Genomic DNA, 57,671 nt, shown 5'->3' with positions numbered 1-57,671 from the left:
CATTTCAATCTGCCCAGAAACAGCCGGATGCCGATACCCGCCTGACTGCGGAACGCCTGATCGAGCGTGGTGTCGTGACGTTGCGCGACGTCGAGCGCGTGGCACCCAATCTGACTATTCAGTCCATCAACGGAACGGCTTCCACGAATTTCTACCTTCGTGGCGCAGGCTTTAATGACTTCACGCAGAACAACATCCCAACCGTTCTGGCTTATTTCGATGACGTCCCTTTCGCGTTCTCGACCATGGCCAGCGGCCTGATGTTCGATCTGGCAGACGCGACCGTCACACCAGGCCCGGTCGGCACGACACATGGACAGTCGGACACTGGCGGTGAAGTGCGCTTCCGTACGGCGGACCCGACAAGCAGCTGGCATTACGGCGCCAGCGAAGATATCGCCTCCTATGCCCGTAGCCGAAGCGAAGCCTATGTGTCAGGCCCGCTGGCGAAAGGACTCGATTTCCGACTTGCGGGTCAGACACGACAGGGCGGTGGGTGGCAGACCAATCCCCTGACGGGTGCTCATCTGGGCGATGCAGATTCCTGGGCTTTACGTGGAAAGCTGCGCTGGCGCCCTGACAGCCGGACCACAATCATGCTGTCAGGTCACTTTGTGCAGGACAATAGCGAAGTCGTCGCAGGCGTTCCGGTGCACCGCCTGATTGGCTCTCAGGGACTACCCTCACTGGAACACCAGCAGGCAGAGTGGTTTCTACGACCTCAGTTTGCCGATCTGATCGGGCGCCCCCGTAGCCTCAAACCAAGTGAACACAATCAGTTCTGGGGCTGGGATCTGCATATTGACCGTGATCTCGGCTTTGCAAAAATTACGTCCGTCAGTGCCTTCGAGACGGAACGCCAAGGGGAATATACGGATCAGGACGGCACATCTGCGTCACAGGCGGATACGTACAGAACGATCAGCGCGAACGCTTTTACGCAGGAGTTGCGCCTGTCTTCAAACGACCCGAACAGTCGTTTGCAATGGGTTGTCGGAGCATTTTATCAGCGCAGCCGTATGAAACAGCGCTTCCTGTTCGATTACACAGACTACTCGGCCCGTGGCTATATGATGTCCACCAATTTCGGCATGAATCAGGAAAGTACGTCCGAGTTCGGTCACATCAGCTATCGTCTTCCGCATAACGTCACGCTTTTTGGTGGCCTTCTGCATGAAATCGACGACCGCGCACTCACAGGTCTGAAATCAGAAATTTTTGGTGGCTCGACACATATCTTCCAGCCTGAAAGCACTGCCTCGGCTCAGTTCGCAGGCCAGGTCGGCGTATCTTGGCAGATGTTGCAGAGCACGATGGTGTATTACAAGCTGAGCAAAGGTTTCAAACCCGGCGGGTTCAGCGCCAATAATACCCAGATTCAGGCGCAGCTCGATCCGTTTGGCCCGGAAACGGTCCTGACCCACGAGGTTGGCTTCAAAAGTGATCCAATCCCGGGAAAGCTCCGCCTGAATGGCGCGGCATTCTATAATAATTTCCACGGACAGCAGGTTGTCGGGACCGTGATGATCCCGAATTACGGCCCACTCAGCGAGATCACCAATGTCCCAAAATCCGAAAGCTGGGGCTTTGAAGGTACCCTGGAAATACACCCGGTTCGGCATGTTTTTGTCACGCAGAACATTGGCTGGCAGCGTGGCAATTATCAGGATTTTCCGAACGTCAATCGGGCTGCCACAAACGCCTATTATGCCAAGACCGGTGTCTGGAAAGCCATTAACAATAACTTCGCTGGCGTTGATAACGGCCAGCCAAAACTCACCCTGAACGGACAGGCAGAGTGGCGGCAGGCACTGACTGACCACCTGGGGTTGGATATTGGCCCGGATTGGTCTTATCGCGGCAGTCAGGCCATTGCCGTAGGAGGAACCGGCTTCTATCGCCTGCCTCCCTACTTCCTACTCGGCGCCCATGCGACCCTTCGCCCCTCATCCGGGCACTGGGAAGCAACGATTTACGCCTCGAACATTCTGAACCGCCAGTATTTCGAAAGCGGAGGAATGGCGACAACAACGTATTTCTACATTCCCGGCACACCACGCTTCATCGGCGGCCGCGTCTCCTGTGGCTTCTGAAACGCTCCGCTTGGAACCCGCCTATTGGCGCGTTCCAATCAGGCAACGGACCAGAGCCTTGAGATCCCGGATATTGACTTCGGTTTCAATGCTCTGGCTCCACAACGTATCCATGGCACGAAAGTGGATAGTGCTGAGAATCACATCCAGAACCGTATCCGCCGGATAACAGAAAGCTTCTTCGTCGCGCTTTTTTGCGCGCTCAAGAAAGCGATGCATTTGCTGTCGGGCCGGCTCAATACTGACTTCGCGTAGCACAGTCCCGAACTCCGGATTATGCACGGCTTCACCCAGCAACGTACCGTATGTCCGGCCCAGCGGCGTTGCAAGAAAGCGGATACGCGCTTCGATCAGCTGATCGACATCTCCCAGAAAACTGCCTGTATCGATTTCAGGCGTGAGGCTGAACTTCCATTGACGGATGGCATCAAAGAACATGGCCTGCTTGGTAGGCCAGCGACGATAGACCGTGGCAGTAGAAACACCGGCCTCTTTGGCCACTTTTCCGATCGTGAGGCCCTGATACCCTTCTTCTGTCAGGACCGCGGCAATCGCTGAAAGAATCGTATCCTTCAGCAGAAGATTGATTGGCCTGCCCGGTGAGCGACTGACCCTCATATCTGCCAGATGCGGCGGAAAAGCTTCCTTTACCGCTAAAGATGATGACTGGGACATGCCCTGCCTCCCTGATTGAATAAGGTCTTGTCTCTAGCCTTAACGAAACCGAGAGGCTTTCCACAAGCCTTAAGATTGGTGCGTTTCTCCTAAAAAACACCCCTCATGAAATTGTGAGCAGTGACCGGGAAAGTTAAGGCCACCTCATTTCTGTCTGGTTGAGACAGTATAGCGAAGTGTGTCCAACCTCTTTATAGATTTCTGCCAACGCGAGCCGGACTTTGCGATCAGGCGCCCGACCCGTCTGCATTGCAATTCTGGAAACATTGGGAAGAGTGAAACATGGCTATCGTGCGGGTTGTGATGATGCAGCGGGACGAAGGTACAGCCCTGGCGCGATGGATCACGCATTACGCATGGCTCTTTGGTTTCGAAAACCTCACCATCCTTGATAACGGCTCCGTCGATCCGCAGACACTTTCCATTCTCGACGCCGTTGAAAAGCAAGGCGTCACAGTCCGACGGGATCTAAACCAGCCGTATGATTTTCATCGGAAAGGTGGCCATCTAACCCGGATCATCCAAGGATGGGACGGACTTTACAATTATGATTTCGCTTTGCCGGTGGATTGCGATGAACTACTTGCTGTCTTTACCGAAGATGGCCTCTCTTTGGACAAGACCGCCATTCATGAAGCTTTTGACGCGCTAAAGGGTACGGATTGCGCGCTCAGAATTGATACATCCCTTTTCAATGTCCCAGGCCGGCCCGGCTGGTATGCTCCTATCAGGCACTTTCACAAGGGATTTGTAGCGGCCAAGACAATTTCCATCTGTGATGATGGGCAACATGAACCACGATCAGCGGTTCGGGATGAGTTCAAAAGCACCGTCTTCACCTATTTGCATAACCATCATCTTCCCTACACCGACTGGAGAGAACGCCTGAAAAACAAGGTTTCCGGGCTTGTCGATGTGAATGATGACGCTGCCCTACGCGCCTACCTGACCCAACCTCACGCCGAAGGCGCTCATGCTGTTGAGGCACTTCTGGGGACGCCTGAAGAGTATATGCATCTGTATGATGACAGCGTGCGTGTCTTCGTAGGCGTTGGCTCAACACCGATTACTTTTGTTGAAGGTCCAGAGGTGAAGGCGACGGTGTGGAACACCGACGCCTATCTGGCAGCCCACCCCGACGTAAAGCAGCACTATACGATCGGTGCGCTCCAGCATTATCTTCGCGATGGCTTCAGGGAAAAACGCCCTCTCACAGCATGACACACACGACGCTGAGCGGACTGGGCCGATCAATTAGAAGGTTGGCGGCGTACACGAACTAATCACTTCACAGGCTTCCTCGCTAATACAGCGGAAGCGATGGGGTTTGCGGCTATCAAAATAGTACGCGTCTCCCGGACCGAGAATATGTGACTGGTTTTCTACCGTCACCTCGACCTGACCACGAATAACAACACCAGCTTCCTCGCCGTCGTGTGCATAGGCAACACCTGTATCGGCCCCAGGCTCATAACGCTCGTGCAAGACCTGAAGCGAACGACCAAACAGGTTTCCTCCAACCTGTCGCAGGGAGATGCCGCTCTGCCCGATCTCAGTCAGGTCTTCGGCGGAATAAAAGTATTTTTCCTGCCCTTCCGTCTCGAAGCTGAAGAAATCTCCGAGTGTGACAGGAATGCCGTCCAGAACGCGTTTCAGCGTCCCGATCGAAGGGTTCATGTCCCCCGACTCAATCAGTGAAATTGTGGAATTGGTGACACCGGTGCGCTTGGCCAATTCGCGCTGGGAAAGATTTTTTGCAACACGAACAAGCCGCAACCGCTGACCAACATCCGTCACCATTCATTCTCCCACTCACCTGACATTCCGTCTCAGTATGTCATAACGATTTAGGAATGGAACATGGAAAAACACTGTTTCACCAACGAGATGTTGGCAAACTGCTTTTTCAGCACTCCCCTTTTCATTGATGCCTCCGGAGCCAACACAATGAAGTATGCGTGTTGAGCGAGGGTTCTTTTTCAAACAGCCCCCGTCTACCTACCCAGGATGTAATATTTTCCGCAGACTGAATTATAATGAATTTAGATGCGAAATTCTTTCGAAAATCTCGCAGACAAACGTTTCACGAAACAAGCCGGTTCATAGATCAAAGAGCGGTAAGACTTCGCCAGATCATATACGTGGCCACTACGAAGATCACACCAGCAAAAAACGTCGTAAGCGCACCCCCTGCTCCAGCCAGGCGTCGGGCCGCAGAGGTTCCAAGCGTACTACCAAGTACACCACCCAGAACGAAAAGCGCGCCCATCGTCCAGTCAACATACCCCGACAACATATAACTCAGGGCTGTACTCGCCCCAAAAGCGGCCACTGCAACCAACGATGTTCCGATTGCATTCAAAATTGGCATTCTCGTGCAGGCAACCAGCGAAGGGACAATGAGAAAACCGCCGCCGATGCCAAAAAAGCCCGACAGGAGCCCCGTTGCCGTTCCGCTTGCCATGACCTTGGGCATATTGTCGCGATTACAGGCTGCCCCAGCGATGCCCGGATTCCGCCGTCCCCGCAGCATCAGAATACCCACGACAATCATCAGCACCGCAAAGCAAAGCAGCAGCTTTTGCCCGTCAACAGCCTTGCCCAGCGCAGCGCCAACCAAGGCTCCCACCACACCAAATGGCGCGAAAACTGCTGCGCAACGCCATTTGACGGTTTTCTGCCGGGCATGACTGACAAGCCCTGCCAGCGCATTGACGGCGACTGCCATCGCACTCGTCCCGATCGCGACATGGGGGTTTTTCACCCCCACGACATAGACCATCAGCGGAACAGCCAAAATAGAGCCACCGCCGCCGATCAATCCCAGCGTAAAGCCGATAATGACGCCACAGAACAGTTCAAGCGCGATTTGCATCAAAGCAGCCAATACTTACTTTTTGCCGGACTTCAGAGCCTTCGGAGCCACAAAGAGCTCATGCCCCTTGAGCATGCCTTTCCAGTAAAGAGCCGGCATGATGTATTTTTTAAGCCACCAGGCCAGACGGGTCGCTTTCTGGCCATTGAGCAGCCACTTCGGCAGCGTCGGCGCCAATTTTCCACCATAGGCGAACTCAGCAAGAACAATCTTGCCGTTCTCAACGGTCAATGGGCATGCACCATATCCATCATATCCAGACACCAGGTTCTTACGCTGCAGGAATGCCAGAACGTTTGTAGCAACAACGGGAGCCTGCACACGCACAGCTGCCGCCGTCTTGGCGCAGGATGCTCCAATCACGTCACCAAGAGCAAAGACCTGCGGATACCGGACATGCTGGAGCGTTTCCGGATTCACCTCAACAAAACCGTCCGACCCGGCAATGGCGCTCTCCCTAACAACCTTAGGAGAAACCTGCGGCGGCACGACATGCAGCATGTCAAACGTGCACTCCACGCGCTCCACGCCAGCATCCGTCTTCCGCTCAAAAACAGCCGTCCGTGCAGGGCCATTCACTTCAACAAGCTTTGAACCCAGATGAAGTGCGATACCGTAATCCCGCACATAATCCATCAAAGACGGCACAAACTCTTTCACCCCGAACAGACCCGGCGTTGCCGTATTGAATGCGACGGAGATATTCTTCAACACCCCCCGACGACGCCAGGCGTCACTGGCCAGATACATGGCCTTTTGTGGAGCGCCTGCACATTTGATCGGCATAGGCGGCTGCGTGAAAATCGCCTTACCGCCTTTGAGCTGTTCAACCAGCTGCCACGTGTAAGGCGCCAGATCAAAGCGATAGTTGGACGTCACTCCATTCTTGCCAAGCGTTTCGCTGAGACCAGGGATAGCATCCCAGTTCAGGGAAATGCCTGTCGCTACAATCAGAGCATCATAGGACAGAACCGTGCCGTCCTTCAGCACGACCTCACGCGCCTCGGGTCGAAAAAGCTCAACAGACGTTTTCAGCCAGACGGCGCCTTTGGGAATCAGGTCCTGTTCCCGACGTCGTGTCTGCGATGCCTTGAAAACACCGCCACCTACAAGCGTCCAGCCCGGCTGATAAAAATGCTCTTCGGAAGGCTCGACAATACCAAGAGCGAGGGTGGAGTTACGTTTGAGCAGACTGGCAGAAACGGAAAGGCCGCCCGCACCACCACCAATAACCAGAACCTGGAAATGCCGAGCGCCTTCACGAGCAGCCATAGTTGGAGCAGGTACGGCCTCCAGACGCGATTTCAGTCCACCCAGATCAATACCGGCCCGTGCGGCTTCCGCCAGAATCTCCGCAGCAGGACGAGTACCAGCTTCCGCAAGCGCCCAGAGCTGTGCTGCGCGCGTTCCGGAGCGACAATAGCCAACGACTGGAGCCGGAAGTGACGCAAGTGCTTCTCTAGCCTGCAAGACCTGAGCATCACTCGGTACCGTCCCGGCCTTCACCGGAATGGCCAGAAACGCTAACCCTTCTGCCTTCGCTGCGGCTTCGACAGAAGCGGCATCGGGCTGGTCTGGCGCCTCACCATCCGGACGAAACGAGACAATGCTCCGAAATCCTTCCGCTTTGAGGTCCGCAACATCCTGCGGCGTGACCTGAGGGGAAACAGCGTAGCGATCCGTAAGAGAAGTGGTTGGCATGACGTGCTCTCCGACAAAAATATCTTGGTAGATCAACCTGCTCAGAGGCGATTAACGGGTATCTTGATGTAGCTGATGCCGTCAGCTTCCGGCTCCGGCATGTGACCGCCGCGCATATTGACCTGCACTGAGGGCATCAGGAGTTTCGGCATGGCAAGAGTAGCGTCCCGCGTTGTGCGCATCGCCACGAAATCTTCCTCACTCACACCATCATGAACGTGAATGTTGTGCTCACGCTCCAGAGCCACCGTAGTCAGCCAGGCGTACTCGTCGCGCTCTGGCGCTTTATAGTCATGGCACAGGAATAGACGTGTTTCCGGAGGAAGAGACAGCAGACGGCGGATGGAATGGTAAAGCTGGCGTGCGTCCCCACCGGGGAAATCCGCACGGGCTGTCCCGAAATCCGGCATGAAAATCGTGTCGCCCACGAAGGCACAGTTTCCAATTACGAACGCCATGTCCGCAGGTGTATGGCCTGGTACGTGCAACACCGTGACCGGCAGGTCACCAATGGCAAAGGTCTCGCCATCATGGAAAAGGTGGTCAAACTGAGATCCATCGCGTGCAAACCGGGTGCCTGCGTTGAAGATCTTTCCAAACACATTCTGGACACGCACGATGTTCGCGCCAATTCCCAACTTGCCGCCCAGCTGTTCCTGTAACCACGGGGCTGCAGACAGATGATCGGCGTGCGCATGGGTCTCCAGCTGCCAGTCAACAGACAGCCCTTCCCGACGCACATAATCCACAATCGCCTGCGCAGAGCCATTAGACGTCCGACCCGCAGCGGCATCGTAGTCCAGTACACTATCCAGGATCGCAGCACGCCTGGTGACCGGGCAGTGAACAACGTGACTGGCGGTATTTGTCGCTTCATCGAAGAACGTGCAAACTACAGGAGATGGAACCTCACCACTCTGCACACGTCCGATCTGGGCAGTTGCAGCTTCAATGGCAGCATCAGGCATGACGTTTTCACCTTTGGAGTTACAGTTTCCAAGAAAACAATTATGTGTTTAATAAAGTCATAAACTATCAACAGTCAAGACCCGGACAGGCTGGATACAGCATCATGACAGGCCCCCTCACTGAAGACTCCGCCTTTTTTCCCCTTCGCATTGGCGACGAAGCCCCAGACTTTACGGCCCGCACGACCCACGGTGAATTCGTTCTCAGTTCACTCAGAGGCCGGTGGGTCATGCTGTTTGCACACCCAGCGGATTTTACCCCCGTATGCACCAGTGAGTTTATTGCTTTTGCTAAGGTAGAAACCTTTTTCCAAGAGCGAAACTGCGTTCTCCTCGGGCTATCCGCAGACAGCCTTCCCGCTCATCTGGCGTGGATTACGGCCATTGAAGATCGTTTCAATGTCCGCATTCCCTTTCCGATTGTGGAAGACCCATCCATGGAAGTCGCCCGCGCCTATGGCATGATGGATCTGGAAGCACAGGACAGCGCCACGGTGCGTTCCGTCTTCTTCATCGATCCAACGGGCATCATTCGCGCCATTCTGAGTTATCCGGCCAGCGTTGGCCGGTCAGTGGCAGAACTGCAGCGTATGCTTTCCGCCCTGCAGGAAGTTGATCGCTCCAACGTCCTGACACCTGAAGGCTGGCAGCCAGGCCAGGCTGCCATAGCGCCTCCTCTCCAGACCCAGGAAGCAGTTCAGAAAGCAGGTCCGAACTGGTTCCTTCAGCCGAAAAAGCCGCGCCCATGACTCTTCTTGCCCTTGAAGAAAGCCGAAACCTCGCTGAATGGCTGCGCCTGCTCGCCCAGCCACAGCGCCTCATGATTCTGTCCGCCCTGCTAGATGGCTCCCATGCCGTCAGTGAGATCGAAACCATGACGGGCATAGGCCAACCGACCCTGAGCCAACATCTTGGCACACTCCGCCGCAGTGGATTGATTGAGTCCCAGCGAGAGTCCCGCGCGATCAGCTATTGCATGGCGGATACGCCAGATGCTGCGCGCGCCAGAATGCTCATCATGACGCTTCGTCCTGACGGACTGGCAGTCTCACCAACTGCAACCACTCCACTACGAAAATCCAATACGCAGCGCTCTTCGCTTGAAGGAGCAAGATTTGCCCGCATCGTCCGCCCCCTCCCCCGGTGATCAGAATGCGGACCGCATAGGGTTCTTTTTCAACATAAAAACAGCCGGAAACTGTCCCGCTTATCAGACGCTTTTATACGGAATAAGGAGAAGGTTCATGACCCGTTACCTGATGCTTCTGGCCTGCCTCACCGGTTTTTCCGCCCTGTCTGGCACGGCGTCAGCCGCGACACGCGACGAGCAGAAACAGGCGTGCCAAGGCGATGCCATCCGCCTGTGCACTTTTGCCATCCCCAACGAAGCCAAAATTACGGCCTGCATGAGGAAAAAGATGGATCAGCTCAGCCCGAAATGCCGGGCGATGTTTGAACCTGCTCCCCAGAAAAACACCGCTACGACAAAACCCAAAAACTGAGACGCTTACCCTCTTGTCGTAATTGTGAAGATAGGCGGAGAGTGGGCGGGCCAGTATTTGCCTAAAGCACCTGCACATAGGAGCCTTCGCGTTCTTCAGTCAGGATTGCACGAAGGCAGCGTTTTCATTATTGGATAACATATGAAAACAACCCGTCAGTACGGTCGTCGCAAGGTTACGCTCAAGGATGTAGCGGCACAGGTCGGGGTGTCTCATACGACAGTCTCGAACGCTTATATCCGGCCGGGTCAACTCTCGGCTGCGCTGAGGGAAAAGATCTTCGCGGCTGCGCAGGAGCTGGGATATACAGGCCCTGATCCAGCAGCGAAGCAGCTTGCAACCGGGCATTCCGGTGCTCTGGGCTTCCTTTTCAGTGAAGACCTTCCATACGCGTTTTCTGATCCGGCTGTTCTGGCAGTTCTGAATGGCGTCGCGAAAAGCTGTGACGAGATGGAAACCGATCTCGCCCTGATTTCAGCAGGCAGCAGCCTTCGCAACATGAACACACCTGTTTCGCTCGGCAATGCTGCGGTCGACGGATACATCCTCTATTCCGTGGCCCCCGACAGTCGATGCGTTCTGATGGCGCAACAGCGAAACGTGCCACTCGTTGTGGTGGATCAGCCTCGTCTGGACAACGTGCCATATGTTGGCATCGATGATCGCGGAGCAGCCTACAATGCTGCAAAAACGCTTCTTGAGCTGGGACACCGTCGCTTTGGTATCCTGTCTCTCAAAACAGCCCATGACGACTATTTCGGCATTCTAACCGCCAAGCGTCGCGCCAATATTGCTCACAGCACGATTGCCATGCGCCTGGAAGGGTATCTGACAGCTCTGCAGGAAGCGGGCATCGCGCCTGAAAATGTGCCTGCCTGGGAAATTCCGATCAATTCTGAAGAGTCCGGCGCGGAAGGTGCGCGCTTCCTGCTGAACCGTCAGAATGCACCAACAGCCATTCTGGCAATGAGTGACCGCGTCGCAATTGGCGCCATGCAGACGATCCGTGCCGCAGGTCTCAGCATTCCTGAAGACGTGTCGATTTTTGGATTTGATGACATTCCCGCCGCTGCCCTGGCGGACCTCAGCACGATCCGCCAGCCTCACGAACGCAAAGGCATGGAGGCAGTCCGTCTCCTGACCCAGCAGGACGGCGGGCAGAACAAGAACGTCATTCTGGAAACAGAACTCGTCACCCGCGGCAGTATTGGTCCAGCCCCGAAGGGCTGAACTACACCGTATCAGCGAGCGACGTTCAGCAGTTCGGCAATACTGTCGATCCGGAAATCCGGTTTGAGGTCGATGCACTGGGTAGCAGACCCGTGCCCGTAACTTGCCCAACAGGACGCAATCCCACTATTGCGGGCAAACCCGAGATCGGCAGCCGTATCGCCGACCATCAGGAAATCTGATGCGGGGACTTCGGGGAATAACGGGCGCACACGGTCCGTCATGACGCGGGGATCTGGCTTATGAGGATAGTCTGGTTCGGAACCCATCACATTACTGATCCAGCCACCAAGACCAAAGCGCTCAATACTGGCATGGACAGTAGGAGCATGCTTGTTGCTCAGAATGACAAGCGTCGCCCCTGCAGCCTTCAGGTCGTCAAGTACTGACTTGACCCCATCAAACAGAACGGTCTCTTCCTGATCAGCCTTGGGATAATATGTCCGATAATGACGGACAAAAGCCTGCGCATCATCTGCCTCACTGTCAGGAACGATCGCCTGAAACAGCGTTTGAAGCGTCCCACCCTTTGAAAGCTGATGCTTCAGAACGTCTGATGAAGGACCTTCGTAGCCACTGGCTTCGAAGGCTTCCTTCAGGCTGCGAAGAATGGCCGGCTGCGTTTCCGCCAGCGTACCATCGTAGTCGAGAAGAACGATCGGGAATCTTGTCATCCCCTTTTGTCACCCTGTTCGCAAAGGAAATCCAGCCCTCCCCTCCTTACTCGGGACGGCGCCCGAGAAGGCGGCAAAGGGCTGACGCTGTATCCGCATGATTCAACGTATAGAAATGGAACTGCTCCACCCCTTCAGCCTTGAGAGTCTGGCAGAGGCGGTCAGCAACAGTGGCTGCCACAAGAGCACGCGTCTGCGGCGTCTCATCCAGACCATCGAACAGATCGCGCATCCACTGCGGAACATTCGCGCCGCACATCTCTGCAAATTTCCAAGCCTGCGCAGCACTTCCCACTGGCAGAATACCAGGAACGACCGGCCGGTCTATTCCAATCGCGGCAGCGCGGTCCCGGAACCTGAGAAACGTTTCCGCGTCAAAGAAGAACTGCGTCAGTGCCCGATCTGCACCCGCATCAATCTTTGCGCGCAGATGCTCCAAGTCTGCCTGAGGACTCAGAGCTGCCGGATGCGTCTCCGGATAGGCTGCAACGGAGATTTCAAAAGGCGCAATATCCTTGAGACCCCGAACCAGATCCACGGCACCCGCATATCCTTCCGGGTGAGGCTCATATACCCCACCCGCTGAGGGTGGCGGATCGCCGCGCAGAGCCACAATATGCTTCACGCCCGCATCCCAATATGCGTGCGCCACTGCGTTCACGTCTTCTTTGGATGCGCCTACACAGGTCAGATGCCCTGCCATTGGCGCGCCGGTTTCCCGAACCATCTCCTTCAGGGTGGCCAAGGTGCGGTCTCGTGTTGAACCGCCTGCCCCATACGTGACGGACATAAACTGCGGCCCGAATCCTGCGAGTGTCTTTGCATTGTCAAGCAGAGTGGCAGCAGATTTCTCTGTCTTGGCTGGAAAAAACTCGAACGAAATTGCGGGCAGAGGCCCTGTCTGTGCAGGCATCACGCCAGCTCCTTGTTCAATAATTCAAATCAGTCGGGGCGTTGGCCAAGCCAGAGCTTGACGGTCAGTGCGCCTGCAAGAGCGACAGGTTCTGCGGAGATTAAGCCGGCAGCCTGAAACCACGCGGCAATCTGCGCATCTGTAAATCCAAGCCGGACATGCGCGTCCCGCGTGCGAAGCTCCTCCCGGTTATGGGAGGCAAAATCGACAACCAACAACCGACCTTTGGCGTCCAGAATGCGTGCAGCTTCTGCAATCACAGCCGCAGGATGCTGCGCGTAGTGCAGAACCTGATGCATAACCGCAACATCGGCCGAGCGATCCGGTAAAGGCAGTACCTGAAAATCTGCCTGTCGCAGATCAGCCTGCTCCAGCCCCGCTGCCGCAAGTTTCGTGCGGGCAAGACGCAGCATCGCCGGACTGCGATCAAACCCGATGACTGTGCTTGCTCCGGCTCCAAGCAACTCCATCATGCGCCCGGTTCCAGTGCCGATATCCACAAGCCTGCCAACCGGAGACACGGACAGCCTCTTCACGATGGCCGCTTCGACTTCCCGTTCAGAAACATGCAACGAGCGCAGTGCATCCCACTCCGCCGCATGGGTCTCAAACCAGTCTTCTGCAGCAGTAGCACGAACGTTTCGGATCGCCTGTAAACGAATACGATCTGCGTGGATTTCCGCAGGCTCACGCACTGTCCACCGATCAAGCGCCATGAAGACAGGCTCCAGAACGTCCGTGGCACCCAACGTCAGAAAAACCCAGCTTCCTTCCTTGCGACGTTCAATCAGAGCAGCATCAGCCAGAATTTTTACGTGCCGTGAGACGCGAGGCTGGCTTTGCCCCAGAACCTGCGCCACCTCACCGATGGACAGTTCCATTTCATGCAGAAGAGCCAGAATCCGCAAACGGGTCTTATCTGCGAGGGCCTGAAAGATGGTAAGCGCTTGCTCCATGGGGATTACATATAAGGAGTTCTTTATATGAGCAAGATCATTAATCTCTTTCTGAAAACCCACCATTCATGAGACTTGTCATAGGCTTTATGGTTAGTCCCACACGTGACATGACCAAGACGGAAACCAAGGCAGTTGGTATTGAGATGCGCCACGACTGCATTTGATCGCCTGGACCGGCTCTTCTTTCCGTTTACGAGCAGATTCGGAAGGGTCTGAGACAAAAAGGCCCAGACTGACGAACCCTGTCATGTTCTGGATTTACCAGAACATGCTGCTGCGGCTTTCAGGAACGCAGGACAGCATGGGCTGCCACAGCCTACTTTCATGCGCCCACAAAAGAGCCAACAGATGGGGTTTCATCCACCCCATCACACACACACTGATCTGAGGCCAGATACCGCTTGCACCTCAGGCGCATATTCTATGCCAGACCCACCCTCAAAACAGGAAGGCAAGGCACGCCATGGGACATTAGTTCTGGCTTGCAACCAGCGCTTTGATCCCTGGAAGAATAGCAATCAGCAGTCCCCCTGGAGGCTGCTCGCGCCTCAGGGACAACAGATGATTGGATGAATTGTGGAACAGTTCTTCCTGTGCAGCGATCAGGTGCTGCGCATCCAGCCGCCAGGCTGTTCCTGAGGCTCCATTCAGAACATTCAATCCCGCATTGGAGAGAGCCGCAACCGTATGAGATACGGGCGTAACCTCCTCCAGAGCAGGCACATCTGCGGCAATCGCGACGAAAGCTTCATCATTGGCAGCCCAGCTTGCCAGCATGGCCTTCAAGGGAGCCTTTAAGCTCTTTTCACCCGCGACATACCGTTTAGCCATGTCGTTGAAGCGGATAGCCTCAAAAGCATCCGGATCGGCAATAGCGACCGGCGCCGACAGCATGGCATCGCCACTTTTGGACGCCAGACGATTCAAGGCGTAATTGCGCACCGGAACCGTAACACTCAGAAGCGTGGAGAGAGGGCCGGTATGCGCAGGTGCCAGAGCCTCCTTCAACGCATTTTCATGCTGCGCGGCTTGCAAACCCGTTGATTGGAGTTCTGCCATGATCACAGGCAGCCGGCGCTCCAGATCATCCACATCCCGCACGTTTTCAGAAGACCAGAACCGCTCGGCCAGAGCTGCGGTACGGGGCCACAGACGGGCATCCAACATGTTTTCGGAGACAACTTCCGTCCAGAGCGCGGCTTCTGCACCCAGAACCATTTTCTTCTGGTCATCGGTCAAAGGCGCTGCATTCGGGTCCTGAATGAAAGCCTGAAGCAGCGGGGTGATCTTCGGATGTGTCTCCGCCAGTTCTTCTGGCGTGATGCCATTCGCCTTCGTGTCATACGGATCAATGGCGTAATGCGTCCGGGACGGAGTCAACATATCCAGATAATAGCCCGAAGACACGACAACCGGATGCCCGGCCTGTGTGGCAGAACCCGTCCACTTTGAACCGCGCCACCCTTCCACAACAACGTTTTTGGGAATTGGCGCTTCGCTGACTTCGTCCCACCCCATCATGACGCGGCCCTGGCTGGACAGGATCTTTTCCACCTGCGCCGTGAAGGCTGCCTGAAGGGCTGGTGCATCCTTGTATCCGTGCACCTTCATATAGGCCGCAATTTTTGGATTGCTGGTCCACTGAGTGCCCAGAACCTCGTCACCACCCGAATGGAAATAATGATCCGGGAAGAGTGTTTCCATTTCCGCATAAAGCGCACGAATGAATGTCAGCGTCTTGGGATTGGTTGGGTCCATCGCCGGGTTGTTCAGGTTTTCACCCACGGCGTTGACCTCGGGCAGTGGCTGGGCCGCCAGTTCCGGATAGGCCTGCAACACCGCAAGCGCATGACCCGGCACGTCAAATTCAGGCACAACGCGGATACCGCGATCCGCAGCATACGCCACAATGTCTCGAACCTCAGCCTGCGTATAATACTGCCCGTGCGATCCAACGCTCGTCAGCTTCGGGAAAACACGGCTCTCCACACGGAAGCCGGTCCCGTCATTCAGATGCCAGTGCAGCACGTTAAGCTTCAAAAGCTCCATGGCATCAAGCTGACGTTTGACGGCCTCTACAGAAGCGAAATGCCGGGACACATCCAGCAGAAGGCCACGCCATGCAAAGCGTGGAGCATCATCAATATGCAGCCGTTCTACCACCACCCCATCTGATGTTTTCTGAACTAGCTGCAGAAATGTGGCCAGCCCGTGCACAACGCCTGCCGGCCCATCAGCTTCCAGATGGGCGCCATCCGCTGATGTCGTGAGAGCATAATGCTCTTTGGCCCCAACCGTGAGATAGACCGGATCATAAGATGCACTAATATGCAGAACGTACGGGCCACCATGCGCAGAAGATGCGCCTGTCAGAGCACCAAGCCGTTGAGCAAAACGGGCTGCAGCTCTTTGCAAAAGGGGGGACGGCGGGGTGGCCCAGACAATCCGGACACCTCCCGCAAGGGATGCGACACCATTGGACGCCGAGACGGATTGCGGCACAGGCATCAGAGCAGGTGCTGCCTGGGCCATGCCTCCAAAAACCGTGCCAGCCAGCAAAGCACTCCCCAGACACACTTTCTTCCAGAAAGAACCATAAGGGAAAGGCGTGGTCCGGGTCATTCAAGGCTTCCTTGCAGTTACGGATCAGTATCTGAAACGATTTTCACCGTATCACTCTGCCTTATCGTGTCACTCCGGCGGCAGAGCTGCAAGCATGCGACGCGCATCCTCAGTTCGAAGCGTAATGCCGTAAAACTGACGATAGAACTGCTGCATCTTTGCAATCATTCGGGCCTCATCCACATGGCCCGTCTGAACAATCTGGCGTGCCCAGTTGACCTGCAAAAGCAATTCAGGGCTGTACCGATCCCACGGGAAAATTCCCGCCGGATTGCGGTAAACACGGCCAGCTTTAACAGCGGCGAGCTGAGACCAGACGCCATCGTTGGCAAGCTGGGCAGGATCCCCTGCATTGGCGCCCACAATAATGATGTCCGGGTTCCAGGAGAGAACCTGCTCAACAGAGACAGGCTGCTTGTTTCCATGCACGCCCACAGCCGCATTGCGTCCACCAGCAGAACGGATCCACTGGTCGATAATGCTCTGATCTCCATCCACGCGCAGAGGTTTCAGGGATTCAACGTGAAGGACTTTGGGCCCTTGCGGATTGGTTGCGGCCTGCGAAATTTCTTTAAGGAAAGCCACACGATAAGCCTGCGCGCGCTGCGTCGCCAGGGGCGTCTGAAGAAGGGTAGCCGTGCTATCCACACATTCCAGAAGCCCGATGAAACGGTCAAAGCCCTCAGGGACAACATGCAGACCAACCTTGGAGAGCGCCGCGACGGAATGGCTCGATGCGGTGACAAACACCAGATCCGGCGCGAGACGTAAAAGCTCTTCTCCGTTCAGATTCCCCGGATCCAGCGGCTGTGCTTTGGAAAGAGACGGTACCAGACGGAACATCCACGGCATGATTGATGGCTTGGCGACCGTCGCAATGATCTTGTCCTGCGCGCCGAGCATAATGAGCGTGGCGTTATGGGCATACCATCCCTCCACCAGGCGTGTGGGAGGAGCAGCGAATGCTGTGGTGGCCATGAGCGAAAGACCCAGGAGCCCTCCCACCAGTCGAGACAGTCTCATCATTCACTCTCCTCACGATGGAAAAAACGTTTCCCGGCATGATCAATCTGCGCCAGAGGAACGCCATAAAGACGGGACATCCGTTCAGCCGTCACAATAAGCTCGGGTGGGCCGTCCGCCACAACTTGCGCTTCCTCTAAAATAAGGGCGCGATGGCCGGCGGAAAAGAATTCTTCCGGCCGGTGGGACGTCAGAAGAATGAGATGTCCTTCAGCGGCCAGTTCTGCAAGCAGACTCATCAAACGAAGCTGATGACCATAGTCCAGACCGCTCATTGGCTCATCAAGAAGAAGCCCGACAGCTTCCTGTGCAAGGGCCCGCGCCAGTACGACACGCTGCTTTTCGCCGCCGGATAGTTCAGTCACCGGACGCTCTGCCAAGGCCAGAAGTCCCAGACGATCCATGGCCTGATCAACGCGGAGCCGGTCTTCCGCTCCGAGGCGCCCTGCCACGCCATGATGGGGAATACGCCCCAGTTCAACCATCCGCCGGACCGTGTAAGGAAACGTCATCGCGTGTGCCTGAGGCACATACGCCAGACGCCGCGCCACGTCTAAAGGCCGCAAAGATGATAACAGCGTACCTTCCAGATAAACCGCACCGGACGTCGGTTTAAGCACCCCCATCAGAATGCGCAAAAGGGTGCTCTTACCCGCGCCATTGAGGCCAAGAAGCCCAATCAGTTCACCACGCTGGAACGTCAGGCTGACATCATTCAGCACCACGGATCGAGACGATCGTTTCAGCGTAATACCCTTGCAGGACAGAAAATCGCCACTCATGTCGCGTCTCCGCGGAGACGACGGAGCACGAGAATGAAGGCAAGTGCACCGAAAAGCTCCGTCATGATCCCGAGTGGCACTTCTCCGGAGGTCAGGCTGCGCGACACGGTATCCGCCAGCAGAACGCCGGCGGCTCCCAGCAAGGCACAAACCGGCATCATCCGCCGATGCTCCGCACCCGCCAGCATTCTGGAAATATGAGGCACCAGAAGTCCGACCCAGCCAATAATACCCGCCATGGAAATCGTCATGGCACAGGCCAATGTCGCCAGTAAAATGACGAAAGGCCGCATAATCTGAACAGGAACACCCAAGCTCCGCGCTTCATCGTCCCCGAGAGAAAGTACATCCAGTAACGGGGCAAGTAAAACCAATACGGAAACCAGAACAAGCACTGGAACAGTCAACCAGGAAAGCTCTTTCCATCCCGTCTGGGACAGTGTCCCCAGTAGCCAGCTCACAACAGCAGGCAACTGATCCATCGGATCAGCGGTATATTTCACAAGAGACAGAAGCGCTGTGAAAACGGCATTGGCCACAAGGCCACCCATCAGCAATGTCAGGAGGCCCCCCTGTGGCAACAGACGGGAAATGGAAATTCCAGACCCCACGGCCACGACACCACCAGCAAACGCACCGATCTGAACCCATGCAGGTGACGCCCCCAGAACAATCATGAGTGCTGCTCCAAACGCGGAGCCACTCAGAACACCCAGAAGGTCAGGCGAAACAAGGGGATTTCGAAGGACAGCCTGATAGGTTGCGCCACCGCAGGATAGCGCACTTCCCACCAGAATTCCGGCCACAACCCGCGGCAACCGAACCTGCTGAATCACAGCATCGGCAACAGGATCATGCCCACCCCAGAGGTGAAGCAACCGCCCAAGCACCATCACCACACGATGCGGAGACAGCGGGTAACGGCCGCAGCACAGGGCCAACACAATGGACAGCAAAAGAGCCCCGCCCGCGAGGCTCCGGACATACGCCGGACGATTGAAAATGAGCCGCCCTTTCACACACAGGATCTGCCCTACTCTACTCCGGCACAGACGCCCTCGGAAACAGGGCACGTTTTCTTTCCATGCGACAGGATTGCGAACAGTCCCGGAAGAACCCATTCATTTTGGCACTGGGTGACAAAATATTCAATCAGGCCGAATCGTTTTTTCAAGAGTGAACAGACAATGACACACCGATATAGGACCAATAAAATCCCTATTTTGAAATATGAATATTGGCGCATCATCTCGTAAATTTGAGTGAACACCCTCCCCATTTGTGTGACATTGAAACCCACTCCCGATGAAAACTGCACTTTGACCACGCGCAGGCCGAATTTTGAGTTATCTCAATCTTCCCTTTCTGGCGCCCGTGCCATATTGAGGGGAACAATCATCCGTCACGTTGTGGACGGCAGTTTTTCAAACAGTGCCGGGACAGTACAAGAATGCTCAAACGGATAGCCGCCAGTATTGTGGGCCTCGGTGCAGTGGGCGGCCTCGGTTTCCTCGCCTATGCGTGGTACCCCGCAATCGCCCCCATCTCCCCTCCCGCTGCGGCCTCTTTTTCCGCAGACGCCATCAAGCGTGGCGAAATCGTTGCCGCCGGTGGATACTGTGCCGAATGTCACACCCGCGTGGATGGCACCCCCGGCCCCGAATTGGCCGGTGACTTCAAGATGGCCACCCCATTCGGCGACATCTTTTCTTCCAACATCACGCCTGACCCGGAATGGGGTATCGGCAACTGGTCTCTGGAAGCCTTCAAGCGTGCCATGAACAAGGGCATTGCCCGTGATGGCTCACAGCTTTACCCGGCGTTCCCGTTCGACCATTTCACAAAGGTCAACGATCAGGACGTTTCGGACCTGTATGCATATCTGATGACGCGTCCAGCCGTACACCTGAAGCCGCGTGACAACACGGTCCCCTTCCCGATCAACATCCGCCTGATCGGTCAGGGTTTCTGGAAGCTCCTGTTCTTCACACCGGGCCGCTACCAGAACGACCCGAAGCATGACGCACAATGGAACCGCGGGGCCTATCTGGCCGAAGGTAACGCCCATTGCGGTGCCTGCCACACGCCACGTAACCTTCTGGGTGCCGAGAAGCTGAGCCATGCTTATGACGGTGCTGTCATTGATGGCTGGATTGCGCCGCCGCTGAACGAAAACAACCCAACGCCGGTTGTCTGGACGGAAGACGAGTTCTTCCAGTACCTGCGCTTTGGCGTCGCTCCGCTGCATGGCTCCGCTGCTGGCCCGATGTCTCCGGTGCCGCATCGCTTCCTGTCCAAGATTCCGGAAGACGATGTGCATGCCATTGCTCATTATTATGCAGACGTCGCGAAGGCTGCACAGCGCTCCCAGGGCGATCAGGCTGCCATTGCCCGGGCCATGCAGATGTCCGGCAAGGATCTGACTGGCCCGCAGACACTGGATGCGGATGCGCGCCTGTATCAGGGGGCCTGTGGCGCCTGCCATTACAATTCCGGCCCGATGCCGGTCTCCGGCCGCCCGGAACTGGCTCTGAACAACGCACTTTGGCTGGATGAGCCGAACAATCTCTTCCAGGTGATGCTGCATGGCATCGGCGCTGCCGAAGGTCAGGACAACATCGCCATGCCAAGCTTCTACACGGCCCTTTCGGACCATGACATGGCCCGCATCGCCGCGTATCTCCGCCGCACCCGCACCACTCTGCCCCCCTGGACGGATCTGGAAAAGAAGGCCGCGGCTGCCCGCGCCACGCTGTCCGCACCGCCCGTTAACGCCTCGCACTGATCCGGGCAGGACAGGGAAAACGAAATATGACCACGAAATTTGAACTCAACGGACAGCCTGTTTCGGTCGATGCACCGGATGATACCCCTCTGCTGTGGGTCTTGCGGGATGAACTGAACCTGACCGGCACCAAGTTTGGCTGCGGCATCGGCGAATGTGGTGCCTGCACCGTTCATGTCGGTGGGCGCGCCACACGGTCCTGCATCACGCCGCTCTCTTCCATCGAAGGCGCTTCGATCACCACGATCGAAGGTCTCGATCCGGAAGGCAATCACGTCGTGCAGGTCGCTTGGCGTGACCAGCAGGTGCCGCAGTGCGGCTACTGCCAGTCCGGCCAGATCATGCAGGCCGCAAGCCTTCTGAAAGATTATCCGAAGCCGACGGATGAAGAGATTGACGGCGTCATGGGCGGCAGTCTCTGCCGTTGCATGACGTATGTCCGCATCCGCAAGGCCATCCAGGAAGCAGCTGCCGCGCAGCAGGGAGGCGCCACCAATGGCTAAGATCGAACAGATCGCCAAGAGATCCGACGCAGGCCGCCTGTCTCGCCGCAGTTTTCTGATGACGGCAGCAGGCGCAGGTCTGATGTTCGGTTTCGCCCGCAAGGCCGAAGCTGCGCAGACATACCCGTCCGCCATGCCGCCGGAAGCCGCGTTCGAGCCGAACATGTGGTGCGCCATCGCGCCGGACGGCTCCATCAACGTGAACGTTGTCCGTGCCGAGATGGGTCAGCACGTCGGCACCGCCCTCGCCCGCATTATTGCGGACGAAATGGAAGCTGACTGGGATCACATCAAGATCACGGAAGTGGACACCGCTCCGAAATGGGCCGGCAAGTTCGTAACCGGCGGTTCCTGGTCTGTCTGGGATACGTGGGACACGTTCCGTCAGGCGGGTGCCGCAGCCCGCACGATCATGCTGGAAGAAGGCGCAAAGCTGCTCGGCACAACGCCGGACAAATGCGTTGCCCGCAACAGCACGGTCACGACTGGCAGCAAGAGCGTCTCCTACGGTGAGATCGTTTCCAAAGCCAAGCCGACGCGCAGCTTCACGGCTGACGAAATGGCCAAGCTGCCACTTAAGCCTGCCAGTGAGCGTCGCCTGATCAGCAAGCCGGTTCCTGCTCTGGATATTCCGGACAAGACGACCGGCAAGGCCATTTACGGCATCGATGTGAAACTCGAAGGGATGGTCTATGGCCGCCCGAAGATGCCGCCGACGCGTTATGCCGCAAAGGTGCAGTCCGTCGATGACAGCGAAGCCAAGAAGATCCCGGGCTACGTCCGCTACGTTATTCTGGATGACCCTTCGGGCATCGTTCCGGGCTGGGTCGTGGCTCTGGCCAAGACCTATCCAGCCGCCATCAAGGCTGCGGACGTTCTAAAGGTTCAGTGGAATCCCGGTCCGACGATCAATGTCTCGGAAGCAGACATCATCGAGCATGGCCGCAAGCTGATTGCAGATCAGAGCACTGGCGCTCGCGTCTTCAACGATAAGGGTGTGGACGAGGCATTTGCCCATCCGGCACACTCCTTCGAACGCAGCTACACCTGTGCCTCTGTCGCGCATTACCAGCTTGAGCCGGTCAATGCGGTGGCCCGTCATATTGATGGCATGTGGGAAATCCACACCGGCAACCAGTGGCAGTCCCTCGTTCTACCGCAGCTCTCCAAGGCGCTTCAGGTGCCCGAAGAGCAGGTTGTCATGCGCACTTACCTGCTGGGCGGCGGGTTTGGTCGCCGCCTGAATGGTGATTATTCCATCCCGGCAGCTCTGGCGTCCAAGGCCATCGGTGGTGCACCGGTCAAGCTGATCCTGACACGTTCGGACGATATGGCGTTTGACTCCATTCGTTCCCCCTCTCTTCAGACGGTTCGCGTCGCCCTCGATGCAGACCAGAAAAAGATTGTAGCGATGGATTACGCTGCAACAGCAGGCTGGCCCACACTTGTCATGGCACCGGCGTTTCTGGCCAAGGGTGAAGACGGCAAGTCCTACGATCCGTTTGCCATTGCGGGCGCTGATCACTGGTACGAAACCGGGCCAACCCGCGTCCGTGCCATCACGAACGATCTGGCCAACAAGACTTTCCGTCCGGGCTGGCTGCGTTCCGTGTCTGCAGGCTGGACGCCCTGGGCGCTTGAATCCTTCCTCGACGAACTGGCGCACCAGACGAAGCAGGACCCGCTGGCATTCCGCCTGTCCATGTTCACAGCGACAGGACGGAACGAAGGCTCCGCTCCCAATGCTGTAGGCGGCGCCAAGCGTCAGGCCGCAGCCCTTCAGCGCCTTGCCGACAAGATTAACTACGGCAAGACGCAGCTTCCGGCGGATACCGGCATTGGCATCGCGACCAGCTTCGGACAGGAACGCGGGATGCCGACCTGGACGGCCGGAGCGGCGCAGGTCCACGTTGATCGCAAGACCGGCGTTATCACCTGTCAGAAGCTCTGGCTGGTTCTGGATGCTGGCACGATCGTTGATCCGGGTGGCGCACTGGCACAGACCGAGGGTGCAGCTCTATGGGGCCTGAGCATGGCGCTGTTTGAAGGCACCGAGATCGTCAATGGTACGATCAAGGACAGCAACCTCAACACTTACACGCCAGTCCGTCTTCCGGACGTGCCGGACATGGACATTGAGTTCGTCCAGAACACCGAAAAGCCTACGGGCCTTGGTGAACCGGGTGTGACGGTTGTGGCTCCTGCCATCGGCAATGCCGTGTTCAACGCCATTGGTGTGCGTCTGCGGCATCTGCCAATGCGTCCGGCAGATGTGCTGCGTGAACTGAACGGTCACAACAGCTAAAATCCGGCTTTATCGTTGGAAAACAGAAACGCCGCGCCCCGGACTGGGACGCGGCGTTTTTTATGGCTGCATCAGCCGTTGCGGTAATAGTAGCTGTAACCGTTCAGGGCTGGTGCGCCGCCCAGATGAACGTACAGAACCTTTGATCCATCTGGGAAATATCCCTTCTTCGTCAGATCAATCAGGCCCTGCATGGATTTCCCTTCATAGACAGGGTCCGTCATCATGGCTTCCGTGCGCGCAGCCAGACGGATGGCTTCGTTCGTTTCTTCGGACGGGACCCCATAAGCGGGATAAGCATAATCTTCGAGGATCACGATCTCATCGTCCCGCACTGTCCGACCAAGCTCTACTAGCTCGGCTGTGCGGTCCACGATCTCCCGCACCTGCTCGCGCGTCTGTTCGGGCGTTCCGGAAGCATCAATACCGATGACCTGATCTGCACGATCCTGCGCCGCAAATCCGACGATCATTCCCGCCTGCGTCGAGCCCGTCACGACACAGACGATGATGTAATCGAACGTGAAGCCGAGTTCCTTTTCCTGCTCCGCGACTTCTTCCGCAAATGCAGCATAACCGACACCACCATATTGATGAACGGATGCACCAGCCGGAATGGCATAGGGCTTTCCGCCTGCATCCTTCACGGACTGGATGGCATCTTCCCAGCTCTGGCGGATACCGATATCAAAGCCATCTTCCACAATGCGGGACTCAGCTCCCATGAGGCGTGTCATGAGGATATTGCCCACACGATCATAAACAGCGTCATAATGCGGCACCCATTTCTCCTGCACGACAACGCATTTCATACCTAGCTTAGCCGCTGTCGCTGCGACCATGCGGGTATGATTGGACTGCACACCGCCGATAGAGACCAGCGTATCTGCGCCAGAGGCCAAAATATCCGGAACAATATATTCCAGCTTGCGGAGCTTGTTGCCCCCCATCGCCATGCCCGAATTGCAATCTTCACGCTTGGCATAGATCTGCACTTTGCCACCCAGGGCTTCGCTCAGACGTGGAAGATGCTCAATAGCCGTTTTTCCAAAAGTCAGCGGATAGCGCTCAAATTTCTCAAGGTTCACAGACAGCCTCCCAAGGTGTTCACACCCGAAAGCAGTAGTGAAATATTCTTCGAAGGTGCTTTCTAATTCAGGCAATAATTTCTGTATTTTAGTCTTAAAATAGAATTTTAATGGATGTTTCTTTTATAACTTGAGGAAATAATGAAAGATTCCATCACACCGGATCTGGACGCAATCGACCGGAACATTCTTCGCCTTCTGCAGGGCAACGGGCGCATGTCCAATGCCGAGCTGGCCGAGCGTGTAAACGTGAGCGCCGCGACATGTCATCGGCGCACCCAGAGACTGTTTCAGGACGGTTATATCCGCGGCGTTCGCGCCGAGATTGATCCCGTCAAAGTCGGACTGGGAACAATCGCTCTGGTCGGCGTCGTGCTGGACCGGTCCACTCCCGAGAGCTTCGCAGAACTGGAAGAGGCTGTGAAAACCATGCCCATGGTGCTGGACTGTCATCTGGTCGCAGGCGATTTCGATTATCTGTTGAAGATCCGTGTGGAAGACATGGCGGATTTCAATCGGCTTCACGCAGAAAAGCTCATTGCCTTTCCGGGGGTGCGACAGGCACGGACGTTTTTTGTCATCAAGGAAGTCAAGGACAACGGGCCACTCGCGTTCTAGAATTGCGTCCGCATGGAACGTCCTGTTGCCTCTGTGCAATGACTTCCTTTGCGGTATTGTCACGTCCTTGCTTGCCACCAGCTATGGAACCCTCTGCCCATGCCCCTTCACCCCACCGTCCCGAAGCCGGAACGTTTTAGAAAAACGCGGAAGGCCCTGCGCCGCACGCTGGCGCTTGGACTGGTCGCTGGCGGCCTGCTGGCAGCCTCCGCGCAGGCGAAAGCTGACCCACGCCTTGTCATTTTTGACGATGATGGCTTCAGCATTGCCCAGTGGATGATCATCAAGGCCCCCAATGTCCGCGTGCTTGGCATCACGACTGTCACGGGTGACGTCTGGCAGAAAGAAGCGACGAATGACGCACTCCGTGGCGTGGAAGTGGCAGGCCGGGCAGACATTCCCGTTGTTCCGGGCGCCACCTACCCGTTCCTGAACTCGGAAAAGCTGACGGACCGCTGGGAAGCCCTTTACGGAAAGCTGATCTGGAAAGGGGTGTGGATGAAAAAATGGGTCGAAAAGACCGAGCAGCCCCTTCCCTACTATCATGGCCCGGATGTTGTTCCGGACCTGCCATATGGCAACCCGGTCAAGAAGCCCGAAACCGAGCGCGCAGCTGACTTCCTCATTCGGATGGTTCACCAATATCCTGGACAGGTCAGCATCATTGCAACGGGTCCGATGACCAACATCGCACTGGCCCAGACGCTTGATCCGGAATTTGCGGGCCTTGCAAAAGAACTTGTTTACATGGGCGGTGGCCTGAACCCGCGCCAGACACGGCCCGGCGTTGTGGCACACCAGTTCGCGCGGGAATTCCTCAACAGCCCCCGTCGTGAATTCAACTTCCGTCTGGACCCGGAAAGCGCAAGTGCGGCCCTTCGCGCACCATGGAAGCATATCGTGATGGTTCCAGCCGATCCCTCAACGGATACCGAACTGACGCCAGAATTCCTGAAGAAGCTGGAAGCCACAGGCACGCCCGTCGGGCATGTCATGAAGTGGCATCTGAGCGGCTTCCCACTCTGGGATGAAATTGCAGCATCCGTCTGGCTGGACCCGAGCATCATCACGGAGAAGCAGGATCTGTTTGTGGATGTGAACAGCCAGTTTGGCCCCGGCTACGGTGACGTTGTGTCCTGGACGCCGGGCTATGAGCCAGGTCTGGGCGAACGCAAGAACGAAGTTGTCCTGCGCATCAATGTTCCGAAACTTGAAAAGCAGATCCTTGATCTGGTTGGCAGCCCACAGGCTCCTGTCAGCGGACATCCTCTCCCCTGAAACACAAAAGCCCCGCTGCCATCCGGCAGCGGGGCTTTTTTCAGATGGCGGGAAGAGCGACCTGCTCTTTGGGCCAGCGGCGATGAAGCCAAAGCCATGCTCCCGGCCTTTCGCGGATCCACCGTTCCAGCGTCTCGTTCATGGCGACGCAGATTGACCGGATATCCGCATGACGATCGCCCGTTCGTTCAGCCTGAAGCGGGGCTTCACACACCATGCGGAACCGCCCGTTCCCCAGTCGCACGATATGGACGGGTATGATGGGCAAATTAAAGCGCAAGGCCAATTGCGCCACCGCTGGCGCCGTCATGGCATCCCGTCCCAGAAACGGAATGGCCAACCCGTCATTCATTTTCTGATCCACCAGAAAACCCAGTGAGCCACCGCTCTGCAGATGCGTTAAGGCCTGTCGGGCACCCTTGGGGCCTTTGGGAAACATGGTTCCTGTCGGACCAAGAGCTTTCTGCCGCATTCTCTGCGTCAGGAGATCAATGACCGGATTGGACGATGCGCGATAAAAGCCCGCAACAGGCATACCCAGCTTGGTCGCGATGGGCAGAATGAGCTCCCAGTTCCCCAGATGCCCTGAGAAGAACAGAGCCTGTGATCCGTTCGCTTTCAGGGCATCGATATGCTCTTCGCCCTCAACCTCCCAGCCCGGCCCGCTATCCGTGCGGGTAAACGATGCAAGGTGGGGCAACTCTGTCACGTTCCGTCCCAGATTGGTCCACACATCCCGAATAATCTGCTGCCGTTCCGTCGCCGACAGGTCAGGGAAAGCCAGCTGGAGATTCTGGTCCGCAATGCGGGTTGCACGAAGCTTCATCCCCACATTGCGCATTAGCCAGCCGCCAGCTGTCGAGGCATATTGCGGACCGACACTGCGCAGGAGGTTAATGACACGCCCGAGCGCGGCTGATTGCACATGATGAGACAGACGGGACAGAACAGGAGCGATTGGAGCCATGCGACGATAGTCGCGTTAAAAACAAGATAATCAATTCTTGTTTTGTATCCAATTAATACACTAGTTTCTTATTTTATACTTTATTTGTAATTTTTCTGAAATATTCAGATATAATTTGGTTTTTTAATAAATAATGATTTCCGATTTTATTTTTAAATTCTTACGTCTAGGGCCTGTGCCTCACTGAGACACAGGCCTTAAACATCAAGAGAAAAATTCCCAGGACACCTTCATACTGGCATCGCCACACTGTGTTCTCGCGCAAACTTTTCCAGTGCATCGAGATAAACCGTCCGCTCGTCTTCCGAAATCCAGGCAGCCTGAAACGCATTTCGGCTGATCTGTATGAGTTCGTCCTGTGTCAGGTCCGCTGCACTTTGCGCCTTGGCGAGACTCTCCGTCATATACACGCTCTGCATGTAACCCGGGTCGTCGGAGTTGATGGTGATTTTCAGTCCCGCTGCCAGCATGTCCCGAATATCCTGACGGGACCGCCCCGGCCTGATGACATCGTTCGGAGACGGACACAGCGTGAATGTCACGCCCTTGTCCCGAGCCATCGCAATTAGTTCGGGCTTTTCCAGCACATTCAATCCATGATCGAGGCGCTCGCTGCCCAGATCCTGAAGAGCCTGCCGGATATGCTCATGCGTATTCTGCTGATCGAGATCACAATGCATGGTCAAGTGAAGGCCCAGCGCTCTTGCACGAGCGAATGTTTTCGCAAATTTGGCTGGCGGATTACCCTTTTCGTCTGAATCCAGACCCACACCAATGATGCGGTTCCGACCCGGTCTCTCAAGATAAGGGAGAGCCTGGGTAAAGGTCTCGTCGGCAGAATGCGCACTCATTTCACGTATGAAGCACATGATGAGGTGAGAGCGGATGCCGAAGTCCTTCTCTGCTTCCTCCTGCGCTGCATTGAAGCCCCGGATGACTGTCCCGAACGCTACTCCGCGACGGGTGTGAAGCTGCGGGTCAAAGAACATCTCAGTATAAAGAACATTCTGCTGCGCAACTTTTCTCAGGTAGTCATAGCAGAGGTCATGAAAATCCTGCTCGGTCTGCAGAAGCTCGACGCCTTCGTAATACAGCGTCAGAAAAGAGGGCAGATCATGGTAGACGTAACCCTGTCGAATTTCTTCAGCAGAGCTGGACCTGAGAGGATGATTATTCCGCTCAGCCAGCTTGATTTTCAAGTCCGCTTCCAGCGTTCCTTCCAGATGAACATGAAGTTCAGCTTTGGGGAGCTTTTCAAGAAATTTCTGCATGCAGACAACGGACATGACCTGCTTTCCTTATCAGTCGTGATAAGCCCGCATCATGCATGTTTGCTGGAGAATTGAAACGATATCGACATGATATCTTTATTTTGAAACGGCATGGCACGTTACAAGTGCTTTGTCGTCCATCTCACTGGAAAAGAACGCGTCGTTTCCTTTGTTCCACCAGACATACTGAGCCGCAGCATATTTGGCGCCATCCGCAGCAATTACGTTTGAAAACACCTGCATGTGCCCTTCAATTGGCAGGACAGCCAAACTGATGGCATCTGCATTGATATATTGAACGGCAACGCGTTTTTGCGGCAAGCGCGAGAGAAGCTCCTTGGCCGCCTCACCGTTTCCCTGACAGGTATAAAGCACTGTCTGGCGGTCAACTGTTGTGGGAGAAGCGAGTTTGATCTGAAAACTAGTGACCTTTGATGCAAAAGCCGGATTTATCCCCAGACAAAGAACAGCCATTAAACCAAACGAATATTTTCTCATCACTTGACCCTTCCCAGCAGATTGAAGCCTTCAGTATTGCCTGAGACATCTCTTTCAGTCAGATTGAGCCGCCATTCTGTCAGCATGATGACAACTGCCCAAACCAAGGACGGACTGTGAGCTGGTTTTACGAAGAACACGGAAGCCGCAAAGGCCCGCTTTCTGAAGATGGTATGCGTGCCCTCATCTCGACCGGCAGTATTGAGCACTCAACTCTGTGCTGGACCGAGGCCTTCGGTGCGGAATGGCATCCGGCAGGCAGTTGCGCGTTCTGGCCGCCCCAGCCCGAAGGAGTCCCGCCTGCCCTGCCCCCCAGCAGGGTCTCGAACCGCTGGGCTTGGCTGAGCATTCTTGGCCCCTTCGTCAGCAGCATGATCGTCAACGTTCTGGCCTGGTTCGGCAACATCCCTGACCGCCAGTCCAGCATCATTGCCGTTCTTCTCAGCTTTGCGATCATCTTCACCTCCATGCTGACAGATCGCCGCGCCCTGATTGCTGCTGGCTTCCGTCCCGGCTCTGCATTCTGGATCCTGATCCCGCCGCTCTATTTCTGGCGGCGTATCCAGTTTGTCGGCAAAGGAATGCTGCTGTTTTTCCTGTCGCTGCTGGTCTTCCTGTTCCAGTTCGTGCCTTCTTTTTCAGAAAGCTGGCACATCATGCACAACCCGAATGGCCTCTCCAGCTACGTCTCCAAACACTACGATCTCTGATCGCGATACTCAGCAGAAACGGCGATAGAACTGCTCTGTCTTGAGGGCCTGCTCTTCCAGCACATGGAAGGACAGGTCCCATGTTCTGCCCGGCTGCTGCCTCAGGCGCACAAGCCCAGCGGCAAGTGCGTCGATACAGTCCGGCTTAACCAGACAGTCCGATACATTTTCCAGAATATCCAGAACGCCCCCCGCTGCTGTCGCGCAGACAGGTAATCCTGCCGCCATCGCTTCCAGCAGCACCAGCCCAAATGGCTCCCGTCTGGAGGGCAGAACAAATCCGTCAAATGCACAGAACACATCCGGCACATCTGACCGATACCCCGCAAAAATAATGCGTTCCCTGTAATCTGCGCAGACGTTTTCAAGACGCACACGCTCCGGCCCGTCTCCAACGAGAACAAGATAGGTGTCGGTTGGCAGGGCGGCCTGTCTCCAGGCCTGAAGGAGACAATCAAACCGTTTCTCCTCCACCATTCTTCCAACGGCACAGATCACGAATGCACCTGGTGGGAGAGCATGCTGCCGACGAAAGGCTTCCCTCAGCATCGCTTGCTCCAGTGGGCAGAGAGCAGAAGGAACGGTCCAGTTCGCTATCAGGATGCTCTGGTGCTGGCAGCCTTCTGGCAGGCTGTCCTGTTGCCAACGGGCAATACAGATCAGACCATCGTGCTTTCCGTAAGTTCTGGCACGGTAAGCATTATGGAGGGTCCCGATGACGGGCGTTTTTCCCATCAGCCCCAGAACCTTCAACACCCCTGCACGGATCGAAGCCTTGCCCAGATGGGTATGGACGATGTCGAACGTCTCGCTCCGCACGACCCTGAACAGCGTTGGCAGATATCCGGCACGGTTAGCCCGGACGATGCGCACTGACGGCAAAAAGTGACGGGCAATGTCTCCACCTGTCCGGGGATCAGCCGTATGACGCTCCAGAAGCACCGTTACGTCATGCGTCAGAGCCTGCTGGTTCGCGAGTTCCGCGACATGGCGTTCCGTGCCCGCGAATTCCCGCGTCAGAAGACAGTGAAGAATCCTCACTGCCCGCCTCCTTAGCGAATACTACCGTTCCCGGCCCAGACGCCTTCAATAATAGGGCCTGTCCGCGAAGACATCCGCTGTCGGGGCGGCTGAGGCTGGCAGGCCACAAAATACAGACCGATCACAAACGTCAGCTGAGACAACGTCATAAGTTGAGACAGGATCCAGCCAATTCCCACCACATCCAGACTGCGGAAGAGCTGATAGATGAGGAATGCCATGGCGATCATCCGCATGCTCAGCATCATGGGGCGAAGGGGATTCAGCATGTTTGGCCGGATCATCGGGATCGTTTTTTTCATGCCCAGAAAGAAGGCAAGGTTCATGAACCAGATCAGCGATGTATCCACCACACCGCCCATCGTTGCGCCAAACAGCACAATCGGCAGAAGCAGCGCTGCGCCGTTCAGCATCAGCGAGCCGAGCTGAAAGCTCATGCCCAACTGCACAACGGGAAGAACTGACGGCAGTCTGTTCGCGACGGGCTGAAAGAGCCGGTCAATCAGCCAGTCATCAAAGCGGACGATAAAATTGGAAGCGGTCATAGTAGTTTTGTTCTTAGCGGCCTCTGATTGACCGCGTCACATGATTTTTTATTCATCCTTCAGCAATCCTCCCTCGGTAGACAGCATCCCTGACAGTCGATTTACTGCCTGGCAGAACATTTTACCCGTAGGAAGTTAATAACCTATGCCCGGTTTCTCCCGCCTGACCCGTGTGACACTGCTCGCAGCCTCCATGCTGGCCCCGCCTCTCCTGACGGGCGCACATGCTGCCCCTGCGGTGCCTCAGGCTGCCACGGCAGCACCGGCCTCCGTCACCCGTGCCACCTTGCCCAATGGCCTACGTGTCGTGATTGTGCGGGATACTCTGGCACCCGTCGTACAGACGATGCTCAATTATGAAGTGGGCTCCGTCAACGCACCCAAGGGTTTTCCAGGAACGGCACATGCCCTTGAGCACATGATGTTCAACGGCTCCGAAACACTCTCCCGGGACCAGCTTTCCACCATCAGCGCCCAGCTCGGCAACAATGATAACGCCGACACGACGTCTGACGTCACCCAATACTATTTCAAGGCCCCTGCTGCGGACCTTGATGTCCTTCTGCGGATCGAAGCCGGTCGTATGCGCGGGCTGAACATCACAGAGAAAGAATGGGCCCATGAAAGAGGCGCCATCGAGCAGGAAGTCTCACGCGACCTGTCGAGCCCCATCTACCGCTATCTCTCTCAGGTGCGCGCCGCACTTTACGCAGGCACACCTTACGAGCACGACGCACTCGGGACGCGTCCCTCTTTCGATGCCACGACTGCCCCGCTTTTGAAGCAGTTCTACAACTCCTGGTATGCTCCCAACAACGCCATCCTCGTTATTACGGGCGATGTGGACCCGCAGAACACCCTGAAGAAAGTTCAGGCAGCCTTTGGCAACATTGCAGCGGCTACACTTCCTGCCCGCGCTGCTGTCACACCCACGCCAGCCAAGGCACAATCCCTGTCGTTGGATACAGATCTACCCATCGGCCTTGTCACCATGGCCTGGCGGATGCCGGGACAGCGTGACCCGAACTATGCTGCCGTAACCCTGCTGGCCGACGCCATTGCCAGCCAGCGCAGTGTCCTTTTCGGTCTAGTGCCGGACGGTAAGGCTCTTGACGCAGGGTTCATGTATGACCCGGATGCGCAGGCCGGCCTCGCTGTCGCCTACGCAGGATTTCCCAAGGGAGCAAATCCGGACGAGCTCCGCCGGACGCTCGCGTCTCTCATGGATAACTTTCGCAAAAATGGAATTCCTGCGGACCTGATCGAAGCCGCCCGTCGCAAAGAGATTGCATCTCTGGAGTTCAATGCGAACAGCATTTCGGAACTCGCAGAGAACTGGTCCCAGGCTGTCGCCATCCAGCATCTTGAAAGCCCGGATGATATGATCGCGGCCTTCCGGAACGTCACGAAGGCACAGGTGGATGAGCTGGCCAAAACGCTCCTTGACCCGCAACACGCCATCAGCGCCACCCTGACGCCGAGTGAAAAGGGCAAAGCCATTGGCGGCAAAGGATTTGGTGGCGCAGAGTCTTTCAACACACCACCATCAGGCAAAGTCAGCCTCCCAGCATGGGCGGAAGAAGCCCTCGCACGGTTGAGCATTCCGGCCGCGGCACCTCTTCCCAAGGCCTATACACTTTCGAATGGTCTGCACCTTCTGGTCCAGCCCGAGCATGTCAGCCATACGGTCGAGCTGATCGGCTCCATCCGGCAGAATGCATCCCTGCAGCAGCCTGCTGGCAAGGAAGGCGTTGCTGGCCTGACGTCTGACATGTTCCTGTATGGCAGCACCTCTCATGACCGTCTGGCCCTTGCCAGCGCGCTTGATGACATCTCGGCAGATGAAAGCGCTGGCCCTGGTTTCAGTCTCAGCACACTCACCCAAAATTTCAGTAAGGGCCTGTCCCTGCTGGCAGAGCACGAACTGCACCCTGCCTTCCCGGAAAAGGCCTTCCATGTCACGCAGATGGAAGCCATTCAGGCCCGTGCGGGTGAGCTTCAGTCTCCGACCTACCGGTTTGGCCGTGCCACGCGCCGGGCACTCGTCCCGGCAACTGACCCGACCCTTCGCGAGGCTACTCCAGCCACGTTGAGCAAAATTACGCTCACTGACGTCAAAGCCTATTACACCGCCACATATCGCCCGGACCTAACGACGATTGTGGTTGTCGGGGACATCAGCCCTGAAGATGCTCATGAGCAGGTCGAGAAGGCTTTTGGCGGCTGGAAGGCTGAAGGCCCTGCCCCTGTCGTTGATCTGCCGTCCATTCCTCTCAGCAAAGCCTCTCAGGCTGTTGTCGCAGATCCAGGACGATCACAGGATGACGTGAAACTCGTGGAGACCATTGGCATGAAGGTCACGGACCCGGATCGTCATGCTCTAGCTGTCGGAAACGAAATCCTTGGCGATGGGTTCTCTTCCCGCCTGATGCAGGATTTGCGCGTTCGCACAGGCTATGTGTACGGGGCAGGAAGTGCCTTCAGTTACTCCCGGACCCGCGGCTCCTTCGGCATCAGCTTTGGTGCGGACCCGGACAAAGTGAACAAGGCACGCGCCCTGGCAATCATGGACGTGCAGGATATGCGCAGCCAGCCTGTCTCTCAGGAAAGTCTGGATCTGGCCAAGGCGTCTCTGCTGCGTCGCCAGCCCATGGCACGCGCCAGCTTTGGCGCTCTGGCTGGCAGCTATCTGGATCTGATTGATCTGGGACTGCCTTTGAATGCGCCAGCAGAAGCAGCTCAGGCGATTTACGACATGACACCTGCTCAGGTGCAGGCCGCGTTCAGCAAGTGGGTTCGCCCAGATGATCTGGCACAGATCGTCCTTGGCCCACAGCCGAAGTAAACACTCTGCTTCAGGCCGGGATATTCATATTCCGGCCTGATCCCTTAACGGCAGACCGTCATCAGAACACCACCTGAGACGATCAGCAGTCCACCGATGCAGACAGGTAAAGTCAGGGTCTGACCAAAAGCAAAATACGCCACGACCTGAGCTGCGATAAAAAACAGTGCGACATACACGCCCATCAATCGCCCGAAGTCCCAGTCGGGAAGATTGACGGTTATTCCATAAATCAGCAGCACAAGCGCACCGGCTGATATAAAACCCACACGTCCCAGACCGGCTGTATGCAGGCCAGTTCGCACGAGGGCATCACCGCCGACCTCCAGAAATGCAGCGATCAGCAACAATGCCATAAGCCAGACGGTTTGCATTTCCGAATATCCTTACAAAAAAGCCGGGCACAACAGCCCGGCTTTTAATGAAATCACAAATTCCAGTCGCTTTTCAGCCAAGGAAGCCTTCAGCCTGAAGAACCGACAGGGCCTGCTGGATACGGTGCTTGTAAAGATGCTGCTCCATCGTTCTGGCCTGTGCCTTACGGCTCATAGCCAGACGGGCTTCATCATCCCCTACGTATTTCTCAACCAGCCGCTCGAAATCAATCCGGTTTGAGAAAACCGGAATTTCGTCTGCATCGTAGTACCGGCGAAGCTCATGCGTATCTTCGTGAAACACCTGGAACGCGCCTGCCAGAGCAGCTTCAAACGTCCGGGGACCAGGCGTGGAAGGAGCGATCACAAAACGCTTGTTTTCGAAGTGGAGTGAGCGCCCCAGATTCAGAACCAGCTTGGACCGGCGATACAGTTCTACCAGCTGGGACTTCTCGATCCGGGCATCGGAGAAACCAATACCCAGCTCGCCCCAACCTGGACCGATAATCTTGATATTCAGGTTCCGCAGGACCGGCAGCAGATTGCGGACAATGTCCTTCCGGCTCGTGAACGCCACGCCACAGAACAGAACATCGATCGTTTTTTCGACATTCTCTTCGATCGGCATGTAATGCAGGCTCGGGCTTGCTGCCAGCGGAAGATGGAACACCAGATCGCGCTGATAGAAATTGTGGCCCCAGCGGTCACAGGAGAAAACGACGTCGAAGTCATCGGCGATGCGATAGTTCGCATCCTGCTCATAAGGATCTTCTGTCGCCCAGAAAACCGTCACAGCGCCAATCTTCTTGGCTTCGCGACAGACTTCGCCGAAATAGGTGCTCTCCGGCAGGTACGACCCAATGGCGAAAACGATTGTGGGCTTCAGGATCTTGATGGATGCAGCTGCTGCGGAAATATGAACAGCCGTAACGTTTTCTTCGCCAAAGCACTCAGCCCACCCATCCATGATCGACTCACGGATCTGGGCATTGGCCTGACTTTCATAACGCCCACCACTGCACACCAGAACACGTCCGGTCAGGCCAGACACTTTCCGCTCCGTTTCAGAGGAACGATCTTTCACTTCTGTCGACATAGCCTCACCTGTTTCCTTAAACTTCATGCCCCGGGTGGGTGGCGTCTTCAAGCTATACACGCCTGCAGGATCTTGGACAGATCCTGTCGGAACTGCGCTGGCGCACAATCCCGCTCCACCGCCTTCAGCGCTTCACTTCTCAGCCGGGCCCAGAGTTCGCTATCCTGATAAAGACGGGCGACATCTGACGCAAATTCTTTGGCATCATCGGCAGGCGCAGACAGCAATTCCACATCATTTGTCCAGCCGACCTGACCCGCCAGAAGGGTCGTCACAACCATTGGAACCCCGAATGCAGCAGCTTCCTGGACCTTGAACGGCAGACCGCCCGCAAACCTTGTTGGCGCTACGAAGACACGATGTCTGTCGAACAGCGGCGCAAGATCATGCACAGGACCAACAATATCCACGCGAGGATGCCGCGCAAACGCACTCACATCCACAGAAGGATGAATGAAGCCCGCGATCGTAAACCGAACGTCCGGAGGCAGAAGGTCGTCAAGGACTGGTAGAACCTCTCCGACAAACCACTCCAGACTGTCATGGTTCGGCGCGCCCTCATCATGCAGTGCCCCCAGGAAGAGAATATCTTTCCGGGCCTCGAATACCGCGCGTGTCGGACGGGTTCGCATTTCATGTCCCAGCACGGAAACATTCTCATACCCGGCACGGCGCACAAATCCGGCATCCTGCTCCGTCACCGCGACGATCTGCTGGCAGTAATGGGCGCATTCCAGTTCCCGGCGCAGCATCTCGTCAAAGCTCAACGCCGGCTTGGGCAAATCAAGCACCTTGATGCGCTCCAGCGTACGCGGCGTGGAAATCACTTCCGTATCCAGAACAGCCCCACCCGTTGGCAGGTAACGGCTGGCCTCGTTCATAATTGGCAGGAGCCGCGCCATGTTATGCGTACGTCCAACCCACACAAGATCGTAATATCCGGCCCGGGCCTGGATGAAATCCGGAAAGGTGGAAAGATGCTGATCCGCAATCAGCTCTACTGTCTCCGGGAAATCTCCAAACAGGTCCAGCTCGCTCTGATCTCTGGGCAGCATGGGAAACACTGTGACCTGATATCCCAGCGCGGCCATAGCCCGAACCACATCATTGGAGCGGACATACCCTGAGCCCAAGCGCCTTAATGGCAGGCGGTCTTCAATGAACAGGATGTGCTTCCGATCTGAACGCCGCTCGCGAGCCTGCACTGCATTTCGGATATGAGCCGGCTGCTGATGGCGCAGGAAATCCTGATGCACGCGCGAAAAAATCCGCAGATTGGCGTGCATCAGGGTCTGAGATCCGGCAGAGCCAGAACTGCCGTACTCAAGATGCTCAACCACCACGTTAGGATCATAGACGATCCGCGCACCCATCTTGAGAATACGAACGCACAAATCCGCATCTTCAAAATAAGCGGGACGGTACCGTAAATCGTAGCCGCCCAACTGAATCAGAATGGACGACCGCACCATGAGAAACGCTGCGGAACAATAGTCCACATCTCTCACAAAATTCGCTTCAGGGAGGTTCGGACTATCTTCGCGGCGATATCCATACGTCGCGCCATCACGCCAGATAATGGAGCCTGCTTCCTGCAGGCGCATATTGGTGCGGATCAGCTTCGCCCCCACCGCCCCGATATCGCTGTCCGAACGCAGACGCTGCAAGGCATGTGCGATACTGGCCGGGTAGAGACGCAGATCGTTGTTCAGATAAAGAACAAATGGCGCATCAACTTCTGCAAGACCTGCATTACAGCCTTCCAGATATCCAATGTTATACCTGAAACGCAGGATCTTGGCGCCGTGAACCATTTCGTCGAGACGACGTGTCTGATCGTGTGAACCAGAATCCACAACGATCAGCTGGATGGCTCCGGCATAGTTTGCACGTAGGGACGCCAGAGCCTGCATCGTCAGCGCAATCCGGTCATAGACCACGACAATGACACTGAGTTCCGGCACACCCGCAACCGTGAAATCCAGCGGGTGCCGCGCCAATGCGGGAAGGAGCGCCTCAGCTTCCCGTTCAAAAACCTGCCTTGACTGACTTTCCTCAATCTCCGGGGCTTCAACCAACGAAGCGCGCTGCCCCTCTCCCATTCTGGCCGCAACCAGATGAGCAAAGGGACTGTCATACAGGTGATTGCGAACGTCGTTGCGGACCTGTGGGCGGCTCAGGTGAGCGGCAAGATCCACGCCCGCTTCAGGCGCGCGCCCTTCATGAGCTCCGAACAGCAGAAAATGCTCATAGCCGTTCCGAAAGGACCCCATATCCAGACAGGCAACCACATCCGGATGTGTGTCTGCGTAGAAGCTCTCGGAAAACATTTCCTGCGGATTAAAAAGCCGGGGTGTTTCATTGGTAAGATAATGATGAAGGGCACTGCTGTACCGCCCTTCAGCAATTTCACTCCGCACTTCCGGATAGCGTTCCAGATACCAGACCGGATCAAAATACCAGGAAACACGCCCTGCATCCGCAATCTCGGACGGCAGACTGAGCCAAGATGCAAACAGGCCGATACGGCTGTCAAAATAATCCGGAAAGCGGAGGGCAAGCCGACGACAGAGCTCATCATCGAAAAAACGATGGCCGCTATAATAACGTGCCTCGCCAATTTCTAGATAATGGTCGTAGCCGTTGAAAAACCCCTGCTCTTCCAGGGAGCGACGGGTCAGTTCAGGATACCGTCGAAGATAATCAACTTCGTCAAAAAGCCAGTGTGCCGAAAGGCCATGATATCCTTCGGCGCAATAATGCTCGAAGCCGGACCGATATTTTTCCTGAATCAGATCCCTACGAACGTCTGCGTAGGTTTCCCGATACCAGATTTCATCAAAATACCGGTTCGGAGAATGACCGTATCGCTGACCTGTTTCAATATAGAACGCGTGAAGGTCCTGATGACCTTCATCACGCATCCAGTCCCCAACCTCCGGATAACGCAGCAGATACCACTGCGCATCAAACTGGCGCCAGCGAGGCTCGCGCGCAGCCGAGGAGGACTCAGGAACCGGATCGGACATAAAAAAACTGACCCCCAGGTTCAGGCGATGGCTTTCTCATTCAAAAGCTGTTCAGACCGCTCGGCCTGCTCCGGCGTCAGATCTTCACGGCCTGTGGACACAATGCGTCCACCATCGAAAGCTGCAACCAGATCAGTAATGTATGTGCCGAAAACGTCGCCCGTCACATTGATCAGAGCTACCCGATAAACCCCATCCATCGGGCGGGCATAGCCCTGCATTGGGTTCAGTATTCCAGAAAAGCCCGCACAAAGCGGAGCATCACGATGCACAACCGCTACATCCTGGCGGGCAATACGGTCCATGCCGAACAAAGTGACTTCATCACGTTCTTTATGGATAAGCCCAACATAGAGCTGGCCTGCCCGGGACAGATTTTTCAGGAACGCCCAGCCGCGCACATAGATGCCCCCGAACGGATCGACATCCTGCACAGGAGACCCAATGACGCCTGTGAACTCGTCGATGAAATTCTCTAGCATTCCGCTGCCATACGGATGGAGGTCTTTCTTCTGGAAGCCAGACAGCTTGATGCCGCGCAACAGACCGTCGCTATGAGAAATCCGATTAAAATCAGACAAAATGACATCGTTGGAAGGCATCGAACGATGAATTTTGTCGATCTTACCGCCCTCGACCTCAATCTGGACCGAAGTAAGCTGGAACGCTGCCTGCCCGTTGATGACATTGATCAGGCCAACGCGGAAACGACCTTCACACCACTTCCCACGCAGAGCTGTCTTGCCGGAGAAGCCAGAACGACGTGGAGACCCGTTGAACATCTCAACAATGTCCCCACGAATTTCACGTTCACACTCAAGGAAAATCAGCGGACTGTCTGCACCTTCTTCGATCAGAACTGCCAACATGCGGCCGGCTGTACTGATCCCGGGAAGAAGGAACCAGCCCCGGATATGAAATTCGTTGGCGCCTTCGAAATCTTCATCTTCGCTCGTGGCAAAGACGTGATGACAGACGTCATCAATATAGCACTCAGCGCCCTGGATGGAGAACCAGTCCGAAACAGGAATAGGTAGCTCAACGGAGAGATCACGTGTTGTCGGCGGATCAAAAATATGACGCGGCGGAGCCTGATGGCGCCATGATGGATGCGGAAGAAGATGGACTTGCCCAGCATCCAACCGCAGGTCCGAAACGCCCATCGGACGACGCGGCACTACACCCTGATAAAGCTTCAGCAAACCGTCCGCATATTCACGGGCATGGGTCCAGAGATGCGGGCCAATGTTTGCCATGATTTTCTTGCGCACAGGCTCAGAAGAACGCAGCAGTTCAAGCCGCTCCAGAACCATGCTTGGACGATTGATCGGAACCTTGAAACCGTTAACACCATCTTCGACGCGATCCCCCAGAGCGCCGACATCCGTCACAATGGGGATCAGGCCATTCTGCCAAGCTTCGGAGAGGGAAATACAATAGGTTTCCGGCCAGATTGACAGGTTGAGTGCAACATCTGCCTTTTTCAGAGCCTCGATATCGCCCATGTCATATCGGCCGTACAGCTTCACGTTCGACCGGCTGCCAGCATTCAGAACAGCTTCGTATTCTGGATGCACATAACCGAAGATATGAAAGACAAAATGATCCGGATGAGCGATTTCGATCAGGCTCAGGATCGTATCTGCCCCCTTGGTGCGCAGGAAATTACCAACTATCGCAACATGCAGAGGAGCATCACCCAACGGAGCGTAGCTCTTCGGCTTAACCGGCACCGTGTTTTCAGGGCTCGGAATACCCGTAATCAGACTGATTTTTTCGTTAAGGATCGGATAGATCTCATGCGTCAGATCACGAGAATGCTGCGTCCCAAACATAATGGCATCAACAGAGTGAAGCATCTTGGCGACAAAGGCCCGACGCGTCTGCTCGCCACCATGATCCACATTTTCGGAAGCCTTCAGCGTGATATCCGCTGACAGGACAGAGCGGACTTCGTCTTCCACATACCGCAGTTCATGGTTCAGCAGGTTGTAGCGCGCTGAAACAAGCCAGAAGTCATGCGCAGAGAACACGACGCCGACACCATTGGCCTTGGCGATGATCGGCAAGGAAAGGGCGTGATGTCCGAGATGCTGGAAATGGACAATGTCCATGTTGTACTGGCTGATGACGCTTGAAAACGCCATCTCCTCTGGCGCATCGCACATTGCGTCTTGCCAGCCCACTTCCGGCACATCGAAGCGTTCGAGCTCCTGACCACTTGCCGTCGTCAGACGGCAGAATGTGCCACGACGCAGCCAGTAAAAGAACTCAACGTCACGTCCAAGCAGGGAGCAAAGAGCCTGCTGGTAAACTTCAACACCACCCCAGGCCTGCTCGTGAATTGTGGAATGCGTGCACATCAGCACCCGCAGACGGCGGCGACGCTCAACCGGGAGGATGTCAGCAGCCTTACGGCGACCAAAATCAGCGCCAGTGATGTCACGCATCTTTTCGAGACGGTGCTCATAAAGATGATGTGCCAGTACCGACTTCTGAGACGCCTGAGCTGCTTTGCGACGCGTGTTCTTGTTGTTCAGGATGCGGGCAACAGCATCCACGACGCCATCAGGATCACGCGCAAGGCTGATCCCCTCTACAGTATCGAAATGCTCGCTGCCCATGCTTTCAGGCGCTTCGACAACCTGTGCCGTACCGCCCAAAGCCAACTCGAAAAAGCGTGGTCCCGGAGCCGTCGCCTGGCTGACATCGCCATGGCTGGCATAATCGCGGAACATCGTCAGAGTAACGGCGCTGACATTCGCAAAATCAATAAAGGCTTCGTGGCTGATCGGCCGCTGGATCGCAAGTGCAGCAAGATCTGCGGGCAGCGGTGGCAGGTACTCGTTACCGGGGCAAACAAGCTTCAGTCTGGCATCCGGGAAGGCCGCAATCACGCGCCGCAGTGTCTGGACGCGGTTCGGCCACATCGTGCCAGCAAAGAAAATATCATATTCCAGCTCTGCCGCAGAGAGAACCTTGCGCTCATGAATAGAACGACTGGCCGCCAGAGGAAGATAGTGCCCCTTGCCATGGTAGTATTCGGCGCAGGACGGATCATTCGTAAAGACGAAGTCAAAAAGGCCGGCATTCTCAACATTGAAGTCCCGCATGAACGGGTCTTCAAAGGTCCAGAGAATTAATGTCTTGAATGCAGGGCGAACGCGACGAATCAGTGGAAGATTGATCCGTTGTGCGTCCAGACAGATCAGAACGTCATGCTCACCGGAGGCAGCAATACTGCCCAGGGACATATTGTCAGCGACAACAATCTGGTCATTGCCAAATAGAGATCGAGCAGCCCGTTCAACCGCCAGCGTAAGGTAGGAATTGGGATTGTGGGTATAATTTGTGTTGTAAATAACCGCCATCAATCTCCTGAGCGCAGAACGCCCACTCCCATCTCAAACTGACTTCATCAGTCTTCTGGACATGAGACCACAAGACCGCTGCCGTCACGATACTCTTAATTCTTACCTGAAGGTTTACAGCAACAAAAGCCCCTGACAAGAAAGAAGATCATTACATCCCAAATACAAAAAGGGCCGCTTGCGCGGCCCTTTTCTAAAATCATGACAACATAGAGTTATCTGATTTTCAGTCTCTTCAGACGTCTGTAGTACGACGACGAATTGCCGCGCCCAGAATGTCACCCAGGGAAGCGCCCGAGTCAGAAGAACCGTATTCGTTGATCGCAGCCTTGTCTTCCTCGACCTCACGGCCGCGGATCGTCAGCGCGAGCTTACGGGAAGCACGGTCAACGGAAACAATCTTCGCATCGACCTTTTCGCCAACGGCGAAACGCTCCGGACGCTGCTCCGCCTTGTCACGAGCCAGCTCTGCACGACGGATGAAGCCGGTCAGCAGATCGTCGACCTTCACTTCGATACCGTTAGCCTGAACTGCCGTCACGACGCAGGTTACAACAGCGCCCTTCTGGATGCGGGACAGGGTGTCGGCTGCCGGATCTTCCTGAAGCTGCTTGATGCCCAGGGAGATGCGCTCTTTCTCAGGATCCACGTCGAGGACCTTGGCCTTAACGACCTGACCCTTTTCGTAGTTCGCCATGGCTGCTTCGCCAGCTTCGTCCCAGGACAGGTCGGACATGTGAACCATGCCGTCGATGTCTGCGGAGAGGCCGATGAACAGACCGAACTCGGTGATGTTGCGGATTTCTCCTTCGATGACAGAGCCAACCTTGTGCTCTTCTTCGAACTGCTCCCAAGGGTTGCGCTGAACCTGCTTGAGACCAAGCGAAATACGACGCTTGGAGCTGTCCACGTCCAGAACCATGACGTCGACTTCCTGGGAAGTAGCGACGATCTTGCCCGGATGGACGTTCTTCTTCGTCCAGGACATCTCGGAAACGTGCACCAGACCTTCGACGCCCGGCTCCAGCTCGACGAATGCACCGTAGTCGGTGATGTTCGTGACGCGACCCGTGAAGCGGGCACCAGCTGGGTACTTGATGGCAACGTTTTCCCACGGATCAGCTTCAAGCTGCTTCATGCCGAGGGAGATACGCTGCGTGTCCGGGTTGAAGCGGATGACCTGCACGCGAACCGGCTGACCGATCTGCAGAGCTTCGGACGGGTGGTTGATGCGCTTCCATGCGATGTCGGTGACATGCAGGAGGCCGTCAACGCCGCCGAGGTCAACGAACGCACCGTAGTCGGTGATGTTCTTGACGACGCCGTCAAGGATCATACCTTCCTTCAGGCCCTGGATCAGCTCGGAGCGCTGCTCTGCACGGGTCTCTTCAAGAACGGCACGACGGGACACAACGATGTTGCCACGTGCGCGATCCATCTTCAGGATCTGGAACGGCTGCGGCTGACCCATCAGCGGGCCGACGTCACGAACCGGACGGATATCAACCTGGCTGCCCGGAAGGAACGCCATTGCGCCGCCCAGATCAACCGTGAAGCCACCCTTGACGCGACCATAGATCGTGCCATTGACGCGCTGGTTGTTGCCGAATGCACGCTCCAGAGCGGTCCATGCTTCTTCACGACGAGCCTTCTCGCGGGAAAGAACGATGGAACCGTCACGGTCTTCGTAACGCTCGACATACAGCTCGACAACGTCGCCCGGCTTTACGTCCGGAGCAGCGCCTGGCGGGCCGAATTCCTTAAGGGAAACGCGACCTTCGCTCTTGAGACCAACATCAACGATAGCGAATTCGTCGGTCAGACGGATCACGCGGCCAGTGACGACGGAGCCGTCAAAACCGGTGTCGCGGCCCAGGGTCTCTTCGAGGAGGGCTGCAAAATCTTCCATGCCGTGAGCGGCAGGGGCCTGTGTGGCTGAAGCCATGTAAATACAATATTCCCGGATTTTCGGCCTGAAACCGATCATCCACGTCTGCGCCACGCGGATCGAAATCTGGCATGACGACTCCCCGCTGCCTCAAAAGGTCAGACCGGGTCCGTTAAATTATGGCCCGCACGCAAAACGCATGACGGACGACACTTTCCCCCTTCGGGCAAGGCGCTAACCCGCAACAACACCTTCCACAGGCGCTCTGTCAATAAAAAAACAGGTGTCAGACGGGCAGATACCGCAACTCAGATCCGAGTTACACGCCGTCTGATTTCTTCGTGCGCCTTTTCAAGCACTTGCTCAGCAGAAAGCTCATCCGTCTCAATCAAAAGCGCATCTGCGGCCTGTACCAGAGGCGCAGTATCCCGCGAGGAATCCCGCGAGTCACGCGCGATGATCTCAGCGATTGCAGCGTCCAGTTCAGCCTCTGTGATCGCTGCGTCCCGGTGCAACTGGCGATGGCGACGAAGGGCCCGCGCCCTAGGGGAGGCCGTGATGAAAAACTTCACGTCCGCATCCGGGAAAACAACTGTGCCGATATCCCGCCCGTCAACAACGGCCCCTGTCTGGGCGGCGAACACACGTTGACGCTCCAGAAGAGCCTCACGCACAGCAGACTGGCTAGCTACGAGTGAGGCGCCGCGGTCGATTTCCGGAACGCGCAGATCGCTTCTCCGCAGATCCTCCTGCTCAAGCGCTTCCGCCTGTGCAGAAGCATCGCCCGCAGGGTCAAGACCGGCATCAATCATGCGCCTTGCAACCGCACGATACAGGAGGCCCGTGTCCAGATAGGGCAAGGACAGCCGGGAGGCGAGCGCCTTGGCCAGCGTCCCCTTTCCAGCAGCCGCCGGCCCATCAACGGCAATGACGAGCGGACGGCTCATGCCCGGATATCCGCACCCAGACCATTCATGAGGTCAACGAAACCGGGAAAGCTGGTTTCAATGAAGGCCGTATCATCAATATGGACCGGCTTCTGCGCCGCCAGACCAAAGACAATCCCACTCATGGCCAGACGATGATCCATATGCGTCGTCACACTTCCACCACCCAAGGGTCCTTGGAAACCACGAACGATCAGGTCATCGCCAACCACTTCGGTTTCGGCACCATTCACATTCAGCAGGGAGACGGTTGCGGCCAGACGGTCACTTTCCTTCACCCGAAGTTCTTCCAGACCACGCAGACGGGAGGCCCCTTCCGCAAAAGCACAGGCCACGGCCAGAACGGGATATTCGTCAATCATGGACGGTGCGCGCTCTGGTGGCACATCCACGCCCTTGAGCTTGCTATGTCGTGCGCGAAGGTCACCCACAGGTTCCCCGCCCTCAACGCGCTCGTTTTCGATAGTCAGATCAGCACCCATTTCGAGCAGAGTGGTGAACAGACCCGTCCGAAGCGGATTCAAACCGACATTCTCAATCAGCAGATCGGAACCAGGAACCAGCAGAGCGGCCACAAGCGGGAATGCAGAAGACGACGGGTCACCCGGAACTGTCACGTCCCGTGCGGTCAGCTTCACTGGTCCGGTCAGCTCGATTCGGCGTCCACCAGCATCCAGAACGGAAACATCAACATCCACGCCAAAATGACGGAGCATATTTTCTGTATGATCGCGGGTGGCGACAGGCTCTTCTACAATCGTCCGGCCAACGGCATTCAGCCCGGCCAGAAGAACTGCTGATTTCACCTGCGCAGAAGCAACTGGCAGACGGTATTCAAGCGGTGTCGCCTGACCATTGCCACGCACGGCCATCGGCAAACGGCCGCCCTCACGGGACAAAAACTCGGAACCGTTCTTCGAAAGCGGGTCCATCACCCGACGCATTGGACGGGAGCGCAGGGAAGCATCCCCGGTCATGACGCTGTTCATCTGGTGGGAAGAAAGAATACCGGACAGGAGCCGCGCTGCTGTCCCGGAATTCCCCATATCCAGCACGTCTGCCGGCTCCGTCAGCTCACCGACGCCACGGCCGTCGATGGTCCAGACGGCACCGTCACGCGTGATCGTCGCACCCAGCGCGCGCATGGCGTCTGCGGTGCGCAGAACGTCTTCACCCTCCAGAAGGCCGTAAACCTTCGTACGGCCATGTGCGAGAGAGGCCAGCATCAGCGAACGATGGCTGATGGATTTATCACCCGGTACGAGGGTACGGCCGGAAAGTCCCTTCGGGGACGCGGAAACTGTCAGAGGTCGCGCTTGCATGTGCACTTTCATGCGAGGGTCATTCCTGTGTGTCAATCACCCTGAAATACGTCCCCTCATGCAGATTTCGGGACACTTGGAGTTTGACATGGCGGAAACAAGCTGGCATGGCCGCGTTCCTTATCCGAGGCATTGGCAGGCTTGCGCAACATGGCAAAACCCGAACTCGGTCTAAAACGGACGTGCGTTGAGTGCGGCGCCCGCTTCTATGACCTGAACCGCGTCCCTACGGTGTGCCCGAAATGTGGCACCACCCAGCCGAACGATATCGGCCGTCTCAAGCGTAGCGAAGGACCGCTGCCTGAGGAGAAAGATCCGAACGCTCCGAAGGACGAGAACGAGGATGATGTAGACGTCGATCTGGACACGGACGATGATGCAGATGACGATGTCATCGCAGCAGACGACGATCTGGATGATGACGATGATCTCTCGAACGACATCGAAGTTTCGACTGACAAGGACGACCGCGACGACCACTAAGGTCGTCCGTGCTCTTTCCTTTGCAGCAGTATTGAGCGGCTGTGCCGGTCCGGGAGACGCCTTGTCCCCGGATGGCGCAGCCGTTCGTGCATTAAAGGACCGCCTGGAGCGTCATCCCAGCGCAACAGCAGTTCTTCAGGAGCATTGCTCCGTTCCCATTCGCGTCGTGCGCCTCTCCGTTGGAGAACAGCCTTCGCAGGAAACCCTGCGTCTTCTGGAAGTCTCAGACCCTCGGCAGGTTCGCACACGTCACGTTCAGCTTCTGTGTGGGGATGTCCCGCTCTCTGATGCCTGGAACTGGTATGTGCCGGAACGTCTGACAGATGACATGAACCATCTGCTGGAAACGACGGATACGCCCTTTGGCAAAGCTGTCTCGAAGACGAATTTTCATCGCCAGCGACTCGAAACACGTTTTCCAGATAACGCCACAGGAATCGTGCTCGAAAACCGTGCGGTCCTCAGACGTGCTTCAGACAACGCACCAATTTCTCTGGTTGTGGAAGATTATCTGCCTGGTGCGCTGAAACCTCAGCCCTGATTTATCGCGCAGGCGACCAGTTCAGGTGTTGCCCGCCATCCATGGCCAGCATCTGCCCCGTGACGGACGGGAGAGAAAATAGCGCAAACGCGGCTTCAGCGATTTCTTCGGGAGACGACCCACGCTTCAGAGGCGTTTGCGCGCACATCCTGTCAAAATGCTCCTGAGACTGTCGGCCTACTGTTGGCAGAACAGGCCCTGGGCCAATGGCATTAACGCGAATACGCGGTGCCAGTGCCAGCGCAAGCGTTTGCGTTAGCGTCCACAAGCCTGCTCGGGACACGGTATAGCTGATAAAATGTGGCGTCAGATTCCACACACGCTGATCCAGCATATTCAAAATCAGCCCTTCAGCCTCTGCCGGCAGGGCTGCTGCCATCGCCTGAGACAGAACGAACGGAGCCCTCAGATTCGGCTCAAGATGCTGATCCCAGCTTTCGCGAGTTACAGTCTCGACTTCATCACGAATGAACGCTGAAGCATTGTTGATGAGTACACCGATCGGGCCAAGCTGCTGAACTGCTTTAGCAGCCAGCATGTTCACATCCGCTTCACACGACAGATCTGCGCCAATCACACATCCCCGCCCGCCAATGTGATCGAGCAGATCCAGCGCTTCTGTTTTGCTGTCGCGATAATGGATGGCGACAGAAAAACCCTGCCCGGCCAGCATTTCAACCAGCGCCCGACCGATCCGACGCGCACCGCCGGTCACAAGCGCCGTACGAGGGACCAGAGCGGAAATCATAATGCGCGTCGTGCAATCAGGGCAGCGGCCAACGTGCCATCATCCAGCACATCCAAAGCGCCTCCCATAGGAACACCATGTCCGACACGGCTGACGACCACGCCCGTTGATGCCAGTTTTTCCTGAAGCCAGTGCGCTGTTGTCGCCCCCTCGACTGTCGCGCCAAGAGCAAGAATGACCTCTCTCACTCCACCTTCGGCAATACGGTCCAGCAGGGAAGAGACATTCAGATCTTCGGGCCCGAGACCGGCAAGCGCCGATAACGTCCCACCCAGAACCTGATAGACCCCACGATGTACGCCAGCACGTTCCAGTGCCCACAGATCCCCCACAGTTTCGACCACGCACACCAAGCCGCCGTCACGGGTTGAATCCGTACAGATGTGGCAGGGATCGATGGTGTCGAGATTGCCACAAAGGGAACATGTGCGGACGCTTGTGGCAGCCCGTTCCATGAGATGCGCCAAAGGCAACATCCGCGCCTCCGGCTGCCGCAGCAAACTGAGCGCAGCGCGACGGGCTGACCTAGGGCCGAGCCCCGGCAGGCGAGACAGCATGGAAATCAGCTGCTCGATGTCATTGCTGATCATCATGATGTGACGCCCGCAGAAAAACTATTCAGATCAGAACGGAAGCTTCAGACCCGGCGGCAGATCCAGACCGCCCGTAACGTCGCGCATGGCTTCAGAGCTGGCCGCTTCAGCCTTGTTCTTGGCATCCGTATAGGCTGCCACGATCAGGTCCTGCAGCATTTCCATTTCATTCGGATCGGCCAGCTTCGGATCAATTTTCAGACCCCGCATTTCGCCTTTACCCGTAAGCTGAAGCGTCACGAGACCAGCGCCAGCCGAACCATCTACCGTCAGATTTGCCAGATTTTTCTGGGCCTCTTCCATTTTGGACTGCATCTGACTGGCCTGCTTCATCAGTCCTGCAAGGTTCTTCATAACGTCTCCTGGTCTTTCAGTTCAGATCATCTTCATCAAGGAAATCAGCGTCCAAAGGCGCGAATTCCAGATCCGGAGGAGAGTCCTCCGTCAATGGTGCGGTTATTTCGGGTGGAAGACCGTATTCATCAAGGGAGTGGTCTTGCACATCGCCGATTTTCGCACCGGGGAAAGTATCAAGAATGGCTTGGACCAACGGGTGTGCCTCAACCATTGCACGGTTGATGGCCACCACCTCCGCACCCTGTTCATCCAGGGTTGGCTCACCTTCGGCTGTGGAAAGACTAATGCGCCACTGGCCGGGAAACATCTCTTCAAGAAAATTCTGAAGGAGACGGTCCGCCTTGGTGTGCTGGTCTTCCAGGCGAACCTGCACATCGGGGGGTGAAAAACGTACCAGATGCACCGACGAGCGCAGAACCCCATGCAACTGCGGCTGCTTGTCCCAAACCAGAGCGACCATCTCGCGCCATGTTCGTGGCGGGGGCGGAGGAAGTTCGGGTTCCGGCGCCAGCTCAGGAGCGGCTTCCGCATAACCCGGCTCAATAATTTCGCCGCCATTGGCCACCAAACGGACATGCGCACGAGGGCCACCTGTGTCAGTTGGCGATACGGACGTCGACGGCACAGGCGCAGTCTGCAACCCAGACGACATCTCTCCGGACGAAGCTGCTCCCCCCGAAGGGCCTGATGGCAATGAGAGATCGACCCCGCCTTCAGTCAACTGACGGATCAGACGGTCAGGCGTCGGGAGAAGGCTGGCGTGGCACAGTCGAATCAGAACCATTTCAGCCGCCTGACGACGATCCGGCGCAGATTCGACCTCGTTCACACCTTTCAGAAGAATCTGCCAGGCTCGTCCCAAACTGCTGGTTGAGAGCCTGTCTGCCAGCACCCCACCACGCAGTCGCTCGGCTTCTGGAAGGTCCCGGCTTTCACGAAGACCTGGCATCGCCTTGAGACGGGAAACAAGATGCAGAAGATCCAGAAGATCCGTCAGGAGAACGCCGAGATCAGCACCCCGTGCATAGGCCTGATCAGTAAGGTCCAAGGCCTCTGCTGCCTTGCCGGCCATAAGGGCATCAAGCAGATCAAAGACCAGTCCACGATCTGCCAGACCCAGCATGTCCGACACGGCATCGGCGTCGCTTGCACCCTGTGCAATCGCCTGATCTAATAGGGATAATCCGTCACGGACCGAGCCATCAGCCGCACGAGCGATGAGCGCCAGAGCATCTTCGGAAAGAGTGGCCCCTTCCTTTTCGGCAATGCGCCCAAAATGTTCGGTCAGCAGCGCCTGAGGCACGCGCCGGAGGTCAAACCGCTGACAGCGGGACAGCACCGTCACCGGAACTTTCCGCAACTCCGTCGTGGCAAAAATGAACGTAACCTGTGACGGAGGCTCTTCCAGCGTTTTCAGCAGGGCATTGAACGCATTGCGAGACAGCATGTGCACTTCATCGATGATGAAGACTTTCATGCGCGCCTGCATCGGGCGGAAACGGGTCGCCTCGATAATTTCACGCACATCATCAACGCCCGTGCGAGACGCCGCATCCATTTCCAGAACGTCCGGATGTCGGTCCGCGAGAATGGCAGTGCAGTTTGCACAAATACCACAGGGCTCCGCAGTCGGCCCACCCTTCCCGTCTGGCCCGATGCAGTTCAAGGCGCGTGCGATAATTCGGGCGGTCGTAGTTTTCCCCACGCCGCGCACACCCGTCAGCATGAAGGCATGCGCCACACGCTTCAGTTCGAACGCCCGACGCAGAATTCGTACCAGCGTGTCCTGACCGATCAGGTCATCGAGTGTCTGGGGGCGATATTTTCGGGCAAGGACACGATAAGGCGTGCTTTTTTCTGCCTGAATAGGAACTGGAGCCTGCTCGGCCGGGGCTTCACCAAAGAAGCCACCACCGCTCTCGGGCGGCAGGGGAAGATCGTCGATATCGTCAGTCATGAAACTGGAAAGCCGTCAGAGCGGGGAATGAGACCGCACTCTGTCGGTCTTGCACCGGGGCGCCTGGCAGTAAAACTGCCGCGCCCACAGGCTGCACTAGGTAGGAGGCCGGACATTTAACCCGGATAAAACTCACTGCGGCTGCTTCCTTCCGGACCTGACCGGGTTGGCAAGGTATCCGTCCAAAGCCGACCTCCCGGCGCTCTCCTAACACGGAGATAGGGGTGTCTGACAACCCCCTATCATTCACCCGCGGCTTTACCCCCTGCATGACGCGGGTCAGCAGCCCCATAAATGAGCCCAGTTTTGTGTGCAGACAGGCTTGGACGATCTGCCAGAATACCTTCTGCCACACCCCATGGACGATGCAGAGACAGCGCATATCCTTCAGATTTCAGCTTATCCATCACCTCGTCCGTCAGGGCCCCCGGTTCGAGCTCCACAGCAGATGGCTCCCACTGCTCGTGGATTCGCGGCAGATCAACAGCCTGTCGGATATCGAGCCCATAATCGAGCACACCCAGAATGGCAGAAAGCGTGATCGTCGGAATACGGGAACCACCAGGGCTTCCGATCACCATAATCACCTTGCCATCTTTGGAGACAATCGACGGAGACATGGACGATAGCGGCGTTTTGCCCGGAGCAATGGCATTGGCTTCCGAGCCAACAATCCCAAACATATTGGGGGCACCTGGCTTGGCCGAGAAATCATCCATCTCGTCGTTGAGCCAGATGCCGGTGTTGCCACCCATGACACCAGAGCCAAACCATCCATTCAGGGTATATGTCGCCGAAACGGCCATGCCGCTCTTGTCCAATACCGAGAACTGTGTTGTTTCGTGCTTTTCCTGCGTATCCGGAGCCGCCTGGACAGCCTTGACCGGGAGCGCTTCACCGGCACGAAGCGTATTGGACGGCAGCGCCTGATCTAGCGGGATGCCTGCCCTGACCTGTGCGGCATATGCCGGATCATTCAGATGCTCGATCGGATTCTTGACGAATGCCGGATCCCCCAGATCGCGTCGATCCGAGTACGCATGGCGCATGGCTTCAATTTCACGCTGCGCAGAGGCTGCTGTGTGCAGGCCAAGGGCGTGCATATCGTAGCCGGAAAGAATGTTCAGAATTTCGCATAGCGCGATGCCACCACCACTCGGAGGGGGTGCCGTGTCGATCGTGTACCCACGATAGGTGCAGCGGATCGGCTCAAGAAACCGGATATGATAGTTCGTGAAATCTGACGGCTTCAGAAGGCCACCACCTTCTTCACTGGCCCGCACGATTTCAGCAGAGATCGGACCTTCGTAGAACGCTTTCGGACCACTCTTGGCGACCAGCTCAAGAGAATTGGCCAGATTTTTCTGAATCAGCCGGTCTCCAGGCTGAAAGGACGATCCGTCCGGGCGCAGAAAAATAGACCGTGCGTATGGGTCCTGACGGAAATACTTTGTGGACGTGTCGAGAAGTTGCACGTCGCCTTCATTGAGCACAAACCCATCACGGGCGAGCGCTATGGCAGGGGCCATGACTTTTGCCCGCGGCAAACGCCCCCACTTCTGAAGGATCGTATCCAAGCCTGCGACAGTCCCCGGAACGGCAACTGCTTTCCAGCCTTCCGTTGAAAGCCCCGGAATGACTTTGCCAGACGCATCCTGATACATGGCGGCTGTTGCAGCACCCGGGGCATGCTCCCGGAAGTCCACAAATACTGTCTGCCCGGATTTCAGGCGGATCGTCATGAAGCCGCCACCGCCGATATTACCCGCAGCGGGGTAAACGACAGCCAGCGCATAACCCACCGCAACCGCTGCATCGATGGCATTACCACCTTCCGCCAGGATTTTGGCGCCGGCATCAGAAGCGAGATGCTGGGCGGAAACCACCATGCCATGCTTGCCAGAGACCAGAACGCCCGGAGACGTATGATCCGGACCAAAGGCCAGCGGATCATGGGCAGAGCTCAAAGGGGCTGCCGGGGGAGCAGCCAGCGCCGTGCCCCCCGTCAGGCCCGCGACAATCAGGGCAAAGAGTTTTTTCATGCGCCAGCTCCGTATGGGGGCTTGTTGTAACCTTTCGGGGACAGCGTGAAGATTTCACATCCGTCGTCCGTCACGCCAATCATATGCTCGAATTGTGCAGACAGCGTCCGGTCACGCGTGACAGCTGTCCAGCCATCATCAAGAATTTTTACTTCAGGCTTGCCGATATTCAGCATCGGCTCAATGGTGAAAACCATTCCCGGCACGAGCTTCACGCCCTGCCCTGGCTTGCCGTAATGCAGGACGTTCGGAGCGGCATGGAATTCCCGGCCAATGCCGTGACCACAAAAATCACGTACAATAGAGAAACGGTTCTTTTCCGCATGGACCTGAATGGCATGACCGACATCGCCCAGCGTATTGCCTGGCTTGACCTGCTCAATGCCGAGCATGAGGGACTCATAGGTCACCTCAACCAGTTTTTCGGCTTTCTTGGGGGCCTTGCCTACGATGTACATCCGGGAATTATCCCCGTACCAGCCATCCAGAATGGACGTGACGTCAATATTGACGATATCGCCGTTGGCCAGTTTCTTCTCACCGGGGATGCCGTGACACACAACATGGTTGATCGAAATGCAGCAGGATTTCGGGAAGCCATGATAATTCAGAGGAGCCGGTGTAGCGCCGTGCGCCAGAGTGAACTCATGAATAAGGGTATTGAGTTCTTCCGTCGTGACGCCGGGTTGAACATGCTCGGTGATCATATCCAGCGTTGCCGCTGCCAGATGACCGACCGTTCTTAGATGTTTGAAATCTTCACTGTCATAAAGAACAATCCCACGCGAATTATCACCCATGTCTACCGCCCGATCCTAAATCTCTTAACTGGTCGGGACAAAATGCGACCGTCCCGACCGGATCGCAAGGCAGTGATGCGAGTTTTTCACCCGCGCGGGTGACGGCCCGGCTTGTGATGGGCAGCAACATGGTGAGCACTGACCATGCGAACAGAGGCTGAATGATGCGCAACACGGCCATAACGGCGCGGTGACGTTGGCGCATCCGCCACTTCAACAGGACGGCTGGATGCAACCATCATCCCATGATGCGCGAAACGACCACCATGGCGCGCAGACGCAATCATGACCGTGCGCGGAGCGACCGGATGAAGCAAAGGCTGTGGCGCGACGCCTTCTGAAGCAAAACCATCATCCAGAATGGACGCCATTTCCATCGAACGGCGCGCATTCGAGGACGACCCGAGCACCACACCAATCAGACGAACATTTCCACGAATGGCAGACGTGACGAGATTTCGCCCCGCAGCATCGGTGTAACCCGTCTTCATGCCGTCAGCGCCCGAATAGATTTTCAGCATCGGATCATGGTTAGGAACCAGATGACGATGGAAATAGAAGGAAGGCACGCCGAAATAGTGATAATACTGCGGGAAATCGTTGATCAGGTGCTGTGCGAGAAGCCCTAGATCATGCGCTGTCGTGACCTGATCGGGGTCAGGCAGGCCGGATGCGTTGCGGAACGTTGTGTTGGCCATTCCCAGCGCACGCGCCTGCTGCGTCATGAGCTGTGCAAAACGAACCTCGTCGCCACCACCCAGGAACTCACCCAGAGCGCACGCAGCGTCATTCGCTGACTTGGTGACAAGCGCCAGAATGCCCTGCTCAACGGTCAGCCGGGTGCCTGGAACGAGCCCAAGCTTGGACGGAGCCTGCATGGAAGCGTGAATGGAAACCGGAACTTCCTGATCCAGCGTAATCTGATGGGCTTCCAGCGCACGGAAGGTCAGATACAGCGTCATGAGTTTTGTCAGGGATGCAGGATACCGCTGAAGATCGGCGTCCGACTGGGACAGAACGGCGCCTGAATGTGCATCCATCACGAAACTGGACGTGTGGCCTGCGTATTGTGCCTTGGCAGAGCCCGCACCAACTGCAGTCAGAGCGCATAACAGAAGGGCCTTGCGGACAGGGAAACGCATTATGTGGCAGCCTCTGAACAAAACATTGAACGCTGGAAACATCGGACTGTTTAACGCAGTCCTTAATCCCGTTACTCTAGGCGCAACAAAAAGCGCCCGTCCACAAGGTTTGGGGCAGTTTGCTTAATTTTTCGTAAGCATGACCCAAACCCGACCAGAACATGTCAGGAAGATGGCGATATTCACGAAATGTACTCATCCTTACCCCCTTCTCAAGTCGGGGGAAGCGTCCCATATCATACCAGTCATGTCTTCTTACGATCTCCCTTCACCAGCCACCTCCCATTCTGTAGCCGAGTCCATTTCCGGGCCGATCAGGATGGGACCAGGATCATCGGACCCCAAAGGCCCGACAAATCCACGCCTGCCCGATGACGAAGATCTTGAGATCAGCGTTGTCGTTCGCCCTCGTACACGGACGCGCAAGCCGTCGATGTACAAGGTTCTTATGCTCAACGATGACTACACACCGATGGAGTTTGTCGTGCACGTGCTGGAGCGGTTTTTCTCCAAGAACAGGGAAGAAGCCACCACCATCATGCTGCATGTGCATCAGCGGGGCGTAGGGGTCTGCGGCGTTTTCACTTACGAAGTTGCGGAGAGCAAGGTCGCTCAGGTTATGGATCTGGCCCGCCAGAACCAGCATCCGCTTCAGTGTACGATCGAAAAAGACTGATTTCCCGCCACAGTCATACAGGCATCGGACAATTTCTTGTTCAGCCTTACGTTTCTGACTGGCGTTACGTGTTGCACCACGACAAGATACCTCTTCCACGAGAGGTCGAGAGGAGCGCCACCCTATGCTGTCCCGTACGCTCGAACAGACGCTCCACCGCGCCCTGACATTCGCAGGTGATCGGCGTCATGAGTATGCCACCCTCGAACATCTGCTGCTGGCTCTGACAGAAGATGCCGATGCACTGACGGTTTTCCGCGCCTGCGGAATTGACCTCGACAAGCTGCGCTCGGACCTGACGGACTTTCTGGACAAAGACCTTGCCGGTCTTGCGTCCGACCGTCCGACAGAACCAAAACCAACAGCGGCTTTCCAGCGCGTGATTCAGCGCGCGGCCATCCATGTGCAAAGCACAGGCCGCGATGAAGTTACGGGTGCCAATGTTCTCGTTGCACTCTTTGCGGAACGTGAAAGCCACGCCGTGTACTTCCTGCAATTGCAGGACATGACACGACTCGACGCCGTGAACTTCATTTCGCATGGCATCGCCAAAGCGCCGGACCGTGGCGCTGGCCGTAAGGCCGCCGCTGCATCCAAGGATAATTCCGAGCGTGAAGAACGTAAGGAAACAGCCAAGGACGGCGCCCTCGCGACCTATTGCGTCAATCTGAACGACCGTGCCCGTGAAGGGCGGATCGATCCACTGATTGGTCGCGATCAGGAGATCGAACGCACGATCCAGATCCTGTGCCGCCGCACCAAAAATAACCCGCTGTATGTGGGTGACCCGGGCGTCGGCAAGACTGCGATCGCGGAAGGTCTGGCAAAGCGTATTGTTGAGAAAGACGTGCCTGAAGTCCTGCAGGACTGCACAATCTACTCTCTCGACATGGGTTCCCTGCTGGCTGGCACACGTTACCGCGGTGATTTCGAAGAACGCCTCAAGGCTGTTGTGACGGAAATGGACCAGACGCCCGGTGCGATCCTGTTCATTGACGAAATCCACACAGTCATTGGCGCGGGTGCGACGTCTGGTGGTGCGATGGATGCATCGAACCTGCTCAAGCCAGCTCTGGCTGCAGGGACGCTGCGCTGCATTGGCTCCACGACATACAAGGAGTTCCGTCAGCACTTCGAGAAAGACCGTGCACTGGTGCGGCGCTTCCAGAAGATTGACGTCCCTGAGCCGTCAGTCGAGGACACGATCAAGATCCTGCGCGGCCTTAAAGGCAGCTACGAGAAGCATCACAAGGTTCGCTATACCGACGAAGCCCTGCGTGGCGCCGTCGAATTGGCAGCCCGGTATGTGCATGACCGCAAACTGCCCGATAAAGCCATCGACGTTATTGACGAAGTCGGTGCGGCGCGGATGCTGGTGCCTGAGAACAAGCGCCGCAAGACCGTGACGCTGCGGGATGTGGAAGATGCAATCGCCAAGATTGCCCGCATCCCACCCAAGAGTGTCACGGCGGATGATCGGGAGACCCTGCGCCATCTGGAGCGGGATCTGCGGAACATGGTGTTCGGGCAGGACAAGGCGATTGATGCACTGGCTGCGGCGATCAAGCTGTCCCGTGCGGGCCTGCGTGATGCGGAGAAGCCGATTGGCAACTACCTGTTCTCCGGCCCTACGGGCGTCGGCAAGACGGAAGTTGCGCGTCAGTTGGCGTCGTCTCTGGGCATCGAGTTGATCCGCTTTGACATGTCCGAGTACATGGAGCGTCATTCGATCTCCCGTCTGATCGGCGCGCCTCCAGGGTATGTCGGGTTTGATCAGGGTGGACTGCTGACGGATGCGATTGACCAGCATCCCCATGCCGTCCTGCTGCTGGAC

At 56.4% G+C, this 57,671-nt stretch carries 49 protein-coding genes and 1 other RNA gene (2 of these 50 cut by a window edge); 17 read left to right on the top strand and 33 right to left on the bottom strand.

Going from position 1 to position 57,671, the window contains the following annotated elements; all coding sequences use genetic code 11:
* Window positions 1-2,093, top strand: the 3' portion of a protein-coding gene (locus KP708_RS06230) for a TonB-dependent receptor (RefSeq protein WP_215749212.1). The gene continues 172 nt to the left of window position 1, outside the view; the window shows 2,093 of its 2,265 coding nt (coding positions 173-2,265); its start codon lies off the left edge, out of view; its stop codon occupies window positions 2,091-2,093.
* Between the two features lie 21 nt (window positions 2,094-2,114).
* On the opposite strand, the gene KP708_RS06225 is transcribed toward KP708_RS06230, so the two are convergent.
* Window positions 2,115-2,768 carry a TetR/AcrR family transcriptional regulator gene (locus KP708_RS06225; protein ID WP_202206295.1) on the bottom strand — a complete coding sequence of 218 codons (654 nt, stop codon included), beginning with the start codon at window positions 2,766-2,768 and terminating at the stop codon, window positions 2,115-2,117.
* A gap of 282 nt (window positions 2,769-3,050) precedes the next feature.
* Here KP708_RS06225 and KP708_RS06220 point away from each other — a divergent pair, with 282 nt between their 5' ends.
* On the top strand, window positions 3,051-3,989 hold the full coding sequence (locus KP708_RS06220; protein WP_215749214.1) for a glycosyltransferase family 2 protein: 939 nt from the start codon (window positions 3,051-3,053) through the stop codon (window positions 3,987-3,989).
* A gap of 33 nt (window positions 3,990-4,022) precedes the next feature.
* Here the strand turns inward: KP708_RS06220 and KP708_RS06215 are convergent, their stop codons facing one another.
* From KP708_RS06215 to KP708_RS06200, 4 genes are all read right to left on the bottom strand, one after another.
* Window positions 4,023-4,568, bottom strand: coding sequence for a cupin domain-containing protein (locus tag KP708_RS06215; RefSeq protein ID WP_202206293.1), 546 nt, complete (start codon window positions 4,566-4,568; stop codon window positions 4,023-4,025).
* A gap of 307 nt (window positions 4,569-4,875) precedes the next feature.
* The gene (locus KP708_RS06210; protein ID WP_215749216.1) at window positions 4,876-5,643 is read right to left on the bottom strand and encodes a sulfite exporter TauE/SafE family protein; all 768 of its coding nucleotides are present in this window, start codon (window positions 5,641-5,643) and stop codon (window positions 4,876-4,878) included.
* A 15-nt stretch (window positions 5,644-5,658) separates the two neighbouring features.
* On the bottom strand, window positions 5,659-7,344 hold the full coding sequence (locus KP708_RS06205; RefSeq protein ID WP_215749218.1) for a bifunctional protein tyrosine phosphatase family protein/NAD(P)/FAD-dependent oxidoreductase: 1,686 nt from the start codon (window positions 7,342-7,344) through the stop codon (window positions 5,659-5,661).
* A 41-nt stretch (window positions 7,345-7,385) separates the two neighbouring features.
* The gene (locus KP708_RS06200) at window positions 7,386-8,312 is read right to left on the bottom strand and encodes an MBL fold metallo-hydrolase (protein WP_215749220.1); all 927 of its coding nucleotides are present in this window, start codon (window positions 8,310-8,312) and stop codon (window positions 7,386-7,388) included.
* 104 nt (window positions 8,313-8,416) lie between these two features.
* Between KP708_RS06200 and KP708_RS06195 the strand changes: the two genes are divergently transcribed.
* From KP708_RS06195 to KP708_RS06180, 4 genes are all read left to right on the top strand, one after another.
* A complete protein-coding gene (locus KP708_RS06195; RefSeq protein ID WP_215749222.1) occupies window positions 8,417-9,061 on the top strand; it encodes a peroxiredoxin in 645 nt (214 codons plus the stop codon).
* Window positions 9,058-9,459, top strand: a complete 402-nt coding sequence (locus KP708_RS06190) for a helix-turn-helix transcriptional regulator (protein ID WP_202206288.1) — start codon at window positions 9,058-9,060, stop codon at window positions 9,457-9,459. The genes KP708_RS06195 and KP708_RS06190 overlap by 4 nt, the downstream gene beginning before the upstream one ends.
* 97 nt (window positions 9,460-9,556) lie before the next feature.
* Window positions 9,557-9,814: a hypothetical protein gene (locus tag KP708_RS06185; protein WP_215749223.1), complete on the top strand. Its 258-nt coding sequence runs from the start codon at window positions 9,557-9,559 to the stop codon at window positions 9,812-9,814.
* Between the two features lie 141 nt (window positions 9,815-9,955).
* Window positions 9,956-11,044, top strand: coding sequence for a LacI family DNA-binding transcriptional regulator (locus KP708_RS06180; RefSeq protein ID WP_202206286.1), 1,089 nt, complete (start codon window positions 9,956-9,958; stop codon window positions 11,042-11,044).
* A gap of 11 nt (window positions 11,045-11,055) precedes the next feature.
* On the opposite strand, the gene KP708_RS06175 is transcribed toward KP708_RS06180, so the two are convergent.
* From KP708_RS06175 to KP708_RS06145, 7 genes are all read right to left on the bottom strand, one after another.
* Window positions 11,056-11,718, bottom strand: a complete 663-nt coding sequence (locus KP708_RS06175) for an HAD family hydrolase (RefSeq protein WP_215749225.1) — start codon at window positions 11,716-11,718, stop codon at window positions 11,056-11,058.
* Between the two features lie 46 nt (window positions 11,719-11,764).
* The gene (metF, locus tag KP708_RS06170) at window positions 11,765-12,631 is read right to left on the bottom strand and encodes a methylenetetrahydrofolate reductase [NAD(P)H] (protein ID WP_215749227.1); all 867 of its coding nucleotides are present in this window, start codon (window positions 12,629-12,631) and stop codon (window positions 11,765-11,767) included.
* Window positions 12,632-12,660: 29 nt separating this feature from the next.
* On the bottom strand, window positions 12,661-13,587 hold the full coding sequence (locus KP708_RS06165) for a metalloregulator ArsR/SmtB family transcription factor (RefSeq protein WP_215749229.1): 927 nt from the start codon (window positions 13,585-13,587) through the stop codon (window positions 12,661-12,663).
* A 474-nt stretch (window positions 13,588-14,061) separates the two neighbouring features.
* Window positions 14,062-16,212: a beta-N-acetylhexosaminidase gene (locus KP708_RS06160; RefSeq protein WP_215749231.1), complete on the bottom strand. Its 2,151-nt coding sequence runs from the start codon at window positions 16,210-16,212 to the stop codon at window positions 14,062-14,064.
* A gap of 69 nt (window positions 16,213-16,281) precedes the next feature.
* Window positions 16,282-17,238, bottom strand: a complete 957-nt coding sequence (locus tag KP708_RS06155; protein ID WP_215749233.1) for an ABC transporter substrate-binding protein — start codon at window positions 17,236-17,238, stop codon at window positions 16,282-16,284.
* The gene (locus KP708_RS06150; RefSeq protein WP_215749235.1) at window positions 17,235-18,017 is read right to left on the bottom strand and encodes an ABC transporter ATP-binding protein; all 783 of its coding nucleotides are present in this window, start codon (window positions 18,015-18,017) and stop codon (window positions 17,235-17,237) included. The genes KP708_RS06155 and KP708_RS06150 overlap by 4 nt, the downstream gene beginning before the upstream one ends.
* Window positions 18,014-19,036, bottom strand: coding sequence for an iron ABC transporter permease (locus tag KP708_RS06145; RefSeq protein WP_215749466.1), 1,023 nt, complete (start codon window positions 19,034-19,036; stop codon window positions 18,014-18,016). Before KP708_RS06145 ends, KP708_RS06150 begins: the two co-directional genes overlap by 4 nt.
* 431 nt (window positions 19,037-19,467) lie before the next feature.
* On the opposite strand from KP708_RS06145, the gene KP708_RS06140 reads away from it, so the two are divergent.
* Genes KP708_RS06140 through KP708_RS06130 form a run of 3 tightly spaced genes read left to right on the top strand, consistent with a single transcriptional unit; the run spans window position 19,468 to window position 23,610 of the window.
* Window positions 19,468-20,802, top strand: coding sequence for a c-type cytochrome (locus KP708_RS06140; protein ID WP_215749236.1), 1,335 nt, complete (start codon window positions 19,468-19,470; stop codon window positions 20,800-20,802).
* 26 nt (window positions 20,803-20,828) lie between these two features.
* A complete protein-coding gene (locus KP708_RS06135) occupies window positions 20,829-21,305 on the top strand; it encodes a (2Fe-2S)-binding protein (RefSeq protein ID WP_215749238.1) in 477 nt (158 codons plus the stop codon).
* On the top strand, window positions 21,298-23,610 hold the full coding sequence (locus KP708_RS06130; RefSeq protein ID WP_215749240.1) for a molybdopterin cofactor-binding domain-containing protein: 2,313 nt from the start codon (window positions 21,298-21,300) through the stop codon (window positions 23,608-23,610). The genes KP708_RS06135 and KP708_RS06130 overlap by 8 nt, the downstream gene beginning before the upstream one ends.
* 71 nt (window positions 23,611-23,681) lie before the next feature.
* Here KP708_RS06130 and KP708_RS06125 read toward each other — a convergent pair whose 3' ends face one another.
* Complete coding sequence (locus KP708_RS06125; protein ID WP_215749252.1) at window positions 23,682-24,698, bottom strand: 1-aminocyclopropane-1-carboxylate deaminase; 1,017 nt, start codon at window positions 24,696-24,698, stop codon at window positions 23,682-23,684.
* A gap of 141 nt (window positions 24,699-24,839) precedes the next feature.
* Between KP708_RS06125 and KP708_RS06120 the strand changes: the two genes are divergently transcribed.
* Window positions 24,840-25,316 (top strand): Lrp/AsnC family transcriptional regulator, encoded by a 477-nt coding sequence (locus KP708_RS06120; protein WP_046900119.1) that lies wholly within the window; start codon window positions 24,840-24,842, stop codon window positions 25,314-25,316.
* Window positions 25,317-25,415: 99 nt separating this feature from the next.
* Window positions 25,416-26,594, top strand: a complete 1,179-nt coding sequence (locus tag KP708_RS06115) for a nucleoside hydrolase (protein WP_215749253.1) — start codon at window positions 25,416-25,418, stop codon at window positions 26,592-26,594.
* Between the two features lie 40 nt (window positions 26,595-26,634).
* On the opposite strand, the gene KP708_RS06110 is transcribed toward KP708_RS06115, so the two are convergent.
* The 3 genes from KP708_RS06110 to KP708_RS06100 form a co-directional block, all read right to left on the bottom strand.
* Window positions 26,635-27,561 (bottom strand): lysophospholipid acyltransferase family protein, encoded by a 927-nt coding sequence (locus KP708_RS06110; RefSeq protein ID WP_215749255.1) that lies wholly within the window; start codon window positions 27,559-27,561, stop codon window positions 26,635-26,637.
* Window positions 27,562-27,791: 230 nt separating this feature from the next.
* Entirely contained in the window at window positions 27,792-28,847 is a 1,056-nt protein-coding gene (gene add / locus KP708_RS06105; protein ID WP_215749256.1) for an adenosine deaminase, read from the bottom strand.
* Between the two features lie 81 nt (window positions 28,848-28,928).
* Window positions 28,929-29,330 carry an MliC family protein gene (locus tag KP708_RS06100; protein WP_237389812.1) on the bottom strand — a complete coding sequence of 134 codons (402 nt, stop codon included), beginning with the start codon at window positions 29,328-29,330 and terminating at the stop codon, window positions 28,929-28,931.
* A 116-nt stretch (window positions 29,331-29,446) separates the two neighbouring features.
* Here KP708_RS06100 and KP708_RS06095 point away from each other — a divergent pair, with 116 nt between their 5' ends.
* Window positions 29,447-30,040, top strand: a complete 594-nt coding sequence (locus tag KP708_RS06095) for a DUF4339 domain-containing protein (RefSeq protein ID WP_064273616.1) — start codon at window positions 29,447-29,449, stop codon at window positions 30,038-30,040.
* A 9-nt stretch (window positions 30,041-30,049) separates the two neighbouring features.
* Here the strand turns inward: KP708_RS06095 and KP708_RS06090 are convergent, their stop codons facing one another.
* Both KP708_RS06090 and KP708_RS06085 read right to left on the bottom strand, forming a co-directional pair.
* The gene (locus KP708_RS06090; RefSeq protein ID WP_215749258.1) at window positions 30,050-31,081 is read right to left on the bottom strand and encodes a glycosyltransferase; all 1,032 of its coding nucleotides are present in this window, start codon (window positions 31,079-31,081) and stop codon (window positions 30,050-30,052) included.
* Window positions 31,082-31,092: 11 nt separating this feature from the next.
* Window positions 31,093-31,626, bottom strand: a complete 534-nt coding sequence (locus KP708_RS06085; protein WP_215749260.1) for a hypothetical protein — start codon at window positions 31,624-31,626, stop codon at window positions 31,093-31,095.
* 145 nt (window positions 31,627-31,771) lie between these two features.
* Here KP708_RS06085 and KP708_RS06080 point away from each other — a divergent pair, with 145 nt between their 5' ends.
* A complete protein-coding gene (locus tag KP708_RS06080; RefSeq protein ID WP_215749262.1) occupies window positions 31,772-34,471 on the top strand; it encodes a pitrilysin family protein in 2,700 nt (899 codons plus the stop codon).
* Between the two features lie 44 nt (window positions 34,472-34,515).
* On the opposite strand, the gene KP708_RS06075 is transcribed toward KP708_RS06080, so the two are convergent.
* The 7 genes from KP708_RS06075 to aroA all read right to left on the bottom strand — a co-directional run bounded on the left by KP708_RS06075 (window position 34,516) and on the right by aroA (window position 46,498).
* Window positions 34,516-34,845, bottom strand: coding sequence for a hypothetical protein (locus tag KP708_RS06075; RefSeq protein WP_215749264.1), 330 nt, complete (start codon window positions 34,843-34,845; stop codon window positions 34,516-34,518).
* A 73-nt stretch (window positions 34,846-34,918) separates the two neighbouring features.
* On the bottom strand, window positions 34,919-35,941 hold the full coding sequence (locus KP708_RS06070; RefSeq protein ID WP_202206269.1) for a glycosyltransferase: 1,023 nt from the start codon (window positions 35,939-35,941) through the stop codon (window positions 34,919-34,921).
* A gap of 47 nt (window positions 35,942-35,988) precedes the next feature.
* Window positions 35,989-38,970, bottom strand: a complete 2,982-nt coding sequence (locus KP708_RS06065; RefSeq protein ID WP_215749266.1) for a glycosyltransferase — start codon at window positions 38,968-38,970, stop codon at window positions 35,989-35,991.
* Between the two features lie 20 nt (window positions 38,971-38,990).
* Complete coding sequence (locus KP708_RS06060; RefSeq protein ID WP_215749268.1) at window positions 38,991-42,341, bottom strand: glycosyltransferase; 3,351 nt, start codon at window positions 42,339-42,341, stop codon at window positions 38,991-38,993.
* 235 nt (window positions 42,342-42,576) lie between these two features.
* Complete coding sequence (gene rpsA / locus KP708_RS06055) at window positions 42,577-44,286, bottom strand: 30S ribosomal protein S1 (protein WP_202206266.1); 1,710 nt, start codon at window positions 44,284-44,286, stop codon at window positions 42,577-42,579.
* A 251-nt stretch (window positions 44,287-44,537) separates the two neighbouring features.
* On the bottom strand, window positions 44,538-45,176 hold the full coding sequence (cmk, locus tag KP708_RS06050; protein WP_215749270.1) for a (d)CMP kinase: 639 nt from the start codon (window positions 45,174-45,176) through the stop codon (window positions 44,538-44,540).
* A complete protein-coding gene (gene aroA / locus KP708_RS06045; protein WP_215749468.1) occupies window positions 45,173-46,498 on the bottom strand; it encodes a 3-phosphoshikimate 1-carboxyvinyltransferase in 1,326 nt (441 codons plus the stop codon). Before aroA ends, cmk begins: the two co-directional genes overlap by 4 nt.
* Before the next feature lie 150 nt (window positions 46,499-46,648).
* Here aroA and KP708_RS06040 point away from each other — a divergent pair, with 150 nt between their 5' ends.
* Together KP708_RS06040 and KP708_RS06035 are read left to right on the top strand one after the other, a co-directional pair.
* Window positions 46,649-46,981, top strand: a complete 333-nt coding sequence (locus KP708_RS06040; RefSeq protein ID WP_046900134.1) for a TIGR02300 family protein — start codon at window positions 46,649-46,651, stop codon at window positions 46,979-46,981.
* A gap of 61 nt (window positions 46,982-47,042) precedes the next feature.
* Entirely contained in the window at window positions 47,043-47,522 is a 480-nt protein-coding gene (locus KP708_RS06035; protein WP_252347251.1) for a hypothetical protein, read from the top strand.
* A 1-nt stretch (window position 47,523) separates the two neighbouring features.
* Here the strand turns inward: KP708_RS06035 and KP708_RS06030 are convergent, their stop codons facing one another.
* The 8 genes from KP708_RS06030 to KP708_RS05995 all read right to left on the bottom strand — a co-directional run bounded on the left by KP708_RS06030 (window position 47,524) and on the right by KP708_RS05995 (window position 55,161).
* Window positions 47,524-48,270, bottom strand: coding sequence for an SDR family oxidoreductase (locus KP708_RS06030; RefSeq protein ID WP_215749272.1), 747 nt, complete (start codon window positions 48,268-48,270; stop codon window positions 47,524-47,526).
* Entirely contained in the window at window positions 48,267-48,860 is a 594-nt protein-coding gene (gene recR / locus KP708_RS06025) for a recombination mediator RecR (RefSeq protein ID WP_167386111.1), read from the bottom strand. The genes KP708_RS06030 and recR overlap by 4 nt, the downstream gene beginning before the upstream one ends.
* Window positions 48,861-48,893: 33 nt before the next feature.
* Window positions 48,894-49,217: a YbaB/EbfC family nucleoid-associated protein gene (locus KP708_RS06020; protein ID WP_046900138.1), complete on the bottom strand. Its 324-nt coding sequence runs from the start codon at window positions 49,215-49,217 to the stop codon at window positions 48,894-48,896.
* 16 nt (window positions 49,218-49,233) lie between these two features.
* A complete protein-coding gene (locus tag KP708_RS06015) occupies window positions 49,234-51,177 on the bottom strand; it encodes a DNA polymerase III subunit gamma/tau (RefSeq protein ID WP_215749273.1) in 1,944 nt (647 codons plus the stop codon).
* A 101-nt stretch (window positions 51,178-51,278) separates the two neighbouring features.
* Window positions 51,279-51,373, bottom strand: an RNA gene (gene ffs / locus KP708_RS06010) — signal recognition particle sRNA small type.
* A 46-nt stretch (window positions 51,374-51,419) separates the two neighbouring features.
* Window positions 51,420-53,219, bottom strand: coding sequence for a gamma-glutamyltransferase (gene ggt / locus KP708_RS06005; RefSeq protein WP_215749275.1), 1,800 nt, complete (start codon window positions 53,217-53,219; stop codon window positions 51,420-51,422).
* On the bottom strand, window positions 53,216-54,019 hold the full coding sequence (gene map, locus KP708_RS06000) for a type I methionyl aminopeptidase (protein ID WP_215749277.1): 804 nt from the start codon (window positions 54,017-54,019) through the stop codon (window positions 53,216-53,218). Before map ends, ggt begins: the two co-directional genes overlap by 4 nt.
* Window positions 54,020-54,105: 86 nt before the next feature.
* Entirely contained in the window at window positions 54,106-55,161 is a 1,056-nt protein-coding gene (locus tag KP708_RS05995) for a D-alanyl-D-alanine carboxypeptidase family protein (RefSeq protein WP_215749279.1), read from the bottom strand.
* A gap of 247 nt (window positions 55,162-55,408) precedes the next feature.
* Between KP708_RS05995 and clpS the strand changes: the two genes are divergently transcribed.
* Both clpS and clpA read left to right on the top strand, forming a co-directional pair.
* Window positions 55,409-55,837, top strand: coding sequence for an ATP-dependent Clp protease adapter ClpS (gene clpS / locus KP708_RS05990; protein WP_237389810.1), 429 nt, complete (start codon window positions 55,409-55,411; stop codon window positions 55,835-55,837).
* 124 nt (window positions 55,838-55,961) lie between these two features.
* Window positions 55,962-57,671, top strand: partial view of an ATP-dependent Clp protease ATP-binding subunit ClpA gene (clpA, locus tag KP708_RS05985; protein ID WP_099210941.1) — the 5' portion only. The gene runs 603 nt beyond the window's last position; only the first 1,710 of its 2,313 coding nucleotides appear in the window; the start codon lies at window positions 55,962-55,964; its stop codon lies off the right edge, out of view.

Source organism: Gluconobacter sp. P5H9_a (assembly GCF_018812085.1).
Classification (GTDB): Bacteria; Pseudomonadota; Alphaproteobacteria; order Acetobacterales; family Acetobacteraceae; genus Gluconobacter.
The sequence above is the reverse complement of the archived record's forward strand: the minus strand, read 5'-3'. Positions and strand labels throughout refer to the sequence as shown.

Excerpts from the sequence above, each read along its gene's own strand:
- KP708_RS06070 (WP_202206269.1), bottom strand. The coding sequence starts at position 35,941 with ATGTCGACAGAAGTGAAAGATCGTTCCTCTGAAACGGAGCGGAAAGTG.
- KP708_RS06085 (WP_215749260.1), bottom strand. The coding sequence starts at position 31,626 with ATGACCGCTTCCAATTTTATCGTCCGCTTTGATGACTGGCTGATTGAC.
- KP708_RS06060 (WP_215749268.1), bottom strand. The coding sequence starts at position 42,341 with ATGGCGGTTATTTACAACACAAATTATACCCACAATCCCAATTCCTAC.
- KP708_RS06160 (WP_215749231.1), bottom strand. The coding sequence starts at position 16,212 with ATGACCCGGACCACGCCTTTCCCTTATGGTTCTTTCTGGAAGAAAGTG.
- clpS (WP_237389810.1), top strand. The coding sequence starts at position 55,409 with ATGTCTTCTTACGATCTCCCTTCACCAGCCACCTCCCATTCTGTAGCC.
- KP708_RS06015 (WP_215749273.1), bottom strand. The coding sequence starts at position 51,177 with ATGACTGACGATATCGACGATCTTCCCCTGCCGCCCGAGAGCGGTGGT.
- KP708_RS05995 (WP_215749279.1), bottom strand. The coding sequence starts at position 55,161 with ATGCGTTTCCCTGTCCGCAAGGCCCTTCTGTTATGCGCTCTGACTGCA.
- KP708_RS06175 (WP_215749225.1), bottom strand. The coding sequence starts at position 11,718 with ATGACAAGATTCCCGATCGTTCTTCTCGACTACGATGGTACGCTGGCG.
- KP708_RS06210 (WP_215749216.1), bottom strand. The coding sequence starts at position 5,643 with ATGCAAATCGCGCTTGAACTGTTCTGTGGCGTCATTATCGGCTTTACG.
- KP708_RS06215 (WP_202206293.1), bottom strand. The coding sequence starts at position 4,568 with ATGGTGACGGATGTTGGTCAGCGGTTGCGGCTTGTTCGTGTTGCAAAA.
- KP708_RS06155 (WP_215749233.1), bottom strand. The coding sequence starts at position 17,238 with ATGATGAGACTGTCTCGACTGGTGGGAGGGCTCCTGGGTCTTTCGCTC.
- metF (WP_215749227.1), bottom strand. The coding sequence starts at position 12,631 with ATGCCTGCACAGACAGGGCCTCTGCCCGCAATTTCGTTCGAGTTTTTT.
- KP708_RS06140 (WP_215749236.1), top strand. The coding sequence starts at position 19,468 with ATGCTCAAACGGATAGCCGCCAGTATTGTGGGCCTCGGTGCAGTGGGC.
- map (WP_215749277.1), bottom strand. The coding sequence starts at position 54,019 with ATGGGTGATAATTCGCGTGGGATTGTTCTTTATGACAGTGAAGATTTC.
- KP708_RS06225 (WP_202206295.1), bottom strand. The coding sequence starts at position 2,768 with ATGTCCCAGTCATCATCTTTAGCGGTAAAGGAAGCTTTTCCGCCGCAT.
- KP708_RS06200 (WP_215749220.1), bottom strand. The coding sequence starts at position 8,312 with ATGCCTGATGCTGCCATTGAAGCTGCAACTGCCCAGATCGGACGTGTG.
- KP708_RS06190 (WP_202206288.1), top strand. The coding sequence starts at position 9,058 with ATGACTCTTCTTGCCCTTGAAGAAAGCCGAAACCTCGCTGAATGGCTG.
- rpsA (WP_202206266.1), bottom strand. The coding sequence starts at position 44,286 with ATGGCTTCAGCCACACAGGCCCCTGCCGCTCACGGCATGGAAGATTTT.
- aroA (WP_215749468.1), bottom strand. The coding sequence starts at position 46,498 with ATGCAAGCGCGACCTCTGACAGTTTCCGCGTCCCCGAAGGGACTTTCC.
- KP708_RS06185 (WP_215749223.1), top strand. The coding sequence starts at position 9,557 with ATGACCCGTTACCTGATGCTTCTGGCCTGCCTCACCGGTTTTTCCGCC.
- KP708_RS06040 (WP_046900134.1), top strand. The coding sequence starts at position 46,649 with ATGGCAAAACCCGAACTCGGTCTAAAACGGACGTGCGTTGAGTGCGGC.
- KP708_RS06195 (WP_215749222.1), top strand. The coding sequence starts at position 8,417 with ATGACAGGCCCCCTCACTGAAGACTCCGCCTTTTTTCCCCTTCGCATT.
- KP708_RS06110 (WP_215749255.1), bottom strand. The coding sequence starts at position 27,561 with ATGGCTCCAATCGCTCCTGTTCTGTCCCGTCTGTCTCATCATGTGCAA.
- KP708_RS06030 (WP_215749272.1), bottom strand. The coding sequence starts at position 48,270 with ATGATTTCCGCTCTGGTCCCTCGTACGGCGCTTGTGACCGGCGGTGCG.
- add (WP_215749256.1), bottom strand. The coding sequence starts at position 28,847 with ATGTCCGTTGTCTGCATGCAGAAATTTCTTGAAAAGCTCCCCAAAGCT.
- KP708_RS06205 (WP_215749218.1), bottom strand. The coding sequence starts at position 7,344 with ATGCCAACCACTTCTCTTACGGATCGCTACGCTGTTTCCCCTCAGGTC.
- recR (WP_167386111.1), bottom strand. The coding sequence starts at position 48,860 with ATGATCAGCAATGACATCGAGCAGCTGATTTCCATGCTGTCTCGCCTG.
- KP708_RS06150 (WP_215749235.1), bottom strand. The coding sequence starts at position 18,017 with ATGAGTGGCGATTTTCTGTCCTGCAAGGGTATTACGCTGAAACGATCG.
- KP708_RS06115 (WP_215749253.1), top strand. The coding sequence starts at position 25,416 with ATGCCCCTTCACCCCACCGTCCCGAAGCCGGAACGTTTTAGAAAAACG.
- cmk (WP_215749270.1), bottom strand. The coding sequence starts at position 45,176 with ATGAGCCGTCCGCTCGTCATTGCCGTTGATGGGCCGGCGGCTGCTGGA.
- KP708_RS06065 (WP_215749266.1), bottom strand. The coding sequence starts at position 38,970 with ATGTCCGATCCGGTTCCTGAGTCCTCCTCGGCTGCGCGCGAGCCTCGC.
- KP708_RS06130 (WP_215749240.1), top strand. The coding sequence starts at position 21,298 with ATGGCTAAGATCGAACAGATCGCCAAGAGATCCGACGCAGGCCGCCTG.
- KP708_RS06075 (WP_215749264.1), bottom strand. The coding sequence starts at position 34,845 with ATGCAAACCGTCTGGCTTATGGCATTGTTGCTGATCGCTGCATTTCTG.
- KP708_RS06180 (WP_202206286.1), top strand. The coding sequence starts at position 9,956 with ATGAAAACAACCCGTCAGTACGGTCGTCGCAAGGTTACGCTCAAGGAT.
- KP708_RS06165 (WP_215749229.1), bottom strand. The coding sequence starts at position 13,587 with ATGGAGCAAGCGCTTACCATCTTTCAGGCCCTCGCAGATAAGACCCGT.
- KP708_RS06135 (WP_215749238.1), top strand. The coding sequence starts at position 20,829 with ATGACCACGAAATTTGAACTCAACGGACAGCCTGTTTCGGTCGATGCA.
- KP708_RS06120 (WP_046900119.1), top strand. The coding sequence starts at position 24,840 with ATGAAAGATTCCATCACACCGGATCTGGACGCAATCGACCGGAACATT.
- KP708_RS06100 (WP_237389812.1), bottom strand. The coding sequence starts at position 29,330 with ATGAGAAAATATTCGTTTGGTTTAATGGCTGTTCTTTGTCTGGGGATA.
- KP708_RS06020 (WP_046900138.1), bottom strand. The coding sequence starts at position 49,217 with ATGAAGAACCTTGCAGGACTGATGAAGCAGGCCAGTCAGATGCAGTCC.
- ggt (WP_215749275.1), bottom strand. The coding sequence starts at position 53,219 with ATGAAAAAACTCTTTGCCCTGATTGTCGCGGGCCTGACGGGGGGCACG.
- KP708_RS06080 (WP_215749262.1), top strand. The coding sequence starts at position 31,772 with ATGCCCGGTTTCTCCCGCCTGACCCGTGTGACACTGCTCGCAGCCTCC.
- KP708_RS06220 (WP_215749214.1), top strand. The coding sequence starts at position 3,051 with ATGGCTATCGTGCGGGTTGTGATGATGCAGCGGGACGAAGGTACAGCC.